At 34.4% G+C, this 57671-nt stretch carries 47 protein-coding genes, 1 tRNA gene and 1 pseudogene (1 of these 49 running past the window's edge); 32 read left to right on the forward strand and 17 right to left on the reverse strand.

Features of this window, described 5'->3' with window-relative positions; genetic code table 11:
• Positions 1-1349: 1349 nt before the first annotated feature.
• The 4 genes from V7Z48_RS01500 to V7Z48_RS01515 form a co-directional block, all read right to left on the reverse strand.
• The gene (locus tag V7Z48_RS01500) at positions 1350-2390 is read right to left on the reverse strand and encodes a Fic family protein (RefSeq protein WP_334111617.1); all 1041 of its coding nucleotides are present in this window, start codon (positions 2388-2390) and stop codon (positions 1350-1352) included.
• A gap of 160 nt (positions 2391-2550) precedes the next feature.
• Complete coding sequence (locus tag V7Z48_RS01505) at positions 2551-2718, reverse strand: hypothetical protein (protein ID WP_334111618.1); 168 nt, start codon at positions 2716-2718, stop codon at positions 2551-2553.
• A 116-nt stretch (positions 2719-2834) separates the two neighbouring features.
• Positions 2835-4052 carry a DNA polymerase IV gene (gene dinB / locus V7Z48_RS01510; protein WP_334111619.1) on the reverse strand — a complete coding sequence of 406 codons (1218 nt, stop codon included), beginning with the start codon at positions 4050-4052 and terminating at the stop codon, positions 2835-2837.
• A complete protein-coding gene (locus tag V7Z48_RS01515) occupies positions 4049-7021 on the reverse strand; it encodes a DNA polymerase III subunit alpha (RefSeq protein ID WP_334111620.1) in 2973 nt (990 codons plus the stop codon). The genes dinB and V7Z48_RS01515 overlap by 4 nt, the downstream gene beginning before the upstream one ends.
• 453 nt (positions 7022-7474) lie before the next feature.
• Here V7Z48_RS01515 and V7Z48_RS01520 point away from each other — a divergent pair, with 453 nt between their 5' ends.
• On the forward strand, positions 7475-8251 hold the full coding sequence (locus tag V7Z48_RS01520; RefSeq protein ID WP_334111621.1) for an XRE family transcriptional regulator: 777 nt from the start codon (positions 7475-7477) through the stop codon (positions 8249-8251).
• A 31-nt stretch (positions 8252-8282) separates the two neighbouring features.
• Positions 8283-8804, forward strand: coding sequence for an ORF6N domain-containing protein (locus V7Z48_RS01525; protein WP_334111622.1), 522 nt, complete (start codon positions 8283-8285; stop codon positions 8802-8804).
• 51 nt (positions 8805-8855) lie between these two features.
• Here V7Z48_RS01525 and V7Z48_RS01530 read toward each other — a convergent pair whose 3' ends face one another.
• The 4 genes from V7Z48_RS01530 to V7Z48_RS01545 are packed head-to-tail and all read right to left on the reverse strand — an operon-like array spanning position 8856 to position 12036.
• Positions 8856-9305, reverse strand: coding sequence for a DoxX family membrane protein (locus V7Z48_RS01530; protein ID WP_334111623.1), 450 nt, complete (start codon positions 9303-9305; stop codon positions 8856-8858).
• A gap of 3 nt (positions 9306-9308) precedes the next feature.
• Positions 9309-9932 (reverse strand): HmuY family protein, encoded by a 624-nt coding sequence (locus tag V7Z48_RS01535; protein WP_334111624.1) that lies wholly within the window; start codon positions 9930-9932, stop codon positions 9309-9311.
• Between the two features lie 19 nt (positions 9933-9951).
• On the reverse strand, positions 9952-11622 hold the full coding sequence (locus V7Z48_RS01540) for a TonB-dependent receptor plug domain-containing protein (protein ID WP_334111625.1): 1671 nt from the start codon (positions 11620-11622) through the stop codon (positions 9952-9954).
• Positions 11623-11628: 6 nt separating this feature from the next.
• Positions 11629-12036 carry a Plug domain-containing protein gene (locus V7Z48_RS01545; protein WP_334111626.1) on the reverse strand — a complete coding sequence of 136 codons (408 nt, stop codon included), beginning with the start codon at positions 12034-12036 and terminating at the stop codon, positions 11629-11631.
• A 92-nt stretch (positions 12037-12128) separates the two neighbouring features.
• Here V7Z48_RS01545 and V7Z48_RS01550 point away from each other — a divergent pair, with 92 nt between their 5' ends.
• The 3 genes from V7Z48_RS01550 (at position 12129) to V7Z48_RS01560 (ending at position 15768) form a co-directional block, all read left to right on the forward strand.
• Positions 12129-13037, forward strand: coding sequence for a DUF6607 family protein (locus tag V7Z48_RS01550; RefSeq protein ID WP_334111627.1), 909 nt, complete (start codon positions 12129-12131; stop codon positions 13035-13037).
• A gap of 75 nt (positions 13038-13112) precedes the next feature.
• Positions 13113-15029, forward strand: coding sequence for a fumarate reductase/succinate dehydrogenase flavoprotein subunit (locus V7Z48_RS01555; RefSeq protein ID WP_334111628.1), 1917 nt, complete (start codon positions 13113-13115; stop codon positions 15027-15029).
• Positions 15030-15036: 7 nt separating this feature from the next.
• On the forward strand, positions 15037-15768 hold the full coding sequence (locus tag V7Z48_RS01560) for a succinate dehydrogenase/fumarate reductase iron-sulfur subunit (RefSeq protein WP_334111629.1): 732 nt from the start codon (positions 15037-15039) through the stop codon (positions 15766-15768).
• Between the two features lie 104 nt (positions 15769-15872).
• Here V7Z48_RS01560 and V7Z48_RS01565 read toward each other — a convergent pair whose 3' ends face one another.
• Complete coding sequence (locus V7Z48_RS01565) at positions 15873-16112, reverse strand: hypothetical protein (RefSeq protein WP_334111630.1); 240 nt, start codon at positions 16110-16112, stop codon at positions 15873-15875.
• 566 nt (positions 16113-16678) lie between these two features.
• Here V7Z48_RS01565 and V7Z48_RS01570 point away from each other — a divergent pair.
• Positions 16679-17791: an MraY family glycosyltransferase gene (locus V7Z48_RS01570; RefSeq protein WP_334111631.1), complete on the forward strand. Its 1113-nt coding sequence runs from the start codon at positions 16679-16681 to the stop codon at positions 17789-17791.
• A 225-nt stretch (positions 17792-18016) separates the two neighbouring features.
• Here V7Z48_RS01570 and V7Z48_RS01575 read toward each other — a convergent pair whose 3' ends face one another.
• Entirely contained in the window at positions 18017-19720 is a 1704-nt protein-coding gene (locus tag V7Z48_RS01575) for a carbamoyltransferase family protein (RefSeq protein WP_334111632.1), read from the reverse strand.
• 728 nt (positions 19721-20448) lie between these two features.
• Between V7Z48_RS01575 and V7Z48_RS01580 the strand changes: the two genes are divergently transcribed.
• The 23 genes from V7Z48_RS01580 to V7Z48_RS01690 all read left to right on the forward strand — a co-directional run bounded on the left by V7Z48_RS01580 (position 20449) and on the right by V7Z48_RS01690 (position 44504).
• Entirely contained in the window at positions 20449-22440 is a 1992-nt protein-coding gene (locus V7Z48_RS01580) for a right-handed parallel beta-helix repeat-containing protein (RefSeq protein ID WP_334111633.1), read from the forward strand.
• Between the two features lie 664 nt (positions 22441-23104).
• On the forward strand, positions 23105-24115 hold the full coding sequence (pseB, locus tag V7Z48_RS01585; protein WP_334111634.1) for a UDP-N-acetylglucosamine 4,6-dehydratase (inverting): 1011 nt from the start codon (positions 23105-23107) through the stop codon (positions 24113-24115).
• Between the two features lie 2 nt (positions 24116-24117).
• The gene (gene pseC / locus V7Z48_RS01590) at positions 24118-25305 is read left to right on the forward strand and encodes a UDP-4-amino-4,6-dideoxy-N-acetyl-beta-L-altrosamine transaminase (protein WP_334111635.1); all 1188 of its coding nucleotides are present in this window, start codon (positions 24118-24120) and stop codon (positions 25303-25305) included.
• Positions 25292-25813 (forward strand): GNAT family N-acetyltransferase, encoded by a 522-nt coding sequence (locus V7Z48_RS01595; RefSeq protein WP_334111636.1) that lies wholly within the window; start codon positions 25292-25294, stop codon positions 25811-25813. Before pseC ends, V7Z48_RS01595 begins: the two co-directional genes overlap by 14 nt.
• Positions 25806-26684, forward strand: coding sequence for an aldo/keto reductase (locus V7Z48_RS01600; protein WP_334111637.1), 879 nt, complete (start codon positions 25806-25808; stop codon positions 26682-26684). Before V7Z48_RS01595 ends, V7Z48_RS01600 begins: the two co-directional genes overlap by 8 nt.
• Positions 26675-27433 (forward strand): glycosyltransferase family protein, encoded by a 759-nt coding sequence (locus V7Z48_RS01605; RefSeq protein WP_334111638.1) that lies wholly within the window; start codon positions 26675-26677, stop codon positions 27431-27433. The genes V7Z48_RS01600 and V7Z48_RS01605 overlap by 10 nt, the downstream gene beginning before the upstream one ends.
• Positions 27434-27435: 2 nt before the next feature.
• The gene (locus tag V7Z48_RS01610; RefSeq protein WP_334111639.1) at positions 27436-28743 is read left to right on the forward strand and encodes an aminotransferase class III-fold pyridoxal phosphate-dependent enzyme; all 1308 of its coding nucleotides are present in this window, start codon (positions 27436-27438) and stop codon (positions 28741-28743) included.
• A gap of 6 nt (positions 28744-28749) precedes the next feature.
• On the forward strand, positions 28750-29325 hold the full coding sequence (locus tag V7Z48_RS01615; protein WP_334111640.1) for a GNAT family N-acetyltransferase: 576 nt from the start codon (positions 28750-28752) through the stop codon (positions 29323-29325).
• Positions 29326-29328: 3 nt separating this feature from the next.
• Entirely contained in the window at positions 29329-30003 is a 675-nt protein-coding gene (locus tag V7Z48_RS01620; RefSeq protein ID WP_334111641.1) for an SDR family NAD(P)-dependent oxidoreductase, read from the forward strand.
• Positions 30000-30698 (forward strand): metallophosphoesterase family protein, encoded by a 699-nt coding sequence (locus V7Z48_RS01625; RefSeq protein ID WP_334111642.1) that lies wholly within the window; start codon positions 30000-30002, stop codon positions 30696-30698. The genes V7Z48_RS01620 and V7Z48_RS01625 overlap by 4 nt, the downstream gene beginning before the upstream one ends.
• A gap of 7 nt (positions 30699-30705) precedes the next feature.
• A complete protein-coding gene (locus V7Z48_RS01630; protein WP_334111643.1) occupies positions 30706-31656 on the forward strand; it encodes an ATP-grasp domain-containing protein in 951 nt (316 codons plus the stop codon).
• A gap of 102 nt (positions 31657-31758) precedes the next feature.
• The gene (gene pseI / locus V7Z48_RS01635) at positions 31759-32802 is read left to right on the forward strand and encodes a pseudaminic acid synthase (RefSeq protein WP_334111644.1); all 1044 of its coding nucleotides are present in this window, start codon (positions 31759-31761) and stop codon (positions 32800-32802) included.
• A 312-nt stretch (positions 32803-33114) separates the two neighbouring features.
• Positions 33115-34302 (forward strand): glycosyltransferase family 4 protein, encoded by a 1188-nt coding sequence (locus V7Z48_RS01640; RefSeq protein WP_334111645.1) that lies wholly within the window; start codon positions 33115-33117, stop codon positions 34300-34302.
• A gap of 181 nt (positions 34303-34483) precedes the next feature.
• Complete coding sequence (locus V7Z48_RS01645) at positions 34484-35950, forward strand: lipopolysaccharide biosynthesis protein (RefSeq protein ID WP_334111646.1); 1467 nt, start codon at positions 34484-34486, stop codon at positions 35948-35950.
• Between the two features lie 46 nt (positions 35951-35996).
• The gene (locus tag V7Z48_RS01650; protein WP_334111647.1) at positions 35997-37088 is read left to right on the forward strand and encodes an EpsG family protein; all 1092 of its coding nucleotides are present in this window, start codon (positions 35997-35999) and stop codon (positions 37086-37088) included.
• A 48-nt stretch (positions 37089-37136) separates the two neighbouring features.
• Positions 37137-37988, forward strand: coding sequence for a hypothetical protein (locus tag V7Z48_RS01655; RefSeq protein WP_334111648.1), 852 nt, complete (start codon positions 37137-37139; stop codon positions 37986-37988).
• Positions 37989-38247: 259 nt separating this feature from the next.
• Positions 38248-39030, forward strand: a complete 783-nt coding sequence (locus tag V7Z48_RS01660) for a hypothetical protein (protein WP_334111649.1) — start codon at positions 38248-38250, stop codon at positions 39028-39030.
• A 753-nt stretch (positions 39031-39783) separates the two neighbouring features.
• The gene (locus V7Z48_RS01665; RefSeq protein ID WP_334111650.1) at positions 39784-40800 is read left to right on the forward strand and encodes an NAD-dependent epimerase/dehydratase family protein; all 1017 of its coding nucleotides are present in this window, start codon (positions 39784-39786) and stop codon (positions 40798-40800) included.
• Positions 40781-41119 carry a cupin domain-containing protein gene (locus tag V7Z48_RS01670; RefSeq protein WP_334111651.1) on the forward strand — a complete coding sequence of 113 codons (339 nt, stop codon included), beginning with the start codon at positions 40781-40783 and terminating at the stop codon, positions 41117-41119. The genes V7Z48_RS01665 and V7Z48_RS01670 overlap by 20 nt, the downstream gene beginning before the upstream one ends.
• Positions 41120-41121: 2 nt before the next feature.
• Entirely contained in the window at positions 41122-41856 is a 735-nt protein-coding gene (locus V7Z48_RS01675; RefSeq protein ID WP_334111652.1) for a WecB/TagA/CpsF family glycosyltransferase, read from the forward strand.
• 2 nt (positions 41857-41858) lie between these two features.
• Entirely contained in the window at positions 41859-42704 is an 846-nt protein-coding gene (locus V7Z48_RS01680; RefSeq protein ID WP_334111653.1) for a GNAT family N-acetyltransferase, read from the forward strand.
• Between the two features lie 31 nt (positions 42705-42735).
• Complete coding sequence (locus tag V7Z48_RS01685; RefSeq protein ID WP_334111654.1) at positions 42736-43584, forward strand: polysaccharide deacetylase family protein; 849 nt, start codon at positions 42736-42738, stop codon at positions 43582-43584.
• A 122-nt stretch (positions 43585-43706) separates the two neighbouring features.
• The gene (locus V7Z48_RS01690; protein ID WP_334111655.1) at positions 43707-44504 is read left to right on the forward strand and encodes a class I SAM-dependent methyltransferase; all 798 of its coding nucleotides are present in this window, start codon (positions 43707-43709) and stop codon (positions 44502-44504) included.
• 133 nt (positions 44505-44637) lie between these two features.
• On the opposite strand, the gene V7Z48_RS01695 is transcribed toward V7Z48_RS01690, so the two are convergent.
• The 6 genes and pseudogenes from V7Z48_RS01695 to V7Z48_RS01720 form a co-directional block, all read right to left on the reverse strand.
• Positions 44638-46965 carry a GumC family protein gene (locus V7Z48_RS01695; RefSeq protein ID WP_334111656.1) on the reverse strand — a complete coding sequence of 776 codons (2328 nt, stop codon included), beginning with the start codon at positions 46963-46965 and terminating at the stop codon, positions 44638-44640.
• 23 nt (positions 46966-46988) lie between these two features.
• A complete protein-coding gene (locus tag V7Z48_RS01700) occupies positions 46989-47780 on the reverse strand; it encodes a polysaccharide biosynthesis/export family protein (RefSeq protein ID WP_334111657.1) in 792 nt (263 codons plus the stop codon).
• A 401-nt stretch (positions 47781-48181) separates the two neighbouring features.
• Positions 48182-48862, reverse strand: a complete 681-nt coding sequence (locus tag V7Z48_RS01705; RefSeq protein WP_334111658.1) for a WbqC family protein — start codon at positions 48860-48862, stop codon at positions 48182-48184.
• Positions 48863-49120: 258 nt separating this feature from the next.
• A complete protein-coding gene (locus V7Z48_RS01710) occupies positions 49121-49882 on the reverse strand; it encodes a carbonic anhydrase (protein ID WP_334111710.1) in 762 nt (253 codons plus the stop codon).
• A 300-nt stretch (positions 49883-50182) separates the two neighbouring features.
• Positions 50183-51295, reverse strand: a pseudogene (locus V7Z48_RS01715) (SulP family inorganic anion transporter); the annotation flags it as partial.
• Positions 51296-51993: 698 nt separating this feature from the next.
• Positions 51994-52075, reverse strand: a tRNA-Leu gene (locus V7Z48_RS01720).
• 189 nt (positions 52076-52264) lie between these two features.
• On the opposite strand from V7Z48_RS01720, the gene V7Z48_RS01725 reads away from it, so the two are divergent.
• From V7Z48_RS01725 to pth, 3 genes are all read left to right on the forward strand, one after another.
• Positions 52265-53206 carry a ribose-phosphate pyrophosphokinase gene (locus V7Z48_RS01725; protein ID WP_334111659.1) on the forward strand — a complete coding sequence of 314 codons (942 nt, stop codon included), beginning with the start codon at positions 52265-52267 and terminating at the stop codon, positions 53204-53206.
• Positions 53207-53227: 21 nt separating this feature from the next.
• Complete coding sequence (locus V7Z48_RS01730) at positions 53228-53854, forward strand: 50S ribosomal protein L25/general stress protein Ctc (protein WP_334111660.1); 627 nt, start codon at positions 53228-53230, stop codon at positions 53852-53854.
• A gap of 85 nt (positions 53855-53939) precedes the next feature.
• Entirely contained in the window at positions 53940-54572 is a 633-nt protein-coding gene (gene pth / locus V7Z48_RS01735) for an aminoacyl-tRNA hydrolase (RefSeq protein WP_334111661.1), read from the forward strand.
• Positions 54573-54620: 48 nt separating this feature from the next.
• On the opposite strand, the gene V7Z48_RS01740 is transcribed toward pth, so the two are convergent.
• Positions 54621-57671, reverse strand: the 3' portion of a protein-coding gene (locus tag V7Z48_RS01740; protein WP_334111662.1) for a reprolysin-like metallopeptidase. It continues 912 nt past the right edge of the window; 3051 of the gene's 3963 nt are visible here — the last part of the coding sequence; its start codon lies beyond the right edge, outside the window; the stop codon is at positions 54621-54623.

The following is a 57671-nucleotide window of genomic DNA, read 5'->3' on the forward strand; positions in this document are numbered from 1 at the left end:
CCGAAAAATAAAAACACATAACCAACAACCAAATTCCTTTGTGGTGAGTTGTAAAATTTTAAAAGTCTTTTCATAATCTAATTTACCAATGAGTTTAGTCCGCAAATTGCCGCTGAAAAGGCTATAACCTGTAATGGTTTTAATGCCAAAAGTAGGTTAATATAATAAATATTTTTCTTTGTTTTTGGATTCTAAATAGTTTATTACAAAAATAATAGCCGACCTAATAATATATTTGTAAGTTAAGTTTACTTCAAAGTTTCTCAGTCTAGAACTCTCTCAGGGTTTCATCCCGAAGCCTGGGGACTGAGAGAGTTCATTTACACCAAAGAATGAATTTTAAACTCCTAAATCTAAGTTATTAGCCAAAAACTAGGTTATCTATTAAGCCTTTCGTTGCCGCTCAAGGGACACTTCCTGATTGAGAATTTTAAAACTCGCAACTTAATAAGACCTCACAGGTTATTGATCCAGAAACTTCGGGACTGTGAGGTCTGAATCAAAAAACTACGAGTACTTTTAGTCGAAATAGAAATCGTTACAAACCCTGAAAGGGTTAATCACTCAATGATGCCTATTAGCCAACAGCCGCGGCGGTTCACTATTAAACGGATTCCAACGGCTAATGGTTTTGGCTTCCATGTCGGCAACAGAAATTACGGCATTAAAAATAGAGTTAAGTTGTATAGAGTAATTAGTTAATCAATTGAATATTGTGACATTTGTTCTTTTCATACCATTTAATCCAGTTCTCTCTATCACTAAGATACACGCCATAAGGATAGGTATTACCATAATTCCACATACTTTCAAAAGAAACATGTGAATATTGGGATATAAATTTTAGTGCATCCATTAGAGATTCTTTTCTCTTTTCAAACAATTTCGAGGCATCCTCCAAATTTTCGACTCCTTTAAAAAATTCATCTTTGTCGAATTCCTTAAAATGGTTATCGACGAATTGAATGTTTTTTAAAAAAACAACTTTAAATTCTTTACTTTCTAAACATTTTCCGCTCGTTGTGACAGATTTACACGAAAAACACAAAAAAACTATTAATAAAAAATGACAGTAATTATTCATATTAGATGATTTCTAAACCCCACTAAAATTCACTTACAATCTATAAAATTTTTCCGAAAAAAGGTTACTATTTCTTTTTCTCAATTTGGGTAATTTCTTTACGAAAAAAAGATTAGTTTTCGTAATGTATTAATGTGAGTTCATCCGCATTCTTGAAACCAACATCAGAATAATTAATAGGAAATCTAGATATAGGTTGCTGCTATAATAACATTATCAAGAATTTTGATGTTGTAAACTTTACTTGTTTTTATGATTTTAGATGTTATTTAATCGTGTAACTCACACTGCGCCCGCTTCCTTGTTTTTCGATTAATCCTTTTTGGAGCAATACCGACAAAATACGTTTTACAGTTGGCGAAGGTATCGCCAGTTTTTCTGAAATTTCCCCTGACTGAATGTTTGGACGGTTTTGAATAATCGTAAAAATTAATTTTTCTTTGGGCGAGAGTTGCGCTTCTAAACCACTTTTTTGCAATTTTGTTATTAGTTGCGCTTGGATATTTGATAAGCAACTCAAAAAGAAATGCACCCAAACGGTTATATCTTCATTGGGGCGTTGTGACTGACAACTTCTAAGCACCTGATAATATTCATTTTTTCGGCTTTCGATTTCGTGTTCAAAACTCACGTATTGTATCCATTTGTATCCGTTTTTGAGTAGCAAAAGGTTTGAAATCAATCGACTTAATCTACCATTTCCATCTTGAAAAGGGTGCACACTCAAAAAATCATAAACAAGCGATGCCACTTTGATTAATGGATGAACTTCTGTTTCAAAATCATACCAGTTCATCAACTGCCTTATAGCTTCTTCGGTAGCAAATCCTGCTTCAGTAGTTTTAAAAATGATTTGTTTTGTACCATCAGGAAATGAAGCTTCAACAGCGTTGCTATGTAGCTTGTAACTGCCCTTATACCAATGATCTTTGGCACTATATTTCATCAAACTATTGTGTAAACTTTTGATATGGTTTTCTGTAATTTTGATGTTTTCGTAAGATTCCGAAATCAAATCCATCACCTCGAAATAACCGACTACTTCCTGCGAATCTCTGTTGGTAAGTTTATTAATATCAATTTTTTGAAGTAATGCTTCCACTTCTTCATCGCTCATTTTATTACCTTCAATGCGGTTTGAAGCTCCTACGCTTCGCATGGTAGCAATACTTTTTAACTCTTTGAGACTTTGTCCTTCTTTGCGTTCAATAGCCGTCCAATTGGCATCAAAACGGTCTATTTCACTGATTAAGTTAATCAGTTTCCAATCAATATTCAGTCTGAAATTATATACTCCGTTGTCCACTTTGATACGATTTGATACGCAAATATACGATTATGATTTGAAAACACAAACACAAAATGATACGTTTTGATACGTTTATATTTGATGATAATACGAAAAATATATTATGCTAGTAGTGAAGTTATCGTATTGTTGAATCTTTATGCTGCGTTATCAAAACTTATTCCCATTCACCTCTAAGTTCTTTTTGTATGTTTAAAGCATTCCTTTTTAAGTTGATTTTTCCAACATATTTATGCTCGTCAACACCATTAGACTTTAACTCTTTTGATAAATTCTCAAGTAATTTAATGATGCTCTTTTTTGTAGCACCTTGTTTTATTGTCATTACCTTAGCATTCTGTTTGTGTATTACAAAGGTAAGTTAATGATTTTATTGTTTTAGTATTTTAAATTTCCTCAAAATTAATTAGGCGGTAGATTGATTCTTAATAGTTAACACACTCACTGATGCCTGTTAGCCAACAGCGGCGGCGGTTCACCATTAAACGGATTCCATCTGCTAATCGTTTTTGCTTCCATACCGGCAGCGCAAATAACAGCACGGTCGCCATAACGCTCGCGTAATTTATCGATGGATTGGATGAGATTCAAGTGTTTTTGATTGTCTTCAAACAAATTAATTTGTTGTCCACCTTCTACCAAATGACTAAATTTTACGCCTATCAACCGTACCAGCAAACGCCTATTGTAGAGTTTATAAAACAAGTCTAAAACAGCCGGAATTAGGTTGTGATCCATGGCCGTGTAGGCAACGTGTTTCTGCTGGGTATAGGTTTGAAAGTCTGAATACCGTATTTTAAACGTTACACAAGCCGTGAGCTTGTTGCCACGCCGCAGTTGGTAGGCCAAATTTTCGGTCATGGCAATAATCATCCCTTTTAACTTATTCACATCTGTCGTGTCTTTTCCAAAAGTGCGCTCGGTAGAAATACTCTTGCGTTCCTGGTATTGCACCACGGGACTGTTATCTATGCCATTGGCCTTTTTCCAAATGGTGAGTCCGTTACTGCCCAAAACTTTATGCATTAATTCCATGGGCATTTCTTGTACGGTTTGAATGCGTTTTACACCCAAATCGCACAGCGTTTTATAGGTAACATTACCTACCATAGGTATTTTTTTAACTGATAGTGGTGCCAAAAAGGGTTTTTCGGTGCCTTTTATAATATTGATTTCGTTATTGGGTTTGGCTTCTCCGGTGGCAATTTTTGATACGGTTTTGTTAATAGACAGTCCAAACGAAATGGGTATTCCGGTTTCTTTGATGATGCGTTGCCGCAATTCTGAAGCCAGTTTATGGCAACCAAAAAACTTATCCATTCCGGTAAGGTCGATATAAAACTCATCGATGGAGGTTTTTTCGTAAAGTGGCACACTGTCTTTAATGACTTCGGTAACATCGTTCGAAAATTTTGAGTAAATCCCCGAGTTACCACGTAACACAATGGCTTCGGGACAGAGCTGCTTCGCCATACGCATCGGCATGGCCGAGTGTACACCAAATTTGCGGGCTTCGTAGCTGCAGGATGCCACTACGCCTCTATCACTAGTGCCGCCAATAAGCACTGGTTTGCCAATAAGGCGACTGTCGAGTAAGCGTTCGCAAGACACAAAAAAAGTGTCTAAATCCATGTGAACTATGGCGCGTTCGTTGCTCATACCGCTATGGGTTTGGGGTTGGCATATCGCGGATCTTCCATTACAGCTAGGCGTTCCATTTTAGAAACTTCTATGGTAATACAATCAAATTCTTCTTTTACCACGCCGGTAATGCGGTACACGCCTTTACCTCTAAACGGATATTTGGCAGCCACCGGCGGAAAATGCACTGTGTCTATAAAATAGCCATCGGCATCTAAAAAAGTACCGAAAAACATAGGTTTTCTACTAGATGTTTTGGTGGGTTTGGCCGTTACCAAATAACCGTCAATAACGACCATTTCTTCTAATAAAGTCTCTAAATGTTTAGCTCTTAATTTACTAATCAGTCCGCCGGCCAATAATTTAAACGGATTGGAAAGCGGATAGCCCAATAATTCTATTTGGTCAAAAGCATTTTCTTGCGCGGTGCTGGGCAATTCGGGTGTGCTGTAATTAACGCGTGGCGTTTTAAACAGACTTAAATTGGGGTTGCTTAAATTGGCAGCTCCTCCTTTTAGATGGGCTTCCCAAAGTAGTTCCCGTTTGTTAGTACCAGTAAATCTAAACGCATTGATTTTAATGAGAATGCTGATTTGTTCTATGGAAATGGGAACGCGCTCGGTAAAATCGTCTAAGCTCTTAAATAACCCATTTTGGTCGCGTTCTTTAAGAATCATACGCATGGTTTTAGACTCCAAATGTTGTAAAAACATCAACCCTATATAAATGGTTTTATCTTTAATAACAGTTTCGATACGGCTGTTGTTGATGCAAGGTGCTTGAATGTTGCCGCCGTGCATGCGCGCTTCGTGTACGTAAAGTTCGGTGCTGTAAAATCCGCCAAAATTATTGATGCAAGCCACCATATATTCCAACGGATAGTAAGCCTTTAAAAATAAGCTTTGATAACTCTCAACTGCATACGACGCCGAATGGCCCTTGGCAAAAGCGTAGCCTGCAAAACTTTCTATTTGTCGCCAAATCTCAGCGGTGAGCTCTTCAGATTTACCATCGTTATGGCAATTGGTAAAAAACTGTTGTTTCACTTTTAAAAATTCTTCTCTGGAACGAAATTTCCCCGACATACCTCTGCGCAGCATATCGGCTTCACCTAAGGTAAGTCCGCCAAAATGATGCGCCACTTTAATCACATCTTCCTGATACACCATCACGCCAAAGGTTTCGGGCATAATGCTTAGTAAGACCGGATGCGCCTCTTTGCGACGCTCGGGATAGCGGTAGCGCAAAATGTACTCGCGCATCATACCACTTTGCGAGACGCCGGGTCTAATCACCGAACTGGCGGCCACCAATCCTAAATAATTATCTACCTGAAGTTTTTTGAGCAACATACGCATGGCAGGGGATTCTACATAAAAACAACCAATGGCTTTGGCATTTTTAAGCAAATATTTAATGCGTTTATCTTGCTTAAAACGCTTGATATCGTGAATGTCTAAGGACGCGTTTTCGGGATGATTTTCAGCAATAATTTGGGTGGCATCTTTAATTTTTCCCAAGCCACGCTGACTCAAAATATCGAATTTATGGAGTCCGATATCTTCGGCCACCACCATATCAAACTGGGTAGTAGCAAAACCTTTAGGCGGCATAAATGTGGCTGTATAGGTGTGAATGGGCTGTTCTGAAATTAAAATCCCGCCGGCGTGGATACCCAGATAATTCGGAAAACCCTGAATGTATTCGCTGTAAGTAAGCACCAATTTTGAAAGCTTGTCTAACTGATTAAGATTAAACTTTCCGGTGGTAAGCACATCAATTTCAGCCTTTGGCAATCCAAAAACTTTACCCAATTCGCGCACCGCAGCCTTGAATTTAAAGGTGTTGTAAACCGCAATAAGCGCGGTGTGTTTAAAACGCTTAAAGATGAATTGGGTAATATCGTCGCGATCGGTCCAGGAGAAATCAATATCGAAATCGGGCGGATTGGTGCGAAACAGGTTGATAAATCGTTCAAAATACAAATCCAATTCCACCGGATCTACATCGGTAATACGCAGTAAATACGCCACAATACTGTTGGCACCACTACCGCGACCCACATAAAAATAGCCTTTGCTGCGGGCGTATTTTAAAATACGCCAATTGATTAAAAAATAAGACACAAAGCCCTTTTCTTTAATGATGGAAAGTTCTTTTTCTATACGATCAAACACACGCTTGCCCGGTTTTTTGTAACGGTAATACAAACCGGCGTAGGTAAGTTTTTTTAGCAATCTAAAATCTAAATCAACATTACGCGTATAGCTCTGCTGATTGTTGGAAGTGGTTTTAGAAAAATCAAAACTTTGTTTACAGCGCGCCAGCAAGGTGTTGGTGTTGCTGATAAGCTCAGGGAATTCGGCATAGCGTGCACAAAGGTCGTGATACGGCAACATGGTGTGGCTTTCTAAACCTTGCTCGGCGTTTGGAAGTTTACTCAATAAGGTGTTGTTATCGATAGCGCGGAGCAATCGGTGTGTATTAAAATCTTTTTTATGCTGAAACGATACGGTTTGTAGCACCACTAGTTTAGACCTTAAGCCATTCCATTTAGAAAATTTCAACCGGTTTAAATCTTCTGGCGCAATGCCTAAAAATTCGTTAGGTTTTAAGTTGAAATCTTTGCCCTTTTGATAAGGATACACCACAAAGCAATCGGGCAAATCGATGGTTGGCCTTGGCGGAATATTCACTTCCGCTTCGTATAAAAAGGAGGATAAATAAGTATTAATGGCTTTAAATCCTTCGTTATTTTTAGCAATCAAAATAAATTCTTGTGTGGCTTTGTTTCTAAAATCGACCCCCAATACCGGTTTTACTTCGTACTTTTTAGAAAGCCGCAACACTTCCATACAAGCCGAAGTGTTGTTAATGTCAGTCAAAGCAAGGGTTTGCACCCCATTTTTAGATGCAATAGCCAGCAGTTGCTCGGGCTGAATGGTGCCGTAGCGCAAGCTGTAGTAGGTATGGCAATTGAGGTACATAGCAGTTATTTTTTAGTACATGACAACAGTTGATTTAATAGATTTTTCAAGATTTTTTGCCCTATCCCTAAAGGGTAAAATCATGAAAAATCAGTTTTGTTATCTACCGTTGTGATTTTTATACAAATTTAGCTACATATTGTAGTGATTATTGCTTACTTTTGTAGCAAATAATGTTAAAGTTAGTCTATTTGATCTTTTGTGATTTGGATGGTAGTAAAAAACTGTGTTCTGAGGTTGTCGTCACTTCGAGTGATTTTTATGAAGTACAACGGAATAAAAATTGTATCGAGAAGCAGCATCTACATGGCTTCTCGATACAATTCCTCGTTCCTCGGAATCACTCGCCTGCCCGTCGGCAGACAGGAAGTGACGTGGGTTTACAACGAAATTTCAAAAGACAACAGGTCCATAACATTACCATTAATCAACTAAAAACTATACTTATAAGCCATGAAACCCATACAAGCCAATATCAAACATTTACGCAGTCTTAAAGGTTTTTCGCAAGAACGATTTGCCGACGAGCTGGGCTGGACGCGTTCTATGATAGGTTCTTACGAAGAAGGCCGATCAGAACCCCCTATAGACAGATTGGTGGAGTTATCTAACTACTTCAATATTCCCATCGATATTTTGGTAAAAAACGATTTGCGCTTGGCCAAAGACACCTCGTTTATAAGTGTGGGCAACAAGCGGGTGTTGTTTCCTATAACGGTGAACGAGCAAAACGAGGATTTGATTGAAATTATTCCTGCGCAAGCCTCGGCCGGTTATTTATCGGGTTACGACGATCCTGAGTATATCGAGCAATTACAAAAAATAAAACTACCTTTTTTACCTACCGGTACGCACCGCGCGTTTCCTATTAAAGGCGACTCGATGCTGCCGGTAAAAGATGGTGCTTTTGTGGTAGCCAAATTTGTAGAAGACTTTAAAAGCGTTAAAAACGGTCGCACCTATATTGTGCTGACCAAAAACGACGGACTGGTCTATAAACGCATTTATAATCAAATTGACAAAAACAATACTTTATTATTGAGCAGCGACAATAAAGCATACCAAGCTTATGAAATTCCTATTGAAAACGTATTCGAACTTTGGGAATTTACCTGTTGCATCAATACCCAAGAGTACAAAGAAGATGAGCTCAAACTGAGCAGTATTTTAAGTATGTTTAATGAGTTGAAGGTGGAATTGGAGGCGTTTAAGTTGAAGGTGAATGTTTAGTTAGATCAAAAATTAATATTAAACCATCTATATGAGTAAAGAGTTATCCATCCCCGATGAAATTATCGCCAATAAAATATTTTTGGTTAGAAATAAAAAGGTCATGTTAGATAGTGATTTAGCAGATTTATATCAAGTAGAAACCAAACGTCTTAATGAGCAAGTAAAAAGAAATATCAATCGTTTTCCTGAAGACTTTATGTTCCAATTAACAAAAGAAGAATGGGCAAACTTGAAGTCGCAAAATGCGACCTCAAGTTGGGGCGGACGACGAAGTGAACCATTTATGTTTACAGAATATGGTGTTTTAATGCTATCCAGCGTGTTAAACAGCGAAAGAGCCATCGCAGTAAACATAAGAATCATAAGAGTTTTCACCAAAATAAGAGAAATGCTCAGCGACAATCTTTCTCTCAAATTAGAAATCGAAGCCATAAAACAAAAACTAACCAACCACAGCAAGAACATTGAATTGGTGTTTAATTATCTAGATGAACTAATTGATAAAAAGGAAAATCCCACACCAAGGCCTCAAATTGGGTATAAAAAATAGACCTCACAGATTAAAATCCATGAGGTCTTAACAGTTTAAAAAATATTCCCGCTACAGCGGTTTAATCCACAACAAATGTTTCCATTGATTGCGTTCTTTTAAAACCAGTACTATATTTACCAGAAACAGGGCACCGGTTTGCAGTAGTTCGGGTACATCATTGGGTTCTAAAAACACATGGAACAGAAAAATATGAAGCGTAATTGGTAGTAACAGCAAAGCGCCAACAAAGCCTGTTCCTTGTAAAATAAGTAATAGCCCAAATAATAATTCGCAAATACCTAAAACTTCCCAAAAATAACCGGTTTGCTTGGCACCGCTGATGTATAATATTTTTTGAAGCGTTTCTACTTGATCGGGTGAGGTAAATTGTTGTGCTTTTTCAACCACCTCAACCGGTGTTGGCATGGGTTTGGAGAATTTTTGAATGCCGCCGTATATCATAAATCCGCCTAAAAACAGCCTTAAGGCAATAAATGCTATTGATACTATTTTCCCCATGTCTTAAAAAATTGTGATGTCTTGATTAGGCTGATACACGTAGTTAAATGTATAGTAACGACCTTCATCAACCATAGCGTTTGGATTTTCAGGGGCATCTTTATAATAACTTAAAATTTCAACTTTAGCATAGCGTCCATCATGAGTTCTAAACACCAGAATTTTACCGGCTATCGGCGTTACCAAAAATAATTGCTGATTGTACAAATACCAGCCGTTACCACTTCCTGCCGGTATTGCGTAGCCATTGGCAGAATCAGAAACCAACAAATCTGTATCTACTTCGGTAACCGATGCCATAGTGCCGTTGGCAATATACGCAGCGGCATTACCGGTTCTTTCGGGTTCGTCGTTGGTGCCTAAAGACTGGCCACCGTTTACAATAATAGTGGTGCCTCTAAAAGCAATATCCCAATCGGTCTCACTGGTAGTTATAGCACCGGTTTCAAAACTAAATTTTGTAAACGCCCCGGAGATTGGCTGACCTTGTCCACCACTCTGTGGCGCATGTAAATTGAGTACGGTTTCTGTTTGTACTTCTAAAAGCACATTGTTATCGTCATCGTTACTACAAGACATAATGCTGATTAAAAAAATTGAAAGAAATAAAAATTTAATGGTTTTCATAAGATTAGTAATTAAAGGTTTATAATTGAAAATTTAACGTTACATAAATAATTCTTCCGGGCACATTCGGAATGTTCGGTGCATCGGTAAAATTGAAAAGGTTATCAGCACCAATCCCCAGTTTATAATTGTTAAACAGCGTTTTATTAAATGCAAGATTGACCACGGCATTACCTTCAACAAAAGTGTCGAAGTTATCTAAATAGCCATTCCCGTTAGAATCGAACAGACCGAATTTACTGCGATACACCACTCTCAAATTGGTTGACAATTTCCATTGTGGTAAGTTGTAAAACACCTTGAAATTTGCCATGTGTCTGGAACGATTCAGCAATCCGAAATAATCGTTTTCAAAGAGTTGGAATGCGGGTGACGTCGGACTTTGCCTGGCAAATACCTCGCCATTTCTAAAGGCTGCTTCAGCTTCTTTGTCTTTGGCATACAACAGTTGATAACCACCGCTTATCGAGAGCTCATTATTAGGTTTCCATGAGGCATTGAATTCCAGACCTTGCGTATAGACTTCAGAAATATTGAAATAGCTAAAGACATTTTGTCCGTTGGTTTTATTGGCAATGATTTGTGTATCGATTAAATTGTTAATGTTATTTCTAAAAGCATTCACCTTCAACTTTATAAATGAAGAAAGATCATAATCAAATCCCAGATTAAAACTCACCGAACTTTCAGGTTTCAATTCAGAATCAAACTGAGATACCGGAACCAATATATTAGTAATTTGACCTTGATTTTGAAGATTGGCAATCGCTTCCTCCACGACGTTGTAACCAAGAACAGTATAGCCAACGGTGGTGTTATTAAAATCAAAATACAACTGCCTGAAATCGGGCGCTTTAAAGCCATAACCCACTGAGCCTTTTATCGCCAATTTATTGTTTACTTCGTATCTGAGGGCGGCCTTCGGACTTAATTGCGATTGGTATTCGTTGTGGCTGTCGTATCTGGCGCCTACAATTAAATTTAGTTGATCATTCAAATGAGCATCCCATTGCGCATAAATGTACGGCGCATTAAAAACCGGCGTGGTTGAAAAATTCGTGCGGTCTAAAGTTTCGTGTGTAAGACCGATGCCACCAATAAATTCATTGTTATCATTTAATTTAAAAGTGCTTCGGGCTTCGGGTCTTATCATTAACTGATTAAAAAAATTATCGCTAAATCTGTTGCCGGTGTCATCATCTAAAAACTCGTTTGTTTTATAGCGCGTGGTGTAAAATTCAAAAGTGGACTGCCATTTGGAGCTGAATTCGTGATTAAATAGTAACAGTCCGTTCCATTCATTAATATCACTTTCACCTCTAAGCGCTTCAGACGCCACAAAGTCCTGATTTTGGGTAAAATATCGCAAAGACACTTTGGCATTGGTTTTATCGGAAAGCTCATACCCTATTTTGGCACTTAAAGTGTAGTTTTCAAAAGGTTCTACGGTATTAATTGCCGGATTAGTTCCCAAATTATAACCATCGCTTGAGAATCGGTTTAAAAATCCGCCTACACTTAATTTCTCTTTTTTATGGCTCAAACTTGTGGATAAGTCTGATGTATTAAAACTGCTTTGCCTATAATTTACTTCGGCATCTAATCCTTCCTTAGGCGTTTCAGTAATAATATTAACCACACCGCCAAGGGCTTCGCTGCCATATAAACTGGACGATGCCCCTTTAACCACTTCAATTTACTGGATGTTACCAACAGTGATTCGATTCAGGTCTAAAGTTCCTGCAAGGCGCCCAATAAGTGGTACGCCGTCGATTAAAATTAAGGTGTATTGCGAATCTAATCCTTGAAGTTGAATGCCCTCGCCGCCCCCAAAATCAGGAACCGTGATTAAGCCGGTTTGTTCAGCCAAGACATTAGATAGTCTAACAGAATTAATATTCTGAATTTGTTTTTTTGTAATGATTTGGGCCGGTAAAGGCAAAGACGACAACTGCCTTAAGGTGCGTGTACCCGTTATAAGAACTTCGGAAAGCGACTCTACTTCAAGTGAATCCTTTTCTCTACTCTCTGTTTGCTGTGCCAACGATCTTCCGATGAAAAAAATGAAAAAAATAAGTGTTAAATTATTTTTATTTAGACTCATTCCATTTAAATTTGCCGCAAATATATATTATTTTAATTTATTCTAAATAATAATAACTCTTGAAAAATTTGTTAAACTTTTAATCTTAAACTATGAAAAAGCTCAGCTTATTGACCTTGGCATTTATATGCAACCTATTGTTATTAAATGCGCAATCTAAAAAATCACAAGACATTACAGCCATTAAAAATATGTGTGGCTGCTATGAAGTCAACTTCGATTTTGCCGAAACTTTTAATTACACCAACGGTACGTCTTATGTACCTTCAGCAGTAAAACACGACAAAGGATTAGAATGGGTTGAACTTGTCGAAGACTCAAATAACAAGTTAGTATTACAACATTTATTAATTGTTGGTCCACCAACAAAACAGTCGGTTATCAAGCACTGGAGACAAGACTGGATGTTTGAAAATACCGATTTTTACATGTTTCATGCCGATAATAAATGGCAATTTACTACTAAGAACCCAAAAGAAGTAAAAGGTCAATGGACGCAAAAGGTATTTCAGGTAGATGATAGTCCGCGTTACGAAGGCTCCGCCACTTGGGTTCATGTAGATGGGAAAAGTTATTGGGAAAACACTACCGATGCGCCACTTCCCAGACGAGAATATACCAAAAGAAACGATTACAATGTTACCGTAAGAACCAACCGTCATGAAATTACCCCGTTTGGTTGGGTACACGACCAGGACAATCTAAAAGTAGTTAGAAATGATAACGGTGAAGATTTTACGCTGGCTAAAGAAAAGGGATTCAACACTTACACCAAAGTTGATGATGCCAAATGCAAAGCCGCTCTACAATATTGGGAAGAGAACCAAGACAAGTGGGCGAAAGTAAGAACTAAATGGGACGATGTTTTTAGCAAAAAAACCGACTTGGTATTACTACCTGAAGTAGATGGGAATCCGCTTCACAGACATTTGTTTAAGGAAGATTTTGAACCTACAAATCAAGCTATTAATGATATTATTGAAGCTTTCGTAGCCAAGTAACCCTTTAAGATTTTTATTTTAGTTAACCTGACCAAACTCATTGCCCAAAAGTTATTTTTTTTATAACTTTTGGGCATGTTAAATTCCAGAATTCCCGATGGTCCGTTAGCAGACAAATGGACCAACTATAAAAATAAGGCCAAACTCATTAATCCGGCCAATCGCCGGCGCTATAAGATTATTGTGGTGGGTACCGGTTTGGCGGGCGCTTCATCGGCAGCCAGTTTGGCTGAACTCGGTTTTAATGTAGAGGTGTTTACTTTTCACGACTCGGCACGACGCGCCCATTCAGTGGCTGCGCAAGGTGGCGTTAATGCCGCCAAAGATTATCAAAACGACGGCGATAGCGTTTGGCGTATGTTTTACGACACCCTAAAAGGTGGCGATTTCAGAGCACGCGAAGCCAATGTGTACCGCTTGGCTGAATGCAGCATGCAACTTATAGACCAAGCTGTTGCTCAAGGTGTGCCTTTTGCTAGAGAATACAGTGGCTACTTGAGCAATCGCTCTTTTGGTGGGGTACAAGTTAGTAGGACGTTTTACGCCCGCGGACAAACAGGCCAGCAACTACTTTTGGGCGCTTATCAGGCCTTGATGCGGCAGAATACCCAGGACAATCTAACCTTACACACGCGGCATGAAATGCTCGACCTAATTACTGTTGATAATAAAGCAAAAGGTGTTACAGTGCGAAACTTAGATACCGGAGAAATCACTTCGCATGCTTGCGATGCGCTTATTATCGCTTCAGGTGGTTACGGTAAAATATATTATTTAAGCACGCTCGCTATGAATTGTAATGCTACCGCTATTTGGCGTGCTCATGTTAAAGGTGCTTTTATGGCGGCGCCTAGCTGGACCCAATTTCACCCAACATCTTTACCACAATTAGGAGACCATCAAAGTAAACTCACTTTGATGAGCGAATCTTTGCGAAACGACGGTCGTATTTGGGTGCCCAAAGCTCCTAACGATACGCGCAATCCCAATGACATTCCTGAAGTTGAGCGCGACTACTACTTAGAACGCCGTTATCCAGCTTTCGGAAATTTGGCTCCCAGAGACATTTCATCTCGTGCCGCTAAAGAACGCATTGATGCCGGCTGCGGTGTTGGGCCCATGAAAAATGCGGTTTATTTAGATTTTAAACATGCTATCGAAAGGCATGGAAAAGAAGTGATCAAGCAGCGCTACGACAATTTGTTTAATATGTATCAAAAAATCACAGGCATGGATGCCTACCAACAACCAATGATGATTGCACCGGCAGCACATTTTAATATGGGTGGCTTGTGGGTTGATTACAGATTGATGAGTAATTTACATGGATTGTTTGTATTAGGCGAAGCCAATTTCTCAGATCATGGTGCCAACCGATTAGGAGCTAACAGCCTGCTTCAAGCCTGCGTTGATGGTTATTTTGTTGCGCCGAGAACTGTGATGGATTTTCTAGCTGAAGAAACGCCTGAAGCTCTAAATCCTTCGGAAGTTTGGAAACAAGCAGCAGCAACATCAAAAAAAGACCTGAGTAAAAAGTTGAATAATTTACTCAATATCCGAGGAACAACCACAGCAGAAGAATTTCATAAGCAACTTGGACAAATTCTATATATAAAATGTGGTTTGTCGCGAAATGCTAAACAAATGAACGAAGCTAAAACCGCTATTTTAGACCTTCAGCAGAAATTTTACAAAGATTTATTAGTTCCTGGCACCGAAAAAGAAATCAATTTCGAACTAGAAAAAGCACAACGAGTAGCCGATTATTTGGAAATGGCGCTGTTGATTGTGGAAGACGCCATGCAGCGTGAAGAATCTTGTGGCGCTCATTTTAGAGAAGAATTTCAAACCTTAGATGGCGAAGCACAACGCAACGATGACGATTTTTGCTATGTGAGTACCTGGGAATATTTAGGAAGTAACCAATACCAATTGCATAAAGAACAATTAGAATTTGAGTTTGTTGAGTTACAAACCAGAAGTTATAAATAGAAATAACATGAAACTAACACTCCATATATGGCGTCAAGAAAGTAATAGCGACAAAGGAGCATTTGAAATCCATCAGTTAGACGACCTGTCGCCCGACATGTCTGTTCCTGAAATGCTGGACCACCTCAACATTAAAATTATTAAATCGGGCGGTGATCCCATTGCTTTTGAAAGTGACTGCCGTGAAGGTATTTGCGGACAGTGTGGTTTTGTAATTAACGGTCATATTCACAGTCCGGAAAGTCACACCACAACCTGTCAAACCCATTTACGCAGTTTTAAAGATGGAGAAACACTGTACATTGAACCCTTTCGAGCCAAAGCCTTTCCCATTAAAAAAGATTTGATGATAGACCGATCATCCTTAGATCGCATTATAGAAAGCGGCGGCTATATTGGCGTGAATACAGGTCAAGCACCCGAAGCCAATAGCACACTTATCAATCATGAGCTAGCTGAACATGCCTTTGATGCTGCCGCTTGTATTGGATGCGGCGCTTGTGTTGCTACCTGTAAAAATGCCAGTGCTATGCTGTTTACTTCGGCTAAGGTAAACCACTTATCGATGCTGCCACAAGGTGTGCCAGAAAGGTCTCAACGGGTTAAAAATATGATTTCACAAATGGATAAAGAAGGTTTTGGCTCTTGTACTTTTACAGGCGCTTGCGAAGTTGTTTGTCCGCAAGGCATTTCAATAATAAATATTACCAAGACAAATAGACGTTGGTTGTGGAGTTGATCATAATTTATTTTAATGAATACAATTTTAGCAGAGAATACTTAAAACGCAAACACTTAAGTTGCTACCTCTAAGATAACAGTCCGTGGGCGATATATCGTTTTTTAAGATTCTATTTTATTGTGTGTTCCATTCTTTTTCCGGTTGTATTGTTTTGGTTTTTGAAATTGAATGGGTTGATCGTTGTTTAATTCTTCTTTAAAATGAACGATTTTATTTTCAACATCCTTTTTTTGATGTTTTTTAAACTTGCGTTTATCTATTGAAGTCGTTACATAGGCAAAAATATAAACTGCGAGAAAGAGTAAAATAATTCCTGTTATAATATAAACACCGTTTTTCATAAAATTATAAGAAACCTTTTTATTAAAATTAAATAAAACCAGCTATTTTTTAAAATAAAAAAGGTAAAATACTTAAATCGAAGACCAACGATTCGTATTTTATTAAATTGAAATTAAATTTAAATTTTAAGTTCTCCGATTTACATACTGAAATACAAATTATCAGTTAGATCTTGATATAATCAGAATTTAGTATTTATATAAGCTTGAAAGTATAACTAAAAATTTCAAGCATCATGCTTTCATGATGTTTTTGCGTTATTAACATTCAACTAATAAAGTTTATTTCACTGCTCATCACCACAACATTTGAGAATTTCACTTGTATAGTTGACGCCTTTCAGGGAGATCAACACCCATTTTTTATGCATTTGAACTATTTATTAGCGCACTTTAACTAATATACTGCTATTCAGCTATTCTGTATGTGTTTTTTGCTCGCTTTAACGATTTATTGTGAAATAATCTAGGTAACTTGTTAGGTGTTTAAAATTAGTTATTTGTCATTTTTTTTCACAAAAAATTCGGGATATTTTGAAGATAGAATTACTTAAATTGCAGCAATCATGTTTGAAAATATTTATTTAACATCAATACTTATTCTAGCGGGTTCATATATTTCCGTTAGAATTTTAATACCAAAAATAAGTTGGGTTGTTCAAAGCAGAAATTTGGCTGATGCTCCAGATAAAAGGAGTTCGCACAAAGTTACAACTCCAACGATGGCGGGTTTTGCATTCTTTTTGGTTCTTATTTTTGGTTTGGCTTTTTTGGATAAGTGGGATACCGATGCAGTAGCGACCAATTTGATAGCGGCTGTTGCCTTGATGTTTGCAATCGGACTCAAAGACGATTTAGTATTATCTACACCTAAAGCTAAAATTTTAGCTGAGCTAATAGCAATTTCCTTTATAGTTTTCTGTAGCTGTTTTGAATCATTCTCACTAGACGGATTCTTTGGAATCAATGTTATGCCTTCTGTATTAAATTACGTAGTTATAACAGTAATAATGTTAACCATAATAAATTCATATAATTTAATTGACGGTATTGATGGCTTGGCCTCAACAGTTGGAATAATGATTTTTGCCTTGTTTGGCATTATATTCTTTCTCGCTGGAGAATATTTTTATTTCCTTTTATGTTTATGTTTAAAAGGTATTTTACTTGCTTATTTACCATTCAATTTATCTTCATCCAAAAAAATATTTATGGGTGACACGGGCTCATTAATTATTGGTTTTTGTATTGGTTTTTTATCAATAAAATTCTTGTCGATGGATAATTTGAGCCTGGCGGAATATTCATTTCAATCGCAAAATAAGTTAGTTGTAATCGGGGCTATTTTCTTTGTCCCTTTATTTGATACACTACGGGTAATGGGAGTGAGAATATTGAATAAAAAAAGTCCATTTTTCCCAGATAATAGTCACATACACCACATTTTAATAAATTCGGGGCTGACTCATTTCAAGGCTAGTTTTTTCCTGTGCTTTTTACATTTAATCATATCCGTTACTCTTATTTATCTTTCATTTAGTTTAAATAGTTTTCAAATGATAATTGTATTTTCCCTTCTCTTTTTAGCATTGCTTGGCTTGTTCCATAAGTTAAACTCGAATGTAGAAAGGAAAAATAACTTTATGTATTTAATTAGAACGATTCAGTTTCTGTTTTAATTTGAATCTAAACAGATATAATAACATTATATTTATGTTATTATTTTCATATTCTATATTCCTATTAAATTTTAAATAAGCAGCATAAACTGAGCTATGTTATGGTTGGAATATGAAAGCTAAGGTTATTTCTCTGAAAAGATCTCAGTATATTAAGTAGTCATGACGAGAGCCTTACTTACAAAAATAACACTAGGTCTATTTCTCAATTTATTTTCTATTTTGCTACTTGTCTTTGGTAAGCACAAAATTACCTATCACTAGTGCATCTAATCCTGTAGAAAAAAAGCAACGTATGGCATCAATTGGTGACTCAACTACCGGCTCACCTTGGATATTGAAACTTGTATTTAGAACTACTGGTACACCAGTTTTATCCCCAAGTTTTTTAATCAAATCATAATATCTCGGATTTGATTCTCTGCGGACTGTTTGCAAACGTGCACTTCCATCCACATGGGTAACCGCAGCAATAATGGCTTGCTTATCCTTTAAAACATTACAAACTTTTAGCATAAATGGGGCTTCAACTTCTAAATCGAAATAATCGTTTTTTACTTCAAAAATTGTAGAAGGCGCAAAAGGACGATAAGCCTCCCGAAATTTTACTTCAGAATTAATCTTCTTTTGCATGTCAGGAAATGTAGGATGAGCTAAAATGCTTCTATTGCCTAGAGCTCTTGGTCCAATCTCCATTTTTCCTTGAAACCAACCAATTATATTACCTTGCTCCAGCAATAGAGATGCTTGTTCTGATATATCTTCAAAATACTTGTAATTTAATTTTGCGGCTTTTAATACCCTTTCTATTTCCTCGTTTGTATAAGCGGTGCCTAGATAAGGGTCTAAATGGATAAATTTTCTAGGGTTTTTGAAGATGCCGTTATACAAGTAATAAGCAGCGCCAATGGCGGTACCATTATCGCCAGCTGCAGGCATAACATAGAGGTCTTTAAATTTACTTTCTCGCACGATCCTACCATTCATTACGCTATTTAGAGAAACTCCACCAGAAATAACGAGATAATCTAATTTTGTTTTGTTGTGTAATATATCGCAAATTTCCAGAACTCTATCTTCCAAAACCTCTTGAAAAGCTGCCGCCATATCCATGTGCCTTTGCAAAAATTCCTCTCCGGGCTTTCTGCGTTTTCCGAACTTTTTGTAAAATTTTGGCGAAAGTCGCTCCAGACTTAAATTCTGAAAATTAAAATAACTAAGATCAAAGTGTAGTTGCCCATTTTTATCTACCCAAACCATTTTGGCTATATCCTCTTTATAAACTTTTGGGTCTCCTAATGGGGCTAAACCCATTGTTTTACCCTCATCGTAATAAGGCTTAAAACCACAATAATAAGTAACAGCCACGTAAAACGACCCTAATGAATAAGGGAAAAAACTCTCTCCCAACACCTCAACCCTATTATCTCTACCATGACCTAACCAAGTTGTAGCCCATTCACCCGAGCCATCAATACCCAATAAAGCAGCCTCCTTATATGGTGAAACAAAAAATGATCCAGGAGCGTGACAATTGTGATGCGGAATAAAATGAACTTTGGGTCCGGTTTTTTTTGAAATCCAATGCTTTTTATACCAATTCCAAAAACTTCTCTGCTTTTTTATTCCATGCACAACTTCGTTACTTAAAAAAGCCTTAAGTTTTCTTAGGTTAAAAATGCGAAATATCCAGTAAAATAATTTCTTTGAGGAATTATGCAACGGTTTAATAGATACTGCAATATGGTCAATGTCATTATAATTTAATTGAGCAATTTTAAGACACCTGTCAATAGCATTTTCTGGAAATTGTGTAGTATGCTTGTCTCTATTTAGACGCTCTTCCTCTATAGCAGCAATTAATTTACCATTCACCACAATACATGCTGTTGAGTCATGGTAATAATAATTGAGTCCTAAAATAATCATCAAAAAAAATAGCTGACTTATTGTTGAGGAGCGAATATATGAATTTTTAAAAATGTATTCTAATGCACTAAATTATATTACGAATACAGTGGTATTTAATTAATAAGTTTTAAGTAAAAAAATAAACTGTAAACGAAATATTGGATGAGACTAAATATTACAGAGACTAGTCTAATTTATAACTATTTATGTAATAGCAAGACATATTTGAAAGTTAACCACTTCAAACGGCTTGGGAGATTGTATTTATGGCTAATTAGTCAACGTAGAATTGATTGCTCGTTTCCAATAGTTTGAAAAATTTTAACCTGACAAGAGATCTTTACTTTTGCGAATGATCCTATATATTAGTTGAAGCGCATTAAAGTATCTTAGAATCAAACAATTAATATCAGAAAAAATTTGAATCTATAAAGAAATATACCAAATAGGACATGATAAAAGGCGTGTAGTAGCTCCTTTTAAATTGAATTTTGGCAAAGGAGTCCTTACAAATTGGATGAACGAATTCTTTTTTGATTCCAAATGGAACAATAACCCTGCAAATCGACGATGCGTTAAAAACGACGTGTAAATACGTAATTTCCTACATTAAAAGCTTAATAATCGAATAAGTGCAAAAAACACCGACAAAACACATACGGTTAAACGATATTAACATTTTATTAACATAGTCTGCAGATTGGTCTTGTAACTTTATAGTACCCAAATCATAATTTACTTGACCTATGAAAACATTTGTCACCATGCTTCTTGCTATAATATTTGCAATTTCTACATTTTTTTCGTGTTACACAGAAAGTTTAAATGATAGCATTGAGGACAGTTTAATTGAAAATATAGATGATGAAGGTACTGTTAATGAGCAATTCAACGTTAAAATTATTCAAAGTGATTTTGACTGGAACAATATACCTGATAGTTATTCAAATAGTATTTGGGAAATTAGTAATAATTATGAGCTTGAAGGATTATCTATCCTATTACCTAAAAATGTTACCCTAAAATTTACTGGGGGTAGCCTTAATAACTATGCTTCTATTTTAGGAGAAAACACCAAAATTGATGCAGGTTTAGTTGGAAGTTTTGATGGTTCAGGTGTTTTTGAAGGAACATGGAATTTAGAAAAAGTATATCCAGAATGGTTTGGTGCCGTCGGGGATGGCAGTAATTATGATGCTGATGCATTCATTAGCGCAGTTAATTTTTTGATGGTAATGGGTGGTGGTAATTTGATTCTTACCACAGGTAAAGACTACGTAATAGATAAAGAAATTCTACTATATAGTAATATCAGTGTACTTGGAAATAGTGCTAATATTTCGGTGGCCCAAACTACTTATGATGTCAGTCCGAATCGTTTCTTTGCAATATTTACAACCGTTCACCTAGATAAAAGACCCCACAGCGCACCTGCTGCCAGCTTTGCAACCGGTATTATACAGTTTAGTAATATACATATTAAGGATATCACATTTAAACTTAATAGAGACGGAACTACTATGGCTCTCGGTTGGATGCTGTCTTCAGATTTTAATGCGATTAGGTTTGTAGATACAGAAAATAGCACAGTTGAAAATTGCCACTTTATTGATAAACAAACATCAGATATTTGGACGCTATTAGCAGTTGTAACTTTTGAAAAATCAAACAACTGCAAAGCTATAAACAATACTTTTAACAGATGTACAGCAATTGCCATTAGTGAAGGTACAGCCAATATTATAGATGGAAATGTAATGAACAATAGTCCAGGAACACAAATTGAAGTTTTTCTTGGAACCCATCATCAAGTAATTAACAACACAACAAATGAACAGTGGTATGCAGTAAGCACAATCGGTTCAAGTGCAAAATATTCTTTAGTAAGTAACAACACCATTAATGAATCATCGTTATCAGCTATTACCATGGGACATAAAAATGAAGTTGTTGGAACGGATTATGGAGCGGATTATTCTATAGTTGAAAACAATTATATTACAGGAGGAGTTGTTGGAACACACACCGGAAGGGTTGGAATATTTTTGCAGAACGGTAAAGGGATTAAAGTCATTAATAATACAATTCGAAATCTATTCAAGGGCGCAACACACGAAAATCAAGATGCTGCGATACTCATTTCTGGGGCCAGAACTGTAAGTGAACAAGTTTGGCACGATGATTTAATTGTTGAGGGGAATACAATAGCATCCGTAACAACTGCCATTCAGTTAAGAGATATCATAAATGCAAATATTTCAAATAATATTATTGACAATGTATATGTTGGAATATATGGGGAGTCTAATGCTGCAAACTCGCCTAATTCAAAGCTAATTCTTGACAACAATCAAATCACCGATTCCAACATCGCATTCTTGTTAAATGGCCCAGACAATGTATTAACAAATAACGAAATCACTAGAGTAGATCAATTTGGCAATCTGCATTATGGTCATTACGTATTTAATAGTAATATTATAAAAGAGTGTTTAATAGGGCCAAATTCACTTCATCCATTAAGTTTTACAATGCGGGACAATTATTTTTACAATTCGATTCCTCTAGGAACATTGGAAGAGGGCAGTATGGTTACGATGAGAGCGCCTAATATGGCTGTGAATAATTTGATTATTGAAGGGAATATAATAGATTCCCCAAATTCTATAAGACCAACAACTTGGGTTCTTAGAGCATTTGAACTGCAAGGATTTGCGGGTTCTCAATATTTTAACTAGAATTAAATCAATGCAACTAAAAAGTTATTAAACGACTCAATTGAACGGACATCTTTAAAACTGCATATATCTATTCTTTCAATTGGGCCTCCTAAATACTTAATTTAATTAAAAATACTATCATACGACTGTTGTATATCTGGCTCGTATTGCTTCCAGTTTATAACCATTTCCCGCGGCTCTTATTTAAGTTATAGATAAAGAAATAATTAACATCTTTTAGAAACAAAATTTTCACTTTCAAGTGCTAGATTTCTCCTTTAATTGTGGAGACGAAAGTAATTAACTTATAAATAAGTTATTGCTGAAACAATCAATTAGAACAAACTCCTAAATTACCCATACAGTAACCCTACAGAAATGTAATTTTTTTTAGTTTTTAAGGACTAGAACAAAAATCATTCATTCCAAAAGCATATTTAGCTGTTGAAGAGTAAATTTTATCTATACCACAATTTTAAGTATGTATTTTGACAGACTTTTGTACTACTTATCTAAAAAAGCAACTACAATGCTGAATGTATGTTAATTGTAGTGGCCATATGTCAATGACTTATCGGTATATTAATTAGATTTGTAGATAACATCGTTCTCGCACTGCTATTTGTCAATAGATTAAACGAATTTGAAACGAATATTTTAATGTCGAAATTAAAACACCACCATGCTTAACAATAAGTCAATATTAATTACTGGAGGCACTGGTTCTCTTGGAAAAGCATTAACTGCCCATATCTTAAAACATTGGCCGGAAGTAAAACGCCTGGTTATCTTCTCGAGAGATGAGCAAAAGCAGTACCAAATGGCACAAGACTATCCTATGTCAAAATACCCGCAAATGCGGTATTTTATTGGAGATGTAAGGGATAGAGAAAGGCTTGTTAGAGCTTTCTCAGGAATAGATTATGTTATTCATGCTGCCGCCATGAAACATGTGCATATTGCTGAATATAATCCAGATGAATGTGTTAAAACCAATGTAGGAGGTGCAGAAAACGTTATTCAGGCTGCCTTACAAACCAAAGTAGAGCATGTTGTGGCGTTATCAACTGACAAGGCATGTGCTCCAATTAATTTATATGGAGCCACAAAATTAACCTCAGATAAATTGTTTGTGGCCGCTAATAACATCAGAGGCCATCATAATATTAAATTTTCTGTTGTAAGATATGGAAACGTTATGGGCTCAAATGGTTCTGTAATTCCATTTTTTATAAAAAAGAGATCTGAGGGCGTGCTTCCTATTACAGTAAATGAAATGACCCGTTTTAACATCTCGTTACAAGGTGGCGTAGATATGGTATTACATGCTTTAAAAACAGCTTGGGGAGGCGAAATATTTGTTCCAAAAATTTCATCGTATAGAATTACAGATGTAGCAGAAGCCATTGGGCCAAATTGTGAGCACAAAGAGGTAGGCATTAGACCCGGTGAAAAAATTCATGAAGAGATGATTAGTTCTTCCGATTCGTTCTTTACCTACGATATTGATAAATACTTTGTAATAGTTCCTCAAACACCTATTTGGAATATTGCTGACTTTGTTAAAACCTTTAATGCGAAACTAGTTCCACAGGGGTTTGCATATAATTCTGGAACCAATGAAGAATGGGAGACTGTCAGTTCCCTGAGACAATTGATAAAAGAGCATGTAGATTCTAATTTTGAAGCTTAACGATGAAAGCAATACCATACGGAAGACAAAATATAACAGAAGAAGATATTAAGGTTGTTTTAGAAACACTACAGTCCGATTATTTAACGCAAGGTCCAAAAATAGCAGAGTTTGAAACAGCCTTTGCCAACTATATAGGCAGTGAATACGCCGTTGCTTTGGCAAACGGAACTGCTGCCTTGCACCTGTGTACTTTGGTACTTGGCGTTAAAGAAGGAGATAAAGTAATCACTACGCCAATTACTTTTGCGGCATCAGCAAATTGCGTTAGATATTGTGGAGGAGAAGTGGTGTTTTCTGATATAGATCCCGAAACCTATTTATTAGATATTAATAAAGTAAGACTGCTCTTAGAAAATGCACCAAAAGGAACTTATAAAGGCATTATTCCAGTAGATTTTGCAGGAAGATCCAACGATTTAGAAGCTTTTAAAGCCTTAGCAGACGAATTTGAATTATGGATCATTGAAGACTCATGTCATTCACCAGGTGGTTCATTTAAAGACTCCCAAGGCAATACCCAAAATTGCGGCAATGGAAACTATGCCGACTTAGCCATATTTTCATTCCATCCAGTTAAACATATAGCTTCGGGAGAAGGTGGTATGATTACTACTAACGACAAAAATCTGTATGAAAAATTATTGCAATTACGCACCCACGGCATTGTAAAAAATAATGATTTATATACCAACACGGTAGAATTGGCAGGCGGAGAAGATCAATATCCAGGATGGTATATGGAAATGCAAAATTTAGGCTTTAACTATCGCCTCACCGATTTTCAAGCGGCCTTAGGCTTAAGTCAGTTGTCTAGAGCAGACCATGGTATTTCTCGTAGAAAGGAAATTGCCACTAAGTACTTTGATGCGTTAAAGGACCAAGCCTACATAAAAGGACAATCTGGTGTTGTTGAAGGTCATGCCTATCACCTTTATATTATAGAAGTTGAAGACCGATTGGGATTATATAACTATTTGCGAAATAAAAACATTTATGCCCAAATTCATTATATCCCTTGTCATTTAATGCCGTATTACAAACAGTTTGGCTGGAAAGAAGGTGATTTTCCTTATGCCGAAAACTATTATAAACACTGTATAAGTTTACCAATGTACCCAACATTAACTGATGATGAACAAGCTTATGTTATCAATGAAATAAATACGTTCTACAGTGAAAAATATTGATATAGAATCTGAACGTTTAACTTATAAAAGAGTATCGTCTGAGCACATTTCAGAGGATTATGTAAGCTGGATTAATGATTCGGAAGTCAACAGATATCTAGAAACCAGAGGGAATTATACCTTAGATTTATTAAAATCTTATATTGAGCAACAGTACGATAAAGCTACTTTTTTTTGGGCTATTCATCTGAAAGACTCAAATAAATATATCGGAAACATAAAAATTGACCCGATAAATTTTGAAACAAAATCGGGAGAATACGGCATTTTAATTGGAGATAAATTAAACTGGGGAAAAGGTTACGCAAGTGAGGCCACTATAAGAATTATAAACTATTGTTTTGATGAACTTGAACTCACAAAAATAACACTTGGTGTAATTGAAGATAATGTAAGCGCCGTTAACTTGTATAAAAAATTAGGTTTTAAAATAGACGAGGTTATTCAAGGAACTAAGGTCTATAACAACAAAATAAGTAATTCATTAAGAATGTCGATACATGCCTAAAATTTCAACACATAAATTTATTCTTGGAACCGTTCAAATGGGCTTAAATTATGGTATTAATAATTCAAGCGGAAAGGTGTCCTTAGATGATAGTTTTGAAATTTTAGAATACGCTTTCGATAATGGTATTAGAATTTTAGACTCTGCTGAAGCTTATGGTGATGCACATCAAGTTATAGGAGCGTTTCACAAAAACCATCCTGAAAAAACTTTTGAAATCATCACCAAATTAACACATCATTTTGATGCACAAATCAAAGAAAAGGTTTCAATATATCTCGCCGAATTGCAGGTGTCTCAATTACACGCTTTGTTATTTCACAGTTATGATAGTTTCAAGAAAAACATTGGCAATTTTGACGTTTTATTAGAATTAAAAGCACAGAATAGAATAAAACATATTGGTGTTTCAGTTTATACTAACACAGAAATTGAAGCTGTAATTTTAAACGATGATATAGAGATTATACAAATTCCATTCAATCTTTTAGACAATAACGCTCTACGCGGTGAAATACTAAAAAAGGCAAAAGCTAAAGGCAAAACCATTCATACGCGTTCGGCTTTTTTACAAGGCTTATTTTTTAAAGATTTAAATTCAGAAAATCCCACAGTAAAACAGCTGCATAAAGAATTAATGGAACTTGGCGATATAAAAATTAAAAGTAATTACCCTATGTCTCAGCTCGCCTTAAATTATTGCGCACAACAAGATTATATAGATAATGTTTTGATTGGCGTAGATTCTAAATCACAACTACAAGAAAATATAACAGCATTAAATCTTAGCATGTCTCCCGAGATAATGGCAGATATAGATGCTATAAAAGTTAAAAATGTAGACCTTTTAAATCCTTCGTTATGGACATAAAAACTGTATTAATAACACAAGCCAGATCTGGCAGTACGCGATTACCTGGCAAGGTTTTAAAAGAGGTCAACGGTCAATCTTTACTCGAAATTCACTTAGAGCGCTTAAAAAAATGCACTAAAGTCTCTAAAATAATTGTCGCCACTACTGTTAAAGCAGCCGACGAAATTATATACAATAATGCCATTTTGTGGGGATTTGCGGCTTCAAGAGGATCAGAAGATGACGTATTAGACCGATTTTATCAAGCGTCAAAACACGAACATGCCGACTGGATTGTTAGAGTCACGTCAGATTGTCCGCTATTAGACCCGAATTTGGTAGATGACATTATTTCTTTTGCACAATCAAACCAATATGATTATGTCTCAAACAGCATCATAGAAGTTTATCCAGACGGACAAGATGTAGAGGTATTTAAATTTTCAGCCTTAAAAACAGCTTGGAAACATGCGAAATTAAAGTCAGAACGAGAACACGTAACACCTTACATCAGAAATAACGCTGATGGGAAAGGCGAAAATAGTTTCACTACTTTCAATTATCCATGCGATGCTAACTATTCGCATATTCGTATGACGGTTGATGAACCAAGAGATTTTGATTTAATTGAACATATTATTCTAAAATTGGGAACCAAAAAATCCTGGCTAGAATACACAAACTATATCATAGACAATAATTTAACAAAATTAAATGGAGGAATCATAAGAAATGAAGGTTTCTTAAAATCCTTAAAAAAAGATTAACAATGGGAAAAGGACAAGATTTATATGTTAAAGCAAAAAGCTTAATTCCGGGAGGAACAATGTTGCTTTCAAAACGACCAGAAATGTTTTTACCAGACCTCTGGCCATCCTATTTTTCTAAGTCTAAAGGCTGCAAAGTTTGGGATTTAGACGGGAGAGAATTGTTAGATATGTCCATCATGGGCATAGGCACCAATGCGCTTGGCTATGGTAATGACGAGGTTGATGCCGCAGTAATTGAAACCGTAAAAAAGGGCAATATGAGTACTTTAAACTGTCCTGAAGAAGTATATCTAGCAGAAAAACTTATGGAAATTAATCCATGGGCAGACATGGTAAGATTTGCACGCAGTGGTGGCGAAGCCAATGCCATTGCCATTAGAATTGCACGTGCAGCTTCTGGCAAAGATAATGTAGCTATTTGTGGTTATCATGGATGGCATGATTGGTACTTGTCTGCTAACCACAATGGAGGTGATGATTTAAAAGCACATTTAATTCCAGGCTTAAGTCCTAAAGGTGTGCCAAAAAATTTGAAAAATTCTGTGTTTCCGTTTCATTATAATAATTTTAAAGAGCTTCTGGAAATTGTAGAAGAGCACAATATAGGTGTTATCAAAATGGAGGTTATGCGAAATTTTGGACCTGAAGATAATTTTCTGCAAAAAGTAAGAGATTTAGCCACTCAAAAAAATATTGTTTTAGTTTTTGATGAATGTTCTTCAGGATTTAGAGAAACCTATGGCGGCATGTTCAAAAAATTTGATGTCATACCAGATATGGCTATGTTTGGCAAAACCATTGGTAACGGCTATGCTCTAACGGCTGTGGTAGGTAAAAAATCGGTTATGGAAGCAGCGCAGTCTACATTTATAAGCAGCACATTTTGGACTGAGCGCATAGGACCAACAGCAGCCCTTGCAACCTTAGATATCATGGAACGTGAAAAATCATGGGAAACCATCACGGCTACAGGAGCAAAAATGCAGAAGGGCTGGAAAGATTTGGCTAATGCTCACGGTCTTGATATTACAGTATCTGGAATACCAGCCATGACCACTTATGGGTTTAACTCTGAGAATGCTGCGATTTATAAAACTTTCATCACTCAAGAAATGCTTAAAAAAGGATTCTTGGGAAGCACTCATTTCTATGCCTGTACAGCACATACAGATGCGCATATAAAATCGTATTTTGATGCTTTAGATGATATTTATAGTACCATCGCCAAATGCGAATCTGGAGAAGTTGATGCCAACAAATTATTAGATGGCCCTGTGTGCCACAGTGGATTTAAAAGACTGAATTAAAGTACTATGAGCTTTGAATATAAGGTTTTAAAACAACAAATATTTTCTAATGGACAGCAGTCCCTTATTCCTATAAGAATGAAGGATCGCCACAATATTAGAAAGTGGCGCAATGAACAAATCTTTCATTTAAGGCAAAATAAAATTTTAACTGAAGCAGAGCAAGACCATTATTTTAATACCGTTGTTAAAGCTCTATTTGCAGAAGTGCAACCTAATCAAATTTTGTTTTCATACCTAGAGAACAACCAATGTATTGGTTACGGTGGTTTGGTGCATATAAATTGGATCGACAAAAATGCCGAGATTTCATTTATAATGAATACAGAATTGGAAAAGGACTATTTTTCTAAACATTGGATTGTTTTTTTAGAACTAATTGAGCAGGTAGCCTTTCATGAATTAAAACTTCATAAGCTATGCACCTACGCTTTTGATTTAAGACCACATTTATACGAGATTATCGAAAATGCAGGCTTTGTAAAAGAGGGAATCTTAAAAGAACAATGCTTATTTAATGGTGAATACAAAGATGTAATTATGCACGGAAAGTTGAATAAAAGTGATGATAGCGTAATATAAATCATGAAGAAAACAGTTGTAATAACAGGAGCAAATAGAGGTTTAGGTAAGGCCTTCGTTGATGTTTTAATTAAAGACCAAGACTGTTTTATTGTTTCATTATCAAGAAGTTTAAGTGAGGAGCAAAAGAGCTATTCTTCAAAGCAATTCTATTTTTTAGAATTAGATTTATCAAAAAACAATGTAGAATCAAGAATCACAGTATTAAAAGATTTGATTGGTGATGAACCCGTTTATTTTATTAATAATGCCAATATTATTGAACCTGTTGTAACAATTGAACACTTAGATACAGAAGCCATAGATAAAGCTATATCTGTCAATATTAAATCAACAATGGTCATCACGAACTATTTTTTACGAAACTTTAAAACAAATCTATTAACTTTTGTAAATATAAGTTCAGGAGCAGCAAATAGAGCAATATGCAATTGGTCGCTCTATTGTTCTTCAAAAGCTTTTATTGAAATGTTTTTTAAAGTTGCTCAATGCGAATACCCACCGCACAGCTTTTTTAACATAAATCCTGGCGTTATGGATACTGGCATGCAGAAAAGTTTAAGGGATAGTCATTTTCCTGACGTTGAAAATTTTAAAGATTTACATAAAGAAGGTCAATTAAAAGCACCCATTGATGTTGCAGCCGAGATTTTAAAAACTGTACAATTAGGCACATGAAAATAGCCATTATTTCAGATATCCACGGAAATTATGATGCTCTTGTTGAGGTCCTAAAAAAGGCCAAATTAGAGGGAGTAGAGCATTTATTAGTGTTAGGTGATATCGTTGGCTACTATTATGATCCAGATAAAATATTAAAGGCACTTTCAAATTGGAGTTGCGATATTATAAAAGGAAATCATGAGTATATCCTAGAAACGCTTTTAACAAACCCTTCATTAGATGAGTCTATTAGATTAAAATACGGCAGTGGTCATAGAGAGGCGATACTTAAACTTAATGAGCAACAATTAAAATTTTTAAAAGATTTACCTGAAAAAAAATCAGTAAAATTTGACGAAACATCATTTTTAATGTCCCATGGGAGTCCATGGTCTAACGATTTTTATATATATCCAGATTGCGACAAACATATCATCGAAAAGAGTGATTCCAAAGAACACGATTTTGTGTTAATAGGGCATTCGCATTATGCCTTTGCTATTAAAAATAAAAATAGCATACTATTAAATCCAGGTTCGGTTGGGCAATCAAGACAAGTTGGTGGTAAAGCATCTTGGTGTATAGTTGATTCTAAGAATAAGTGTTTTCAGATGATTTCAACAGATTATAATGTTGCAAGTTTGATTGCTGAAATTGCAAAAAAGGATGGAGACATTGCATATTTGACTAAAGTTTTAATCAGAAATTAATTAGGAGATGAATAAAAGGCTAAACATACTAGTAACAGGTTGTGGTGGAGATATCGGTCAAAGTCTTGGAAAGATATTGTTAAAATCACCCTACACGAAAAACTTGTTCGGGATTGATATATCTGATAAAAATGCAGCAAAATTTATTTTTCCCAATTTTTCTGTTGGTTTGCGAATTGCAAATTGTGAATATCTAAAAAAATTAGAAGCATTTACAGATGACAACTCCATTGATATTGTTATACCTATTGCCGAACCTGAACTACGTTTTTTTTCAGAAAACAGTGTTTTAGATAGCATAGGAAACGCAAAAATGATAACTGCATCATCAAAGGCATTAGAAGTTGGATTTGACAAATATAAAACTGCCCAATTTTTAGAAGCGGAAGGGTTTCCATTTCCCCGAACGTATTTAGCAAAAGATATAACAACAATTCAATCTTTTCCGGTTATTTTAAAGTCGAGAACAGGCTCAGGAAGCAAGAACATCTATAAAATTGATACCATGGATGAGTTTCAATTTTATACCAGAAACAATATAGAAGATTATGTTGTACAAGAATTCATAACCGATAAAAATGGAGAATTTACCTGTGGTTTGTTCAGAAGCAGTAAAGGTGAGATACGTTCTCAAATTTTTAAAAGAGAACTTATTAGCGGCTATAGTGGCTACGGTGAAGTTATAGAAAATAAAACTATCACATCACTTTTAGAGAAACTTGCAGTGAGGTTAGATTTAGTGGGAAGTATTAATGTTCAACTAAGAATATCAGAAAATTCGCCTAAAATTTTTGAAATAAATCCAAGATTTTCAAGTACAGTACTGTTTAGACACTTATTTGGTTTTGAAGATTTAATATGGTCAATAGAAGATAGATTAGGATTAAAATTGTCTGACAACAGAAAAGATGTCGTAGGAAAAAAATTCTATAAAGGTTACGAAGAATATATAAAATAGGCAGTTTAGATAAACTTATGAACAAGCTGTTTATAAGCCTAATGAATAAATGGAATATTTTACAGCGAACAAAAAGACTGTTATAATAATTAATGTTAACACATGAAAATAGAAAACTTTACAATTGATCAAAACTCACCAGTTTTTATTATTGCTGAATTGTCTGCTAATCATAATGGTAGTATCGATACCGCAACAGAGACAGTAAAAGCAGCAAAACGTGCAGGTGCTGATTGTATTAAGTTGCAAACATTCACGGCAGATACTATAACTTTAGATTGTGATAAAGAAGATTTTAAAATTAGTCAAGGAACACTTTGGGATGGTCAGTATTTGCACGATTTATATAAGTCAACCCATTTGCCATGGGAATGGCATGAGAAGATTATGGAGGTAGCCAAACAAGAAGGTTTAATTTGTTTTTCGTCGCCGTTTGATCCTACTTCCGTAGAATTTTTAGAAAAATTAAATGTCCCAGCATACAAAATAGCATCATTTGAAATTACGGACATTCCTTTAATCGAGCTAATTGCCTCTAAAGGAAAGCCTGTAATTATTTCAACAGGTATTGCAGAGCAAGAAGATATAGAGTTGGCCTTAGATGCTTGCAGAAGAATGGGTAATAACGACATTGCATTACTGAAATGTACCTCGAGTTATCCTGCGCCAATTGAAGAAGCAAACATGTGCATGATTAAAGATTTCGCAACCCGCTATAATGTAATTAGTGGTTTGTCTGATCATACAATGGGTTATACTGTTCCGGTAGTAGCCACCGTAATGGGAGCGAAAATTATCGAGAAACATTTTATATTAAATCATGATATCGGCGGGGCTGATGCTTCATTTTCAATGAATGAGTCCGAATTCAAGGAAATGGTAAAAGCAGTTAGAGAAGCTGAAAGCGCGATTGGTCGTGTAGATTATACGTTAACCGAAAAACAACGTAAAGGAAGAGATTTTTGCCGTTCTTTATATGTAACAAAGCCCATAAAAGTTGGGGAGATATTCACTAAAAATAACCTGCGTTCTGTAAGACCAGGGTTTGGTTTGCATCCAAAATTTTACAACGAAGTTTTAGGACAAAAATCAAGTGTTGATATAGAAAAAGGAACACCCTTAAAATGGGATTTAATCACAAGGTAAGTTGATATACCCAAATAATATGGGGATATTATATAAAAGATACACAACTAAATGAAAAATAATTATATCGATAAACTCCTATTAATTATTAGTTTTTATCAATTTTAATTTTTGCCGAATCATTAACTAAATATTATGTTGTTAGAATATTCTTGATTAAACGGTTACGTGAAATTAAAAAACCGCTCTAGATTCATTTTCAGATATTAAATATGTACTCGATAATAATTTTTTGAATTTCTTGAATAATGAATATTACATTTTATTGTCGTGAGAGCCACCAAAGCCGTTTGAATTATAAAACATACAAACATGAAAAAAGTAGCATTGATTTATAGTGCAAATTTATCCAATCCAACTGGTGCAAGTGCAATCATTAGAAATTTTGCGGATTCAAAAGCGATTTTCACAAAAAACGGCATTCAGCTTACTATACATGCCCCTGACGTGCAAAGTCAAGACATGAAAATTTCCGTTCAAAAAGAAGAAAAAAAAGGATTTTATAGTAAGTCTGCCGAAATGATAAGTAGTTACGGTGTTAATCACGCTATTGGTGCTGTAATAAGACTTTTTGTGCCGTACATCCGCTCTACTACAGTAAAAGATTACCTGAAAAAAAACACCAATGACGATGTTGTTTTCTTTCACGAACTTTTTACTTGTTATAAATACCTCAAGAAAACGAAAAACAAAGATGCGAAAGTAGTTCTTGTCTTACACAATGATGGGGATACTTATAAAATGCTTAGAACAGAATATAAAACACTCGAAAAATCCATTTTCTATAAATATTTTGAACAAATCGAACAATACACTTTGGAGAATATTGATCTCTTGGGATTCAGTGCTGTTTATCCGTGTAAAAATTTCCTAAGCCTACATCCTGATTACGATGAAAAAAAGATTTTCTACGTTTATAATGGATTATCATTCGATCCACTGAAAAAAAATATCAGGAATAATAATTCTGGTGTTTACGAAATCTGTTGCGTAGGAACAGTTATGGAAAGAAAAGGTCAGCGCTTTATTGTAGAAGCCTTGTATAAAATGGCTCAAAATAATGCTATTCCAAATATTCATTTTTCCATTATTGGAGGAGGACCACTAAAAAATGAATTGGAAATGCTATCTAAGCAGTACGGTATTTCGAAATATATTACTTTTTGCGGGTCCACTAGTAACGTTAATAAATATCTCGAAAATAGCGACTTATTTATTTTACCAAGTATAACAGAAGGGTTCCCGATAGCCATTTTAGAAGCTATGAGAGTTGGATTGCCTATAGTATCAACAAATGTTGCTGGTATTCCTGAAATGATAAAAGATGAACATAATGGAGTGATTATTGAGCCGTCAGTAGAGGGCGTATTAGGTTTTCTAAACAACTTCAATAAATATGACTGGAAGCAAATGGGCGAAAATTCATATAAACTTTTTCTTGAAAAATTTACTACCGAAAAAATGATGGGATCTTATGCAACTGTTTTGAAAGCTGTATAAGATTCCAAATCTTTTTTCTATTTTAAAACCCAACGAAAATGCTAAATATTTATCCGTTAATTAAAGATTTTTTTAAAAAAATCATATAAAGTTTCGAATGAGGCTATAATTTATGTTGAACGATTCGAATAAACGCATTGCGAAAAATACCATCTTTCTTTATATAAGGATGATCGTCATCATGCTTGTATCCTTATATACGGCGAGAATTGTTTTAATTTATTTAGGAATTGAAGATTTTGGTATATACAATGTGGTTGGTGGCGTTATTGTACTATTGGGGTTTTTACATACCGCATTAACCAATGCCTCTCAGCGCTTTCTCACCTTTGAAATTGGAAGAAAGAATAATGAACAACTGAAAAAGACATTCAGTTTAATTATGACGTCCCATTTGATGATCTCATTGATCATACTTGCTCTGGCAGAAACTATTGGATTGTGGTTTATCAATACCCAACTTAATATCGCCGAAGACAGAATGATTGCGGTAAATTGGGTGTTTCAATTCTCGGTATTTACCTTCATCATTAATATGCTGCGGGTACCATATAATGCAATGGTGGTTGCTTATGAAGAGATGTCTTTTTTTGCTGTAGTAAGCATCATTGAGACAAGTCTTAAACTAGGAGTTGTATTCCTTTTGCCTGTTATTGATATAGATAAACTTAGTTTGTATGGCGGATTAATGTTTATCGTGCCACTTTTAAGTACTTTAATGTACAAAGCGTATTGCAATAAAAAATTTAAAGCTTCTAACTATCAATTTCAATGGGAGAAAAAATTATTTATGCAATTAACATCCTTCTCAGGGTGGTCAATGATGGGTGCTACTGCTAATATTGGCGCACTACAAGGCGGAAATATCTTATTAAATTTATTTTCTGGTGTTGTAGCAAATGCCTCCTTCGGAATAGCGACTCAGGTAAGTACGGCGGTATCTACTTTTTCATCTAATTTATTAATAGCATTTAATCCTCAAATCATAAAAAATTACTCCTCTGCAGATATCGAAGGAATGTTTAAGCTCATTTTAAGAGCATCCTCATTTGCCTCTTATTTAGTCTTGTTAATTGCTATTCCATTTTTACTTAATACAGAGTTGATATTAGACCTTTGGTTAAAAGATGTACCGCAATATGCCGTAGTTTTTTGTCAATTAATGATTATATACCAAATAATCGATGTTATTCAAGCACCTTTGGGCACACTCATTAACGCAACCGGAAAAATTAAGGTGTACCATTTATGGTTAAGTGCGCTGCTCATATTGAATATTCCAATTGCTTGGTATTTGTTAAAAATTGGGTGGGAACCTTACTGGGTTTTGTTAGTTAGAGTTATATTGAATTTTATTTCTTCAATTTTGCGAACCATTCATGTGAAATATCTTGTAAATTTCCCTACTTGGACTTATTTTAATACTGTAATAGTTAGATTTTTGCTTGTATCTATACCAGCATTCTTACTAGCTACCTTAGTTAAACAACTATTTAATTCTGGTGTTTCTGGATTTATTTATAACTCTATAATTTCTGTATTGATTACTAGTATTATTATATATATAATTGGGATAAGTAAAAATGAACGTGCCTTCATAAATGGTTATCTCATAAAAATAATTCGCATTAATAAAAATGATACGTAAATGAATAAGTTTTCTTAAGTAATTTTTGTAAAATGTTTTCAATATTATGTTAGCGACTCTTCTTTTTTATTTAACAGTGATGTTTGTTTGTTTAGGCCTTATTAATTGGTCTAATAGAAATAACAATAAATATGGAGTTTACGGTGCCTACTTAATTTTGATTTTAATATCTGTTCTGAGATATGACATCGGAAATGACTATAGAGCCTACACTGAATTTATCCAATTTTTGGCGAATCAATTTAAGCTTTCTTATTATGTTCCCTTAAGCGATGAAACTAGGGAACCACTTTTTTATATTTTAACCTATATTTTTAGAGAGTCAACCTATCCATATCTCTGGGTGCTTGGTATACATTTTATTATTAGTTTGTTTTTTCTTTATAAGGCTTTCGAAGATAATGATAGCCATTTTATCGGAATCCTGATTTTTTTCATCTCTGGAATGTTGTTTGTTTACTGGGATCAAGTGCGTCAAGCAGTTGCGATCTCAATAATTTTATATGCCATTAAATATATTAAAGAGGGAAATTTTTTGAAGTATTTGTTGTTTGTACTATTGGCTGCAACAGCTCATTATTCAGCAATTTTACTTTTACCTTTTTATTTTATTAGCAAAATAAAACCAAGGAGAATTATTTATATAATTATTATACTTGTATTAGCACTTTCTAATGCAGCAACGAATTATTTTAATTATTTATTTGAAAATATTATAACTTTAATCCCATACTTTGACACAAAAGAATCATCATACTCCTATATCCAAATTCTGTCTACAGGTTATAAAATTAGGGTGTTTTTTTATAGCCTCATTTGGAGTACAATCATCTTTTTTCTACCAGATAAACAAAAGGTTTTAATTAATTTTCTATTCGTAGGAGCAATTATTTTCATTATGGCAAGTGGAGCCCTTAACGTTATGAGAATTAGCTTTTATTTCATATTTACTATGACGCTTGCATTTCCCCTGGTATTAAAAATAGAAAAGGCCAGAACTATTATGCTAGTACTGTTAATCGGATTATTTCTGTTTTTTGCAAGGGACGTCATCACAGATACTGGAACAAGAGGTTGTGTACCATACGACACAGTTTTTTCTGACAATTTTCCAAATTATTTTAGAAAAAGAGAGTAACTAATATGGCCTATTAAACAAACCAAATCATTATAAAATTTTAAAACAATGTTTAAAGTAAAACTCTTAAAGAAGCTATATCAATTCTTTCAGAAATTAATGGAAACGATAGTCTCATTACTATCAGTTGGTTTGTTAGCTTCATTTTCAACAGCCAGAAAGTTTGAAAAACTTGATATTAATAAAAAAAATGACACATGTTACATATTAGGAAATGGACCGTCTTTGAAAACAGATCTTGAAAAAGACATGGAATTGTTTTGTAACAATGATGTTATTGTAGTTAATACAATGTGTAAATCACAGCAATATAAAGTTATAAAACCTAAATTCTACATTTTATTAGATCCCATTTGTTTTGATCCAGAATGGAATGAATATGACGCTGTGGTGGAAGGTTTATTAAGTACAGATTGGGAAATGTTTCTATTACTTCCAATTAATTTATGTCCTAAGGAATTTCATTCAATATTCGCTAGTAAGCCTAATTTAAAAATAGTTTTCTTTAATGTAATCCGAGTAGTTGGATTTCCTAAGATCTCATTTTTTCTATATAAACACGGTTTAGGAATGCCCTATTTAAGAAATGTGATGACACAGGCCATTATGTGTGCAATTAATAAGGATTACAAGAAGATAATTCTATATGGGGCCGACCATTCTTGGACTAGAGATTTGGATGCTGACGAGAAAAATAGAATTTATATAAAAGACAAGCATTTTTATGAAGACGATGTTAAACGATATCTTCCAGTTGGCATGTATCGGGAATATTTGTACCAACATTATCTAACATTTTTATCTCATCATATCATGAACAAATATGCAAAATACCGCGGATCACGAATTATTAATAAAACCAAGTACTCATTCATTGAAGATTATGATACCGAAGAATAATTATTCAAAATTTTGGGTTTTGATAAATGATATATTTTACTAACAAATTGAAATAAACAGGTGTATTTAACTCCTATGAATAATTTTAATTTATAAGTGTAAACAATATAGGGAAAACTAAAAAACCGAGACTTACAAAAGCTGGTACAAATGTTTGTAATTTTAAATTCCCTAACACTATTAGATAGTTAGACTGGAATTTGTTCGAAAAAAAGATGTTTTAAATTAAGATTTATCATAAATAATAAAAAGAAAGTTTATGCTCATATTTTGTATTCCGCTTAGATCGAAAGAAGTTTCAAAAAATTGGAATAAAGTCTCGAAACTCTTTAACAGAACCTTGGAATCTGTATACAATCAGACTAACCCAGATTTCAGGGTGTTTGTAGCTTGCCATCAAATTCCTACCCTTGATAGAGCATATGATGACAGAGTTCAGTTTATCATCGTGAACACTAAAATTCCGATAACCTACTTAGATATGATGGATGACAAAGACTCTAAAATTTATCATTGCCAAAATGCGGCGCGTAAGTATTTAATAGAACAAAACTGCGAAGGAGCCTATTTTATGAATGTGGATAGTGATGATTTAATATCTTGTAAAATAGCAGATTTTGTTGCTAATAAAGCAACGAAACAAGTTTATACTTCTAGGCATGGCTACATTTATTTTGAAGGTCTTACATACATGAAAAAAGCAAGACGACTTGAAAGAACCTGCGGAAGCTGTTTTGTTATATATTTAAGCGTAAATCAACTGCCGCACAATGATCAGGGATTTTTACTGAATAATATTGATAAATGCCCGTTTACCCCTCATCATAGTGATATTTGGCATAAATTGATTAACATTAAGAAATGGAGTCATGGTTTTATCCCTTTTGCTACAACAATCTATATAGTGAATAATGTAAATGTAAGTAACTTCGCAAATCATCAAATAGGTAAAAACAGAAGATTAGAATATAGATTTGAATTACGCCGAAAAATTTCTCATTACGAAAAAGAATTTAATATAAACCAAAACACATATTTATAGGAGATATAAATTATTAAAGCTCAGGTAATATATTATAGCAATTAGGAAGATATAAATACAACAAAATTTTCACTTGCGTTTTTCGTCATATTGTTTTATAGAGATGTCTATCTTTTTAATAGAAATTCAAATTTGGTTGGAATTTTATTAAACCCAAGAATTCATACAGTTATGATGTAACATATTTAAAATTCATGATGGGATAAAGCCAAATATATCCATACATAAACCCTACAAAAATTACTTAAATACCTGAATTACAAGTAATAATTATACTGCGTTATTACAGCTCGTAGTTTTTACCGTTTATCTGTTTATTTATGCCGTTTAACGCAGAGCGCGAACTTTGAAACGTATTTCAACTAATTTTTTATCTATTTATCTAAAAAGTGATACTGATTAAGATTGTATGTAATTTGTAGGGGCATAATATCAAAGAGTTACATAAATAAAAATTAAATTTGAAAGAGTTTAATTATTGTGCAAATCCACCTAATTTACAAAAAGTAAGTGCTTAAGACAATGTAAAACTTACGGACAATTGAGAGCTTAAAATCTTTTAATTGTCAATAATCATATTTTTTCCAATTTTAAAGATTTATTGATGGTGCCATGTTATAATTTAACATTACAGCTAAATCACAAAAAGTCAATAATATCTACATTAATCGAAGCTGTTATTCTTTTTTTAATTCTTAAAATAATATTGAACGCTTTTCTGGGATTTATATAACAAAACATACATAAAGTATTATGACACAGAAATTAAGTGGTAAAATTTTAGTTACAGGTGGTGCTGGCATGATTGGCTCTAATTTAGTTAAAAGGTTAATCAATGAAGGTAACTCCGTAAAAGTTGTAGATAATTTATGGAGGGGCAAACTTGATTATTTATATGAAGATGGTAAACCTATTATTGATTTTGAAAAGGATTTTTTTAATAGAGATTTATCAATAGCTGGTAATTGTGATGACCTTTTAGATGATATTGAAATTGTATATCATTTAGCAGATATAGTTGCGGGTATCAATTACGTTTTTAGCAATCAAGGAAGTCTTTTTAGACAGAACAATCTAATCAACTCCAATGTAATCACGTCAGTTAGAAATTTTGGGAAAAATGTCAAAGGCTTTATTTATGTGGGAACAGCTTGCAGTTTTCCTCTAACTAGACAAAATTCGTTAGATGTTATTCCTTTAAAGGAAGAGGAACTCTATCCTGCCTTACCAGAGTCTGCATACGGTTGGAGTAAATTAATGGGACAATATGAAACGGACTTATTAGAAAAAGAAACGGGCATTCTCTGTTCTGTTTTAATGCTGCACAATGTTTATGGTTCTCCATGTGATTATGGTGAACGAAGCCAAGTTATACCTGCTCTAATTAGAAAGGCGATAAATTTTCCAAATGAAGAATTTATAGTTTGGGGAAGTGGCGAACAAGGTAGGGCCTTTATTCATGTCAATGATGTGGTCAATGCGCTTTGTTTAACTAAGCAGAAAGGCTTAGGAAAAGGTGTTATACAAATTGGCCCGTCAGTTTGCACCTCTATAAAAGAAATTGCAGAAACTGTGGTGGAGATTTCTGGTAAGAATATAAAAGTTGAATATGATACAACTAAACCTGAGGGTGATAAAGCGAGAAGTGCAGATTATTCTAAAGCACAACGGGTATTAGGCTGGGAACCGTTGGTTGATCTTAGAAGTGGTTTAGAACAACAATATAATTGGATTAATAAACGCATACAAAGTGAAGGAAGTAGTTTATAAAAATCTAAAAAGCATAGCACAAGAATCGACTTCTCATGCAGTTGGTTCAAAAAGGATTTTGCTTAAAGATGCCGAATGTGAGTCTATGTTAACTCAGGCCGCAATAGGATATTTTTTGAAAGGTGATTTTGTAGATAAGCATTCGCATCCTTCAATGGAAGAGTATTATTTTTTTACAAAAGGGAAAGCAAAACTTACTATTGAAAATATTGAATATTCCTGCGAAAAAAACACCTTTATTAAAATCCCAAAAAACTCAATCCATTCATTAATGGCAATAACAACTGTAGAATTTATATACTGGGGAATAGCACTTTAATTATGAAAGATAACAGTTATTTCAATGTGAAATTAGAATTTGATTGCGATAAAGTTGATCAAATAATTCATGATGCCATAATTAATAATGGCAAAGGTTATGTTTGTTCTGTTGACGGAAATGTTTTATCCGTCGCAAATACTAACCCTGAATTTAATACCATCGTTAATAACTCGCTAGTTAATATTTGTGACGGCAATTCTATTGCAATGTTGGCAACTTTAATTCATAAAAGAAAGTTCAAAACCTACATTGGGGCCGACTTATTTCTTAAATATATTAAAATGGCTAAATACAGGTCATTCTTTTTAGGTAACACATCTGAGGTGCTTCAAGGTTTAAAATCTAATTTATCAAAATATGATTCTAACATTGGTAATATGAGATTTGAAACATTACCATTCAAAAGTGTAGAGGATTTTAATTATTCAGAAATCGCAAAAATGATTAACGAAGATAATCCTGATATTATCTGGGTTTCGTTAGGGGCACCAAAACAAGAAAATTTTATGTCAAAGCTTCAACCGTATTTAAACAGAGGCGTTATGTTTGGATTTGGGGCCATATTCAATTTTAATTCAGGTGTAAACAATGAAAGAGCTCCAAAAGTCTTTCTAAAATTAAAATTAGAATGGGTATACAGATTATTTAAAGAACCTAAGAAACAGTTTCAAAAATTTAAAATGTACACTAAAGTTCTTCCTTCATTAATTTACAATGAAATAAACATTAAATAATTATGTACGATTTTAAACAAGTAAAAGTAGATAATAAAAGTATACAAGAAATTGCATCATTATTGAGCTTGGTGTTCACTTCTACAAAAAAATTTACTACAGAATTTATTGAATGGCAATACGCTAAAAACCCTAATGGCTCTATTGTTGGGTTTAATGCTTTTTCTGGAGAGGAACTTGCAGCCCATTATGTTACACAGCCAGTTGTGGTTGAATTAAAAGGGAAAAAAACAAGAGGGCTGCTATCACTTAACACGGCAACTCATCCCAATCACCGTGGGAAACAATTATTTACAAAACTTGCAGAGTTAACCTATGAATATGCTAGAAATAATGGTTACGAGTTTGTTTATGGTGTTGCCAATGATAATAGCACACATGGTTTTATAAAAAACTTAGGCTTTCAAATGGTTTCACCATTAAATACAAAAATTGGGTTTGGGAAAATTAATCATAAATCATCTGGTATTGATTACGATTTTAAAAGAGTTTGGACGCAAAAGGACCTTAACTGGAGATTAAACAATCCTTCATTGAAGTATTACAGAAATAAAAATCAAATTATCGTTCCAACTGGCAAAACCGGCCTAAATGCAACAATATACGAATGTGATGACAATCAATTAATCGAAAATATACCAATAAAAAACTTTAAAGGTTTAAACCTTTTAAAACTTAATGTTGGTCTTGACCATTCAATTGATTGGAAAAAGGCATTTTATTTTGATGTTCCAAAGCGATTTAAATCCTCACCGCTAAATTTAATTTTTAAAGATTTAAGTGATAAGGTTGTTACAGTCGATTCTGAAAAAATTAAGTTTGAAATTATCGATTTTGATGGATATTAATAAATTATTATTTGTGCTAAAAATTTAATAGATGAATATTTTAACTTTCGATATTGAGGAATGGTTCCATTTATTAGATAATGCTTCAACTAAAACGGAGACCCAGTGGCAAAATTTTGAAGTTCGCATTCATAAGAATATGGAGCGTATTTTTAAGATATTAGAAGCAACCGATGCTAAAGCCTCTTTTTTTGTGCTAGGCTGGATAGCCGAAAAATATCCAGAAGTGGTTAAAGAGATTAGCGATAGAGGTTACGAAATCGGCAGTCATACTACGTCTCATCAATTGGTATATGAGCAGAATAAACAATCGTTTAAAACCGATACAGAAAGGTCTATTAAATCTTTGGAAGATATTTCAGGTAAAAAAGTAAAAATGTTCCGTGCACCAGGTTTTTCAATTACAGAAAAAAATAAATGGGCTTTTGAGGTATTATATGAACTAGGTATTGAGACAGACTCCTCTGTTTTTCCCGCCGGTAGAGCACACGGTGGCTTGCCGTCGTACGGTGTGGCAGAACCTACAATTTTGAAATACAATGGCGTTCAATTAAAAGAGTTTCCTATAAATACTTATTCATTATTAAATAAGCCTATGATATTCTCAGGTGGAGGCTATTTTCGATTTTTCCCATATAAATGTATTAAAAATTGGACTCAAAAATCGAATTATGTTATGTCGTATTTCCATCCCAGAGATTTTGATCCAGACCAGCCTATGATTAAAGATTTGCCAGTTCACAGAAGATTTAAATCTTATGTTGGATTAAAGAAGGCGGACAAAAAATTAGAAAAATGGATTTCTGATTTCGAATTTATAGATATTGAAACAGCAAATAATCAAATAGATTGGAAAACAGTCAAAACAATACAATTATAATGTTTGAGGTTTTTTTCAAAGCCAAATTAAATAGGTTTTTATTATAAATTGAAGTAATTGCATTATATATTATACATCTAACTATGTTGAATTTTAATGAATTATCTTAAAAAGGAATAATTATGAATAGAGATACACTAAACCACAATGAATTTCTTGAAATAGAAAAAGAATTTCATGATAATTATGCTAATAAATTAGATTGGGACGAACCATTAAAGGAGCGACTAAGTTATGATATTGCTAGTGTTGGTTTGGTAAATCTTGACAAGCGCTTCGTAGAGATGCTTGGTTCTATAAAAGATAAAAAAATATTAGACATCGGCTCTGGTTTTGGCAACGCAGCACTAAATCTCGCCCAAAATGGAGGTATGGTTACAAGCATTGATATTTCACCAAATTTAATTAAAGGATGTAATTATAGAGCAGAAAAACACGGATTGGATGTGGATTTTCGGGTAATGGATGCCCAGAATCTTATATTTGAAGATAACACTTTCGACATAATTTTAGGATATAGAACCATTCACCATCTGCAAGACATTAATTCATTCCTCCTAGATGCGAAACGTTGTTTAAAACCAGGTGGCTTCGTGTTATTTGTTGAACCGCAAAAATATAATCCTTTTGTTGAATTTGGTCGTGTATTTATCAAAAACAGCTATGAAGATGATAGAACTCCTACGGAACATCCTTTAGTACCAAGTGACCTTAAATTAATGAAAAAAATATTTGGCAATATAGAAAAACATGAATATCTCTTTTTAAGTTCTGCTTGCCAATTTTTCAGTATGAAAGGATATCAAAAGCTTTTTAAAATAACGGATCGAATATTTACATCAGTTGACAGTGGATTAAGGCATATACCTTTTCTTAGACCTTTATACTGGCAAGTTTTGGTAAAATGTCACAAACAATAGTCAATCTGAAATTCAAAAAATCAGTTGCTTCAATGTGTATTGGAATGAATTAAAAGAACAATAATTTGGAAATATTTTTATTAATTTATGGACTTTTATTTAATTTAAACTAAAGACCACGAGACAAAGGATTTTAGGTGAATACTCTTTTCCACCACGGTGTTCTCGATAGTCCGTAAATTTGATTGTAACCATATGCTAACCTTGGTTCACTAGAATTGAGAACTATAGTCATATTATCTAGCTGATTAGTTTCATATAGTTTTTTCGGAATTTTTAACATTCGCTTATCCAGATAATTTGCTCTTACCAAATAAATGAATAAATCTGTTCTATTTTGACTTAATAATATAGTATCGGTTACTACACCTACAGGAGATGTGTCAACAATTACAAAATCGTAAATCTTATTGGCATAATCAAATAACTGCTCAATTCTACCGTTCAAAAGTAATTCAGTTGGGTTGGGCGGAACTGCACCACTTTGCAAAAAATCAAGGTTCAACGAAACAGTTTCAATCAAAGTTTCTGGCTTAATGGTATCATCTGTTAAATAATTTGATAGGCCCTCTTTATTGTTCACTTCTAAAATCTTAGCTAAAGATGGTTTTCTGATATCACCTTCAATAAGCAGTACTTTTTTTGATGATAAAGCAAAAATTTTAGCCAAATTAACAGAAAGACTTGTTTTCCCCTCACCTTCAACTGTAGAGGATATAAAAATATTTTTAGACGCCGTTTTATTTTTTGCTAATGCAAAGTCAATATTGGTTCTTAATGCTCGTAATGCCTCAACTAATGGACTTTTATCATCATGTTTTAAAGTATAATTACTCAAATCTTTAAATCTTGGAATTTCTCCAAGTATTGGAGCAGAAATAACAGACTCAACATCTAATGTGCTATTAACCTTATTATTCAATAAAAAAGAAATATTAAGAAACATAAATGGAATTAAAAGTCCTAACAAAAGACTAATAAAAAGTACCAACATTCGCTTGGGAGACACTGGATTATTACTTCCATAGGGTGCATCAATTACTTTTGCATTTGGAGCCTTTACGGCTAGTTTTATCGCGTTTTCTTCTCTTATTTCTAATAGATATAGATACAAGGTTTCTACAATCTGCTGTTGACGCTCAATATCTTTAAGTGCTCTCTCTTGTTTTGGTATAGCAGTGATTTTAGAACTCAATTTATTTTCTTGTTTTCTCAAATCATTTAATGAAATTGTTAGGGAGGATTCTAAATTTGATAGACTTTGTGAAATACTTCTTTTCAAATCTAAAAGTTGACTATCTAAATTAGCGATTATAGGGTTTTGACTGCTTGCGCCTTTTAAAAGTCTATTGCGCTCCATTAAAATTTCATTGTAAATTACAGTGCTTTGGTTTAAAGAAATATTAGACAAACCCAAATTAGTTGGTATTAACTCATTTTCCTTATTGTTAATAAAATCTGACATATAACCAACAAGTTTTAACTGCGTACTTAAGTCAAGGGCTTCTTTTTCTAATTCACTATTTGTACTTATAATTAAACGTGATTCAGAATCAATATCTGTAAGATAGTTACTTGTTTTAAAGTCCTGAGTATCGCTATCTAACAAAGTAAGTTCTTCGAAAATCCTATCTATTCGTTCATTTATAAATTTTTCAGTGTTTTCAGCAATTAAGGTTTTATCACTTATCCCTTCAAGATTATATTCTTGAATTAATAATTTCACAATATCTTCGGCCCTTTCTTTAATAGGGTCTTCTATTGAAATCATGATGAGACTAGTTTCTCTATCTATTTGTTCAATACGAAGTGCACGTCTATATTGATCGGCCACAATTGACAAAGGCTTTATTGTCAAATTAATTTTCAAACCTACTTCAATGGTTGCGGTTTCTGTAGGTGTTACCGTAAAATCTGCAATATTACTTTCTACATTTTCACCAAATAAATAACTACCAACAATTCTATCTTGGGCGTCTAACAAGTCAAACTTTGTTTTAGACGTTGGGATTATTGATATTAGCGTGTCTGTATTGTGTATTAGAGAATCTTTATTAAAAAAATTAAATTTAAAAGGAAGGCTAGTCCCGTATAATCCAATATCATGTATTCTACCTTGTCTATAATACATTTTGTTAAGACCTAATTTCATAACAACATTTTCGGTCAAACTGCGAGATCTTAAAATCCCCATTTCAGTGCCGAATTTTGAATTGTTATTGCCATCTATACCTAAATCTCTGAAAGCTGAAATTTCTGATGTTACACTTTCATTTTCTTTGTCATATATTAGAATGATAGCTTCAACTTTGAATTGTGGTGTGGCATAACGTAAATAAAGAAATGAACCCACAATAGCAATTATTATGGATGCAACGAACCATTTCCAATGATAAAGGTATCTCTCTATAAATTCTCTTAAATTAAATTTAGTTTTTTTGAAAGAATCTATGTCATTCATATTAGTATTCATTATACTAGGATTTAGTTGATAAGAATTGCTGCCAATGCAATTAAAATAGAAAGGGAGGAAACGATTATTGAGGTATTAGGACCAACTTTAGATGAATTCACTCTGGTTTTATTGCTTTCTACATAAATAATGTCGTTTTGGGCTAAATAATAATGAGGAGAATTAAACAGCTCTTTTTTTGTTAAATCGATTGGTAAAAACTCTCGTATGCCATTTTGTTCTCGAATTAGCGTAATCGTTGTTCGTTTACCATATATAGTAAGGTCTCCAGCTAAAGCAATAGCTTCAAGAATATTAATTCTTTCGTTTTCTATAGTGTAACTCCCGGGTGTTCTTACTTCCCCTAAAACCGAGATTTTAAAATTAAAAATTTGCACACTTACTGTGGGATTATTTAAATATTTTGTCAACATTTCCGAGATTTTATCAATAACTTCTATAGTACTTAGTCCTCCAACTTTAACCATACCAAAAACAGGAAAATTAATTTCTCCGTCTACATTTACCAAGTATGGAATTTGTCTTACCATGCGATTCTCCTGCATTTCAAATAAGTTGAAAGGTATTGCAAGCTCTGGCTCAATAGAAGAAACTGTAATATTTAACAAATCACCATATTGAATGATTGGTTGGTAATTAACGATCGTTTCCTTTAAATCCAATTCATCTCCATCTTGAAAATAATTAACTTTTTTTGAAGAGGCACAGCCTGTTAAAATGGCTGCCGACAAAAAAATAAAAAATAGTTTCAAATTTTCTCGTTTAAATAGATTCAAAATGGGTATTTTTTGATTTGCATTCATTTTAATTATTTATATACTTCAAATTATTTTAATTGGGCTAGGTTAAGAGTTTAGATGCAGACAATTTATTCTTTGAAAATAACTTATATAACCTCTTTAAAAGTTGTTTGATAATTAACTCATTTACAGTGAAATTTTAAATTCTTAATCTATTTAATTTTAGATGTAAACTTAATCTAAATTTAATCTTTTTTTATGATGTAGAGTTGTTTAACAACTGTTATAACGGCTTTTTATCTATTATTTTTGAAAAAATACAGCCCAAAAGCAAATAATTCATTGACTTAACCAAAATCAGAGTTGGGTTTGTAGAAATAACAAAAAATTATTCACAGAAATTAAGGACAATTGATTGACAGCAGGATTGGCGATAGGACTTAACATGGGAATTAGTTTTTTAATTAAATAAACAATTTTGCGTTTTCTTTTTCTGAAAATAATAAATCTAAAACAGATAAATTTTCAAAAAACATCTCTCCACATTGATTGTACCTTGGGTGCCTGTATTTGTGGTAAGTTATTTCAATATTTTCGTTGTCAAAAATGGTTTTATCTTTTTCTAAATAGCTTTCTGAACCATTATTGGCTAATAATTTATTTGCGTTAAGTTGTTTGCATATATCCAAAACAAGATGACTTTTAGTGCCTTTTACATTTAATTCTGATCCGCGAATTAAGGTAGTGGGAATTTCGAGAAATTGACAGCAATGGGTTATAAATTCAATATTGAAATCTGCAATTTTGTCCCATTCTCTAAGATATAGTTCTTTTAAAAAAATTACTTCTTCATAGGTGCTGCCATAATTATATTGAAAATTGTCTAGATGTTTTTGTTTCCAATCTTGATTGTTATCGATAAAAACATCCTTAATCAAGGTATTTGTTTTAGGCAATGTAGTAGGAATCCGTATCCAAAATTCAGCTTCATCCACTTTAGAGCTAGATTTAAGCCTATTGCGCATGTGCCATGACTGCTTTTTAAACTTTACATTATCAAGAAAGACAAAGACATCAGAATTTTTAATCATATTAAAATAGCCAAGCCAGGGGAAAAGCGTTGGTTGAGAAATGCTTATTGTCATTAATATTGGTTGAATTTTGAATTTGTTTAAATATATTTTGTTTTATATGCCATACTAGTTATATAAGAATCTCAAATAGTCACTTAAAAATTTATTTAAGTAAATTTAGTATTCTAGCAAATAGAATTTATAAAGCTAAAGTATAAAAAATAATATATAATAATGTGATATTCATTTTGTTAAATTTAATATTTTAAGTTAAACTTTTAATGACATTTTATAATAGTTAAAAAAGTCGTAGTTAGTCCGCTTAGGCATTCAGCCTTCGAAGAGCTCAGAAAAAACAACCAAATTATCTTCTCGATTAAAAAATGCTGAAGCAATTCCAACACTGCCATTATCTAAGGCCTCTTTAAAATACGAACTTTTTGCAACAAGGTCTATCTTGGCCTTTTCAATATTGAAGTTAACAATATCGTTGGCAAGTTTATCTAGGGATTCCGTTTTCAAGTCACGGTTGGTAAATGATTCACTATTTAAGGCGTCCTCAATTAATACGTTTAAATTGGAAGTTGTTTTGTCAAGGTGTTTTTGAAGTGCTTCTTTTACAACAGTATTATTTGAGTTTCCGAAGAGGAGCACCAATTTAGCATTTTGATCTCGGCAGGATATTTCTAAATTCAGTATACTTTGTTTGTCTAAGAAATTTGCCGCGGACCTTAACGATACTAAATCGCCAATCGCCGTATTGAGCATCATGTTAAGTGGTTCCCTTAAATCAACACATGTTACAACAACCGCTAAAGGAGATTCGTGGAGGTGTTCAATTAAATCTTTCGATTGCATTTTTCGCGACATTAAATTTCTACTTGCATAGGTTGTACTACCTTCCTTCAGATACTCTAAAACTTCAAGAGGAGTTGTTTTGGCTTTAATTTCAACTTTTGTTTTCTTGTAGAAATCAATTTCTTCACCAAGTAAATAGCTATCTTTCATGCCTATGACATTTACTTCAATGTTGTGATCAACCAAAGCTCTCTTTTGAAATTCTTTAATAATGTCAACAACATCTGGATCCATATAGCTTGTAAACGAAGCATCTATAAGTAGCTTGCTATTGTTGGGAACACTCCAAAGCGTATTTTTAATAGATGCTTTGTTGAAGAATGAAACTTCATTAGATAGTTCAAGTTTGATAACTTCATCTTGCACATATTTAATATTCTCGATGTAAAACGGATTATAGTAATTACTTCTTAATAGAAAAAATATACTCAATGCCGAACCAATTAATACGCCTGTCAATACATCAGTTAAAACGATAAATATGACCGTTAAAACAAATGGTAAAAATTGATTCCATCCGCGCTTGTATAAACTTTTAAATACACTAATAGAGGCTAATTTATAGCCCACAACTAGAAGAATTGCTGCTAATGATGCCAACGGAATTAGATTGATAACGCTACTCAAAAACAACACACTTAAGAGTAAAAGAAAACCATGAATTATAGTACTGAGCTTTGTTTGGGCTCCTGCTTCAATACTTACAGAACTTCTTACAATTACTGAAGTAATGGCAATACCACCTAGTAAACCTGAAAGTGTATTGCCAATACCTTGCGCGATAAGTTCACGATTAGGTGGTGTACGCCGTTTTAATTTGTCAATATTGTCAGTTGCTTCTATATTCAATAATGTAGAAATTGAGGCAATTATAGCAATAGTGAGTGCTGTGGTCCAAACTTTCGGATTGTTGTAACCACTAAAATCTGGAAATGTAAAGAATGTGCGTATGCTATCTACTTTAGGAATATTAACTAAATGAATGCCATCTAGATATAAAAACGGCATAACAATTTTAAATAATTGATTGAGCAACACCCCTAAAATTACTACCACTAAAGCTGGAGGTATTAATTTAAAATTTTTAAGAGGTGTTTTGTCCCAATAGATTAAAATGCCCAAAGAAAGTACTGAAATTACAACAGCACCAATGGTAAAGGCATTAAAAAAATTCAAAATGAGATTGTAGGTATTATTTATATAGTCTTCCGAGTAATTAAGCAATTTACTTTTGTCTATTTCATAACCAATAGTGTACGGAAGTTGAGATAATATTAAAATGACACCTATACCCGCTAAAAGACCTTTAATTATACTCGTTGGCATATAATCGGCAAGAATTCCGGCTTTTACAATACCGAGAATAACTTGAATAAATCCTGCTTATACCAAGGCTCCTAAAAACAATTGAAAACTATTTAAATCTTCGATGGCTAATAAAACTAAAGCTGCTACACTTGCCGCAGGTCCGCTAACACTTGTTCCCGATTTGCTCAAATATCCAATTATTACACCACCGATTATACCAGAAATCAAACCAGACATTAAAGGCGCACCACTTGCCAGTGCAATACCCAAACATAGAGGCAGCGCAACTAAAAATACCACAATACCAGCTGGAATATCCTTGTCTAATCTTGAAAACATCGAGCGATAATCATCCTGAAACTGTTGACGATTAACAAAATCTTTTAAAACAGGTATTTTTTTCAAAAAGTTTGGTGTTAAAATGAAGTAAGGTAATGACTTGATATCTGGCGAACTTATGAAATAAAGGGCTTAAAAGCAAAAAGACTTGAGGGTTTCAATGTTTAAATTTATTTAAACGCATAAAGTTTTTCATAATTTAGAAGCAATTCGATAAACAGTATAATTAAATCACTTCACATATTTGAATATTTGATTCACGAAAAATTAAAATGCATATGAGGATTATATGCACAATAAACTCTTTTTTAGTAGTTTAAAAAGCATAATTAATTTAAAATCTTAACAAAATGTTAATTTATTTCTTTATATTTGGAGATTAACCAAAACCAAAAAAAATGAATGCTTACTTGAAAAACAAGAATATTGTTCCGGCGATTCACTATGTTATGATCGCTATAGTGGGTTTTATAATGATAGCTTTTGTCTCGTCGCTCTTTAATTTAATCAATTCTTATCAAAGTGTAGTCGAGTCAGGAATGCTAAATGCCATGAGTAGTATTCAATACCCGTAGTTATTTAAGGAAGTGGATGAAAACTATAATGTAAAGGTGAATGTTGAGAGCGTAAGTTTACGCGAAAAATTCATTAATCGAGAGAAATTAAAAACCCTTAAAATAATGATTTTAAGGGTTTTGTACTCAAGGTGGGAATCGAACCCACACTCCCGAAAGAACTGGATTTTGAATCCAGCGCGTCTACCAATTCCGCCACTTGAGCATGTATGCACCAAACTCCTGTAGATATCAGAGTTGCCTTTTAAGTAAATTGGATTGCAAAAATATAAAATAATTTAGTGCAAACAACTAAAATTAGTAGGATTTATGCTTTTACGCGTGAAATAAATTCCTAAATTTGCACCCTGATTTCAAGAGAGGCACACAAATCAATTAATAGACTGAATTTCAAATGTCACAAGAACCGGCAGAAGCCAAAATTTTTGGTTGCACGCAAAGTAAATATTTGGCCGATAAAATAGCCAAAGCCTACGGCGTGTCTTTAGGTAATGTGATTACCTCTACCTATAGCGACGGAGAATTTCAACCATCTTACGAAGAATCAATTCGTGGCACCCGCATCTTTATCATTGGCTCCACCAATCCTGGACCAGAGAATTTAATGGAAATGTTGCTTATGATTGACGCTGCTAAACGCGCTTCAGCTAGACATATTACTGCGGTGCTTCCTTATTTTGGATGGGCTAGACAAGATCGTAAAGACAAACCTAGGGTTCCAATAGCAGCTAAACTAGTCGCTAAAATGCTTGAGGCAGCAGGCGCAACACGTATCATAACCATGGATTTGCATGCCGATCAGATTCAAGGGTTTTTTGAAAAACCTGTAGATCATCTGTTTGCTTCCACAATATTTTTACCCTATTTGCAAGAACTAAATCTTGAAAAATTAACGATTGCTTCTCCAGATATGGGCGGCTCAAAACGCGCATATGCCTATTCGAAAGCTTTAGAAAGCGACGTGGTAATTTGTTATAAGCAGCGGGCCAAAGCCAATGTCATTTCACACATGGAACTAATTGGCGATGTTACAGGGAAAAATGTGGTTTTAGTAGATGATATGGTGGATACTGCTGGAACACTTACCAAGGCCGCCGATGTTATGATGGAAAGAGGTGCAATTAGCGTCAGAGCTATTTGTACACACCCTATACTATCTGGTAACGCTTATGAAAGAATTGAAAAATCGCAATTAGCAGAACTTATCGTTACCGATTCTATTCCGCTTAAACAAAACAGTTCAAAAATAAAAGTATTGAGTTGCGCAAACTTGTTTGCAGCTGTCATGTACAATGTGCATCACAACCAATCAATCAGCTCAAAATTTATAATGTAAATCAATAATTAAATAAATAAAATGAAATCAATTACAATCAATGGATCGAAAAGAGAAAGCGTTGGCAAAAAAGCAACTAAAGCCATACGTAATGCTGGACAGGTTCCTTGCGTATTATACGGAGGAGATAAGCCAGTACATTTCTTAGCACCAGAACTGGCATTCTCTAAACTTGTATACACACCAGATGCGCATACAGTTGTGATTGCTCTAGACGGCGGCGAAACGTACAATGCAGTAATGCAAGATATTCAGTTTCACCCAGTAACCGATAAAATCTTACATATAGATTTCTATCAGTTGTTCGACGATAAAGAAATCTCTATGGATATTCCTGTTCATATTATTGGAACATCTCGAGGCGTTTTAAATGGAGGTGTGCTTCGTAAGAACAAACGAACTTTAAGAGTTAAAGCATTACCTGCAAACCTTCCCGATTTTATAGAGGCCAATATTACACCTCTTAAAATTGGCAGTAAATTATACATTACTACCTTAGAAAATGAAGCTTACAAATTCTTACACCCAGACAACACAGTTGTTTGCCAAGTAAGAAGATCAAGAGCAAGTGTAGCTGATTTTGAGGCGGATGAAGAAGAAGAAACTGTTGAAGGAGAAGAAACTCCAACAACCGAAGCTCAAGAATAAAAATAATTTTTATAAATATAAGAAGCATTCTGTTTTCCGACGCTTTGGAACAGAATGCTTTTTTATTTTTACATAAATTCAAAGGATGCTTCATTTTTTAAAATCATTATTTTTTGCTGATGTAGCAGCATTAGACGCAGAGGTAAATAGCATGAAAAAATTTCTAATTGTTGGCTTGGGAAATATTGGAGATAAGTATGCCAACACCCGGCATAATATTGGTTTTAGAATTCTTGACAAATTAGCCAAAGAAGAAGATTTAACCTTCCAAACTCAAAAGCTAGGGGACGTATCCGTTTACAAATTCAAAGGTCGAAGTTTTGTGCTTCTAAAACCAAGCACCTATATGAATTTAAGTGGTAAGTCCTTAAAGTATTGGATGACCAAAGAAAATATTGCGCTTGAAAATATACTGGTTTTAACCGATGATTTAAACCTTTCTTTCGGCACTTTACGCATTAAAACAAAAGGCAGCGATGGCGGTCATAATGGACTTAAAGACATTCAAAACACACTTCAAACTAACACATATAACCGATTGCGTTTTGGCATTAGTGATGCCTTTCACAAAGGCAGTCAGGTAGATTATGTTTTAGGTGAATGGACTCCAGAAGAAGAGGCTAATTTGCCAGAACGTATGGCTCTGGCAATTGAAGCCATCAAATCATTTGGTACGGCTGGAATAAATATCACCATGAACAATTATAATGGTAAATAAAAAAGGACAACTTAAAAGCTGTCCTTTTTAAATCATTAATACTATAATTTATTTTACTATTATTTTTTTCGTAATTGTTTGAATACCATTGTTAATATTTACGAGATATACACCAGAATCTACAGTTCCTAAATCAATAGTATTTTCAAACTGTGCGTTGGCGTCGAATCTATTTTTATAAACTTGTCGGCCTCTTATATCGTAAACACTTACATTTATTTTATCGCTATTTGGTGCATTCATTTTAATTGTGAATGTTCCATTATTTGGATTTGGGTAGATATTGAAATTACTTTCAGTAAATTCACTTAACGATAAGGTAGGTATACCACAAATTTCAAGATTAAAGGCGTTGATAGTACCACCATCGCCACTAGCTAAGTCTTGAACCTGTAAGGTCCACGTTCCAGCAGACATTTCGTTGTAGATGGTCGTTAAGTCACCATCAGGAATAAACGTGCCCGTAAACGGTGGTGCTCCAGAACCGATAGGTGTCGTAGCCTCTTGATCAAATACCGTATTGGTATAATTATCCCCAGATCCACCTCTTCTGTTTGATAAAACTACAGTGGTATTGTTAGGGCTAATTAGTGAAATAAGTAAGTCACTATTCCATGTATGTGTAATATCAATTCCGACATTTACATCGGTAATTGTAAAATCAAAAGGCACCACAATAGAAGATGTATAAGTCACATTTGCAGCCGTGGTAATTGTAATTGGTAAATCGCTAGCGGAGGCAGTATCACATTCAACATCACAAACATCCCCAATACCGTTGTTATTACTATCTGCTTGATCAGGATTAAAGGTAAGTGGGCAATTATCGTTATCGTTTAGTATTCCATCCCCATCAATGTCATCATCGCAAGCGTCACCTATGCCATCACCGTCTATATCTGCTTGGTCTGGGTTGAAAGTGGACGGACAATTGTCTATATTATCAGGAATACCATCGCCATCGGTATCGGTTTGCGGGCTACCACAGATTTCAAGGGACCAACTAGTGATGTTACCAACATCAAAACTAGCATTATCAGATACGTTTAAAATCCAATTTCCACCTGAGAATTCGCCGTTAAATAAGGACAAACTGCCTTCAGGTTGAAAAGTTCCTGTAAATGGTGCAGTCCCATTTATAATTAAATCTACTGCATCATCATCAAATACCGTGTTGGTATAATTATCGCCATTACCACCATTACCGTCAGAAAGAATCACCTCTGTCCCTGTCGGACTAATCAATTTTAGAATTAAATCTCCAACAAAAGTGTGGGTAATGTTAATTGAGACATTAACATCTGTTATTAATGATGTAGTTGGGATGTTAATTATAGAATTTATACCTGTAGCGTTATTATCAGGTATGCCTAACGGTGTATCGGATGAGTTAAAAGCTTGACAAGATATATTTGCAGTTGTAAAACTCGCGCTGCTGTAAATGCCGTTGCCGCAATCGTTAACTGCACGTACACGCCACCAGTATTGAGTAGTAATGTTTAAAGTGGTGCTTGTATAGGTTGTATTGGTAACTGTTGCGCTTTCTACTAGGTTGGTGAATCCGGCATCAGTTGAAATATCAATTTCATAAGAAACAGCATTTGGGTCTGCAATCCATTCAAATAAAGCATTATCGGCCGGCACATCGTTTGCACCGTTAACAGGTGTATCAAGCGTTAATGCTGCAAAATTAGCATCGAATACATTTAAAATAATTTCTGAACTTTGAGTAATGGAGCCAGAAGTTCCAACCAAATCAAAAGAATAAGAATCTACTGCCAAACTACCGGTATTAGATACGGTAACCGTTACGTTGGTGCCATCGGCCGTTGCCGTTGGAGGATTAAAGCTAGCCGTTGCACCCGCCGGAAGGTTGTTAGCTGAAAAATTCGTGGTGCCGCTAAACCCTAAAAATGTATTATAGGTAAAAGTGTAAACAGCATCATTTGGTTTACAAATGTCTACACTAGCGTTTGTTACGTTCAAAACAAATTCAGACGATTGAATTGAAAAATTACTACTGTTAACGGCAAAAAACAAGTTGTTATTACCTTCAACAATTACGCGTGCCTGATTGGTATCGGCACCAATATTTGGTACTGTAATATTTTGAGCACCGTCATTAACAACATTGGATGCCAATGTAAACGGGAATGTCTGTCCACCATCAACCGACAACAAAATATTAACCGTTGGCGTATTTACAGCACCGCCGTTAGTTCCGGCAACATCCCATGTGATTTCCTGAGAAGAGCCAACGTCCCAAGTTTCATTTGTAGATTGAGAGGTTACTACGAATGGACCTGAGCTACCGTCAACAGTTACTGTCATGGTATCAAAACTAGATTGTGGGAATTGACCTGTGCCATTGGCTTCTGAACGATCGCGTACCGTTAAAGCAAAATTAAAGGTTCTGCCAACGGTGGTGATGGTTTCCCAAGTAGAGTTATCTACAGATTCAAGTGGATTTGTTTCCGTTAATTGCCCAGCAATTACTCTTGACAGTTGAGGCATATATCTGTTGGAGTCCGTGCTTGGCGGTCTCGATCTAAACAAGGCTCCTGTTGTTTTTGTTGGGCCAAAATTACCAGTGGTGGTAACACCATTATCTATTTGTTCCCAGGTGTAAGTGAGTATATCGCCGTCTGGATCGGTACCTGTACCACGTAACACAAATGCTGTACCTGCTGGAATGGTTTGGTTATTTCCCGCATTTGCAATTGGTGGATTGTTAGTAATGGCCGTACTGGTCCAGCAGGTTCTTGAATTTAAATTGTTTAAAATTTGATTGATACTGTGGTAATGAAAATAAGGATCGGAATGGTCCTGAACATCATTTGGGCCTGTAATCCCTGCATAACCCATAATGGTAGTGCCACTGCCAGGTTCGACATTAACGCCAGCTCCTTCACTACTAAAAGAAAAAGTGTGCGTTGCACCCATTTGGTGACCTATTTCATGAGGCACGTAATCGATATCAAAAAAGTCGTTTTGATAAGGTCCACCGTCATTATCCTGGAATGAATGCGCCGAAAAAGCACTACCTTTTTGCCCATTTACACAAACACAACCAATACAACCAGCATTACCGTTGTTTGC

Source organism: Paucihalobacter sp. (assembly GCF_036825875.1).
In the GTDB taxonomy this organism is placed as follows: domain Bacteria; phylum Bacteroidota; class Bacteroidia; order Flavobacteriales; family Flavobacteriaceae; genus Paucihalobacter.

Bases quoted from the DNA above. Each gene is read 5' to 3' on its own strand.
- V7Z48_RS01695 (WP_334111656.1), bottom strand. From the start codon at position 46,965: ATGAATGACATAGATTCTTTCAAAAAAACTAAATTTAATTTAAGAGAA.
- V7Z48_RS01620 (WP_334111641.1), top strand. From the start codon at position 29,329: ATGAAGAAAACAGTTGTAATAACAGGAGCAAATAGAGGTTTAGGTAAG.
- V7Z48_RS01545 (WP_334111626.1), bottom strand. From the start codon at position 12,036: ATGAGTCTAAATAAAAATAATTTAACACTTATTTTTTTCATTTTTTTC.
- V7Z48_RS01645 (WP_334111646.1), top strand. From the start codon at position 34,484: ATGCTTGTATCCTTATATACGGCGAGAATTGTTTTAATTTATTTAGGA.
- V7Z48_RS01560 (WP_334111629.1), top strand. From the start codon at position 15,037: ATGAAACTAACACTCCATATATGGCGTCAAGAAAGTAATAGCGACAAA.
- V7Z48_RS01555 (WP_334111628.1), top strand. From the start codon at position 13,113: ATGTTAAATTCCAGAATTCCCGATGGTCCGTTAGCAGACAAATGGACC.
- V7Z48_RS01615 (WP_334111640.1), top strand. From the start codon at position 28,750: ATGAGCTTTGAATATAAGGTTTTAAAACAACAAATATTTTCTAATGGA.
- V7Z48_RS01710 (WP_334111710.1), bottom strand. From the start codon at position 49,882: ATGGATCCAGATGTTGTTGACATTATTAAAGAATTTCAAAAGAGAGCT.
- V7Z48_RS01525 (WP_334111622.1), top strand. From the start codon at position 8,283: ATGAGTAAAGAGTTATCCATCCCCGATGAAATTATCGCCAATAAAATA.
- V7Z48_RS01660 (WP_334111649.1), top strand. From the start codon at position 38,248: ATGCTCATATTTTGTATTCCGCTTAGATCGAAAGAAGTTTCAAAAAAT.
- V7Z48_RS01530 (WP_334111623.1), bottom strand. From the start codon at position 9,305: ATGGGGAAAATAGTATCAATAGCATTTATTGCCTTAAGGCTGTTTTTA.
- V7Z48_RS01570 (WP_334111631.1), top strand. From the start codon at position 16,679: ATGTTTGAAAATATTTATTTAACATCAATACTTATTCTAGCGGGTTCA.
- dinB (WP_334111619.1), bottom strand. From the start codon at position 4,052: ATGAGCAACGAACGCGCCATAGTTCACATGGATTTAGACACTTTTTTT.
- V7Z48_RS01625 (WP_334111642.1), top strand. From the start codon at position 30,000: ATGAAAATAGCCATTATTTCAGATATCCACGGAAATTATGATGCTCTT.
- V7Z48_RS01630 (WP_334111643.1), top strand. From the start codon at position 30,706: ATGAATAAAAGGCTAAACATACTAGTAACAGGTTGTGGTGGAGATATC.
- V7Z48_RS01575 (WP_334111632.1), bottom strand. From the start codon at position 19,720: ATGATTATTTTAGGACTCAATTATTATTACCATGACTCAACAGCATGT.
- V7Z48_RS01640 (WP_334111645.1), top strand. From the start codon at position 33,115: ATGAAAAAAGTAGCATTGATTTATAGTGCAAATTTATCCAATCCAACT.
- V7Z48_RS01610 (WP_334111639.1), top strand. From the start codon at position 27,436: ATGGGAAAAGGACAAGATTTATATGTTAAAGCAAAAAGCTTAATTCCG.
- V7Z48_RS01505 (WP_334111618.1), bottom strand. From the start codon at position 2,718: ATGACAATAAAACAAGGTGCTACAAAAAAGAGCATCATTAAATTACTT.
- V7Z48_RS01605 (WP_334111638.1), top strand. From the start codon at position 26,675: ATGGACATAAAAACTGTATTAATAACACAAGCCAGATCTGGCAGTACG.
- V7Z48_RS01520 (WP_334111621.1), top strand. From the start codon at position 7,475: ATGAAACCCATACAAGCCAATATCAAACATTTACGCAGTCTTAAAGGT.
- V7Z48_RS01700 (WP_334111657.1), bottom strand. From the start codon at position 47,780: ATGAATGCAAATCAAAAAATACCCATTTTGAATCTATTTAAACGAGAA.
- pth (WP_334111661.1), top strand. From the start codon at position 53,940: ATGCTTCATTTTTTAAAATCATTATTTTTTGCTGATGTAGCAGCATTA.
- V7Z48_RS01680 (WP_334111653.1), top strand. From the start codon at position 41,859: ATGTACGATTTTAAACAAGTAAAAGTAGATAATAAAAGTATACAAGAA.
- V7Z48_RS01580 (WP_334111633.1), top strand. From the start codon at position 20,449: ATGAAAACATTTGTCACCATGCTTCTTGCTATAATATTTGCAATTTCT.
- pseC (WP_334111635.1), top strand. From the start codon at position 24,118: ATGAAAGCAATACCATACGGAAGACAAAATATAACAGAAGAAGATATT.
- V7Z48_RS01565 (WP_334111630.1), bottom strand. From the start codon at position 16,112: ATGAAAAACGGTGTTTATATTATAACAGGAATTATTTTACTCTTTCTC.
- V7Z48_RS01705 (WP_334111658.1), bottom strand. From the start codon at position 48,862: ATGACAATAAGCATTTCTCAACCAACGCTTTTCCCCTGGCTTGGCTAT.
- V7Z48_RS01725 (WP_334111659.1), top strand. From the start codon at position 52,265: ATGTCACAAGAACCGGCAGAAGCCAAAATTTTTGGTTGCACGCAAAGT.
- pseB (WP_334111634.1), top strand. From the start codon at position 23,105: ATGCTTAACAATAAGTCAATATTAATTACTGGAGGCACTGGTTCTCTT.
- V7Z48_RS01550 (WP_334111627.1), top strand. From the start codon at position 12,129: ATGAAAAAGCTCAGCTTATTGACCTTGGCATTTATATGCAACCTATTG.
- V7Z48_RS01600 (WP_334111637.1), top strand. From the start codon at position 25,806: ATGCCTAAAATTTCAACACATAAATTTATTCTTGGAACCGTTCAAATG.
- V7Z48_RS01675 (WP_334111652.1), top strand. From the start codon at position 41,122: ATGAAAGATAACAGTTATTTCAATGTGAAATTAGAATTTGATTGCGAT.
- V7Z48_RS01665 (WP_334111650.1), top strand. From the start codon at position 39,784: ATGACACAGAAATTAAGTGGTAAAATTTTAGTTACAGGTGGTGCTGGC.
- pseI (WP_334111644.1), top strand. From the start codon at position 31,759: ATGAAAATAGAAAACTTTACAATTGATCAAAACTCACCAGTTTTTATT.
- V7Z48_RS01655 (WP_334111648.1), top strand. From the start codon at position 37,137: ATGTTTAAAGTAAAACTCTTAAAGAAGCTATATCAATTCTTTCAGAAA.
- V7Z48_RS01535 (WP_334111624.1), bottom strand. From the start codon at position 9,932: ATGAAAACCATTAAATTTTTATTTCTTTCAATTTTTTTAATCAGCATT.
- V7Z48_RS01690 (WP_334111655.1), top strand. From the start codon at position 43,707: ATGAATAGAGATACACTAAACCACAATGAATTTCTTGAAATAGAAAAA.
- V7Z48_RS01650 (WP_334111647.1), top strand. From the start codon at position 35,997: ATGTTAGCGACTCTTCTTTTTTATTTAACAGTGATGTTTGTTTGTTTA.
- V7Z48_RS01685 (WP_334111654.1), top strand. From the start codon at position 42,736: ATGAATATTTTAACTTTCGATATTGAGGAATGGTTCCATTTATTAGAT.
- V7Z48_RS01515 (WP_334111620.1), bottom strand. From the start codon at position 7,021: ATGTACCTCAATTGCCATACCTACTACAGCTTGCGCTACGGCACCATT.
- V7Z48_RS01730 (WP_334111660.1), top strand. From the start codon at position 53,228: ATGAAATCAATTACAATCAATGGATCGAAAAGAGAAAGCGTTGGCAAA.